Annotated in this window: 58 protein-coding genes (2 of these 58 cut by a window edge); 22 read left to right on the forward strand and 36 right to left on the reverse strand. The window is 50.3% G+C overall.

What is annotated here, in order from left to right; all coding sequences use genetic code 11:
• Both AAC632_RS00595 and AAC632_RS00600 read left to right on the forward strand, forming a co-directional pair.
• On the forward strand, positions 1-328 hold the end of the coding sequence (locus AAC632_RS00595) for an NAD(P)/FAD-dependent oxidoreductase (protein ID WP_340298616.1). It extends 1,472 nt beyond the left edge of the window; only the last 328 of its 1,800 coding nucleotides appear in the window; its start codon lies beyond the left edge, outside the window; the stop codon is at positions 326-328.
• Between the two features lie 41 nt (positions 329-369).
• A complete protein-coding gene (locus AAC632_RS00600) occupies positions 370-1,383 on the forward strand; it encodes a zinc-binding alcohol dehydrogenase family protein (RefSeq protein ID WP_340298614.1) in 1,014 nt (337 codons plus the stop codon).
• A gap of 37 nt (positions 1,384-1,420) precedes the next feature.
• On the opposite strand, the gene tpiA is transcribed toward AAC632_RS00600, so the two are convergent.
• From tpiA to AAC632_RS00640, 8 genes are read right to left on the reverse strand one after another with little or no spacing between them, the layout of a single operon-like run.
• Positions 1,421-2,161: a triose-phosphate isomerase gene (gene tpiA, locus AAC632_RS00605; RefSeq protein WP_340298613.1), complete on the reverse strand. Its 741-nt coding sequence runs from the start codon at positions 2,159-2,161 to the stop codon at positions 1,421-1,423.
• Between the two features lie 35 nt (positions 2,162-2,196).
• Positions 2,197-2,532 carry a carboxymuconolactone decarboxylase family protein gene (locus AAC632_RS00610; RefSeq protein ID WP_340298612.1) on the reverse strand — a complete coding sequence of 112 codons (336 nt, stop codon included), beginning with the start codon at positions 2,530-2,532 and terminating at the stop codon, positions 2,197-2,199.
• A gap of 36 nt (positions 2,533-2,568) precedes the next feature.
• On the reverse strand, positions 2,569-3,240 hold the full coding sequence (locus AAC632_RS00615; RefSeq protein ID WP_340298610.1) for an HAD-IA family hydrolase: 672 nt from the start codon (positions 3,238-3,240) through the stop codon (positions 2,569-2,571).
• Positions 3,233-5,266 carry a transketolase gene (gene tkt / locus AAC632_RS00620; protein ID WP_340298794.1) on the reverse strand — a complete coding sequence of 678 codons (2,034 nt, stop codon included), beginning with the start codon at positions 5,264-5,266 and terminating at the stop codon, positions 3,233-3,235. Before tkt ends, AAC632_RS00615 begins: the two co-directional genes overlap by 8 nt.
• 36 nt (positions 5,267-5,302) lie before the next feature.
• Positions 5,303-6,583, reverse strand: a complete 1,281-nt coding sequence (locus AAC632_RS00625) for an alpha/beta fold hydrolase (protein ID WP_340298608.1) — start codon at positions 6,581-6,583, stop codon at positions 5,303-5,305.
• Positions 6,584-6,594: 11 nt separating this feature from the next.
• Entirely contained in the window at positions 6,595-7,815 is a 1,221-nt protein-coding gene (locus tag AAC632_RS00630) for a transaldolase family protein (protein WP_340298607.1), read from the reverse strand.
• Positions 7,816-7,826: 11 nt separating this feature from the next.
• Positions 7,827-8,816 (reverse strand): alpha-ketoacid dehydrogenase subunit beta, encoded by a 990-nt coding sequence (locus tag AAC632_RS00635; protein ID WP_340298605.1) that lies wholly within the window; start codon positions 8,814-8,816, stop codon positions 7,827-7,829.
• Between the two features lie 43 nt (positions 8,817-8,859).
• Positions 8,860-9,846 (reverse strand): thiamine pyrophosphate-dependent dehydrogenase E1 component subunit alpha, encoded by a 987-nt coding sequence (locus AAC632_RS00640; RefSeq protein ID WP_340298603.1) that lies wholly within the window; start codon positions 9,844-9,846, stop codon positions 8,860-8,862.
• 301 nt (positions 9,847-10,147) lie between these two features.
• Here AAC632_RS00640 and AAC632_RS00645 point away from each other — a divergent pair, with 301 nt between their 5' ends.
• On the forward strand, positions 10,148-11,032 hold the full coding sequence (locus AAC632_RS00645) for a MurR/RpiR family transcriptional regulator (protein WP_340298602.1): 885 nt from the start codon (positions 10,148-10,150) through the stop codon (positions 11,030-11,032).
• A 134-nt stretch (positions 11,033-11,166) separates the two neighbouring features.
• On the opposite strand, the gene AAC632_RS00650 is transcribed toward AAC632_RS00645, so the two are convergent.
• From AAC632_RS00650 to AAC632_RS00700, 11 genes are all read right to left on the reverse strand, one after another.
• Positions 11,167-11,856 carry an MBL fold metallo-hydrolase gene (locus tag AAC632_RS00650; protein ID WP_340298600.1) on the reverse strand — a complete coding sequence of 230 codons (690 nt, stop codon included), beginning with the start codon at positions 11,854-11,856 and terminating at the stop codon, positions 11,167-11,169.
• 11 nt (positions 11,857-11,867) lie between these two features.
• The gene (locus tag AAC632_RS00655) at positions 11,868-12,152 is read right to left on the reverse strand and encodes a putative quinol monooxygenase (protein WP_340298599.1); all 285 of its coding nucleotides are present in this window, start codon (positions 12,150-12,152) and stop codon (positions 11,868-11,870) included.
• Positions 12,149-12,880 (reverse strand): HAD-IA family hydrolase, encoded by a 732-nt coding sequence (locus AAC632_RS00660; protein ID WP_340298598.1) that lies wholly within the window; start codon positions 12,878-12,880, stop codon positions 12,149-12,151. Before AAC632_RS00660 ends, AAC632_RS00655 begins: the two co-directional genes overlap by 4 nt.
• Complete coding sequence (locus AAC632_RS00665; RefSeq protein WP_340298597.1) at positions 12,877-13,749, reverse strand: class II fructose-bisphosphate aldolase; 873 nt, start codon at positions 13,747-13,749, stop codon at positions 12,877-12,879. The genes AAC632_RS00660 and AAC632_RS00665 overlap by 4 nt, the downstream gene beginning before the upstream one ends.
• Positions 13,750-13,802: 53 nt before the next feature.
• The gene (locus tag AAC632_RS00670; RefSeq protein ID WP_340298596.1) at positions 13,803-14,354 is read right to left on the reverse strand and encodes a VOC family protein; all 552 of its coding nucleotides are present in this window, start codon (positions 14,352-14,354) and stop codon (positions 13,803-13,805) included.
• Between the two features lie 21 nt (positions 14,355-14,375).
• Positions 14,376-15,938, reverse strand: coding sequence for an FGGY-family carbohydrate kinase (locus AAC632_RS00675; RefSeq protein ID WP_340298595.1), 1,563 nt, complete (start codon positions 15,936-15,938; stop codon positions 14,376-14,378).
• Complete coding sequence (locus AAC632_RS00680) at positions 15,928-16,554, reverse strand: hypothetical protein (RefSeq protein ID WP_340298594.1); 627 nt, start codon at positions 16,552-16,554, stop codon at positions 15,928-15,930. The genes AAC632_RS00675 and AAC632_RS00680 overlap by 11 nt, the downstream gene beginning before the upstream one ends.
• 13 nt (positions 16,555-16,567) lie before the next feature.
• Positions 16,568-17,662, reverse strand: a complete 1,095-nt coding sequence (locus AAC632_RS00685) for an ABC transporter ATP-binding protein (protein ID WP_340298593.1) — start codon at positions 17,660-17,662, stop codon at positions 16,568-16,570.
• Between the two features lie 52 nt (positions 17,663-17,714).
• Complete coding sequence (locus AAC632_RS00690; RefSeq protein ID WP_340298592.1) at positions 17,715-18,593, reverse strand: carbohydrate ABC transporter permease; 879 nt, start codon at positions 18,591-18,593, stop codon at positions 17,715-17,717.
• Between the two features lie 2 nt (positions 18,594-18,595).
• The gene (locus tag AAC632_RS00695) at positions 18,596-19,597 is read right to left on the reverse strand and encodes a carbohydrate ABC transporter permease (RefSeq protein ID WP_340298591.1); all 1,002 of its coding nucleotides are present in this window, start codon (positions 19,595-19,597) and stop codon (positions 18,596-18,598) included.
• Positions 19,598-19,682: 85 nt separating this feature from the next.
• A complete protein-coding gene (locus AAC632_RS00700) occupies positions 19,683-21,209 on the reverse strand; it encodes an extracellular solute-binding protein (RefSeq protein ID WP_340298590.1) in 1,527 nt (508 codons plus the stop codon).
• A 432-nt stretch (positions 21,210-21,641) separates the two neighbouring features.
• Between AAC632_RS00700 and AAC632_RS00705 the strand changes: the two genes are divergently transcribed.
• The 3 genes from AAC632_RS00705 (at position 21,642) to AAC632_RS00715 (ending at position 24,525) form a co-directional block, all read left to right on the forward strand.
• Positions 21,642-22,304, forward strand: a complete 663-nt coding sequence (locus AAC632_RS00705) for a GntR family transcriptional regulator (RefSeq protein ID WP_340298589.1) — start codon at positions 21,642-21,644, stop codon at positions 22,302-22,304.
• Positions 22,305-22,340: 36 nt separating this feature from the next.
• A complete protein-coding gene (locus AAC632_RS00710; RefSeq protein ID WP_340298588.1) occupies positions 22,341-23,153 on the forward strand; it encodes a class II aldolase/adducin family protein in 813 nt (270 codons plus the stop codon).
• Positions 23,154-23,508: 355 nt separating this feature from the next.
• Positions 23,509-24,525 (forward strand): rod shape-determining protein, encoded by a 1,017-nt coding sequence (locus tag AAC632_RS00715; protein WP_340298587.1) that lies wholly within the window; start codon positions 23,509-23,511, stop codon positions 24,523-24,525.
• Positions 24,526-24,680: 155 nt separating this feature from the next.
• Here AAC632_RS00715 and AAC632_RS00720 read toward each other — a convergent pair whose 3' ends face one another.
• The 4 genes from AAC632_RS00720 to AAC632_RS00735 are packed head-to-tail and all read right to left on the reverse strand — an operon-like array spanning position 24,681 to position 28,841.
• Positions 24,681-26,303, reverse strand: coding sequence for an AMP-binding protein (locus AAC632_RS00720; RefSeq protein WP_340298586.1), 1,623 nt, complete (start codon positions 26,301-26,303; stop codon positions 24,681-24,683).
• Positions 26,304-26,314: 11 nt separating this feature from the next.
• Positions 26,315-26,938 carry a DUF1326 domain-containing protein gene (locus AAC632_RS00725; RefSeq protein WP_340298585.1) on the reverse strand — a complete coding sequence of 208 codons (624 nt, stop codon included), beginning with the start codon at positions 26,936-26,938 and terminating at the stop codon, positions 26,315-26,317.
• On the reverse strand, positions 26,935-27,738 hold the full coding sequence (locus AAC632_RS00730) for a DUF2182 domain-containing protein (protein WP_340298584.1): 804 nt from the start codon (positions 27,736-27,738) through the stop codon (positions 26,935-26,937). Before AAC632_RS00730 ends, AAC632_RS00725 begins: the two co-directional genes overlap by 4 nt.
• Positions 27,738-28,841 (reverse strand): glycine cleavage T C-terminal barrel domain-containing protein, encoded by a 1,104-nt coding sequence (locus AAC632_RS00735; protein ID WP_340298583.1) that lies wholly within the window; start codon positions 28,839-28,841, stop codon positions 27,738-27,740. The genes AAC632_RS00730 and AAC632_RS00735 overlap by 1 nt, the downstream gene beginning before the upstream one ends.
• 107 nt (positions 28,842-28,948) lie before the next feature.
• Between AAC632_RS00735 and AAC632_RS00740 the strand changes: the two genes are divergently transcribed.
• The gene (locus tag AAC632_RS00740) at positions 28,949-29,821 is read left to right on the forward strand and encodes a LysR family transcriptional regulator (protein ID WP_340298582.1); all 873 of its coding nucleotides are present in this window, start codon (positions 28,949-28,951) and stop codon (positions 29,819-29,821) included.
• Positions 29,822-30,101: 280 nt separating this feature from the next.
• A complete protein-coding gene (locus AAC632_RS00745) occupies positions 30,102-30,563 on the forward strand; it encodes a transaldolase family protein (RefSeq protein ID WP_340298581.1) in 462 nt (153 codons plus the stop codon).
• 91 nt (positions 30,564-30,654) lie between these two features.
• On the opposite strand, the gene AAC632_RS00750 is transcribed toward AAC632_RS00745, so the two are convergent.
• The 4 genes from AAC632_RS00750 to AAC632_RS00765 form a co-directional block, all read right to left on the reverse strand.
• Positions 30,655-31,458 carry an SDR family NAD(P)-dependent oxidoreductase gene (locus AAC632_RS00750; RefSeq protein ID WP_340298580.1) on the reverse strand — a complete coding sequence of 268 codons (804 nt, stop codon included), beginning with the start codon at positions 31,456-31,458 and terminating at the stop codon, positions 30,655-30,657.
• Between the two features lie 103 nt (positions 31,459-31,561).
• The gene (locus tag AAC632_RS00755) at positions 31,562-32,599 is read right to left on the reverse strand and encodes an ABC transporter permease (protein ID WP_340298579.1); all 1,038 of its coding nucleotides are present in this window, start codon (positions 32,597-32,599) and stop codon (positions 31,562-31,564) included.
• A 9-nt stretch (positions 32,600-32,608) separates the two neighbouring features.
• Positions 32,609-33,391 (reverse strand): ATP-binding cassette domain-containing protein, encoded by a 783-nt coding sequence (locus tag AAC632_RS00760; protein WP_340298578.1) that lies wholly within the window; start codon positions 33,389-33,391, stop codon positions 32,609-32,611.
• 59 nt (positions 33,392-33,450) lie between these two features.
• Entirely contained in the window at positions 33,451-34,452 is a 1,002-nt protein-coding gene (locus AAC632_RS00765) for a sugar ABC transporter substrate-binding protein (RefSeq protein ID WP_340298577.1), read from the reverse strand.
• A gap of 250 nt (positions 34,453-34,702) precedes the next feature.
• Between AAC632_RS00765 and AAC632_RS00770 the strand changes: the two genes are divergently transcribed.
• From AAC632_RS00770 to AAC632_RS00780, 3 genes are read left to right on the forward strand one after another with little or no spacing between them, the layout of a single operon-like run.
• Positions 34,703-35,467 carry a FadR/GntR family transcriptional regulator gene (locus AAC632_RS00770; protein ID WP_340299841.1) on the forward strand — a complete coding sequence of 255 codons (765 nt, stop codon included), beginning with the start codon at positions 34,703-34,705 and terminating at the stop codon, positions 35,465-35,467.
• Positions 35,464-36,609, forward strand: coding sequence for a galactonate dehydratase (gene dgoD / locus AAC632_RS00775; RefSeq protein ID WP_340298575.1), 1,146 nt, complete (start codon positions 35,464-35,466; stop codon positions 36,607-36,609). The genes AAC632_RS00770 and dgoD overlap by 4 nt, the downstream gene beginning before the upstream one ends.
• Positions 36,603-37,490, forward strand: coding sequence for a dihydrodipicolinate synthase family protein (locus AAC632_RS00780; protein ID WP_340298574.1), 888 nt, complete (start codon positions 36,603-36,605; stop codon positions 37,488-37,490). Before dgoD ends, AAC632_RS00780 begins: the two co-directional genes overlap by 7 nt.
• A gap of 69 nt (positions 37,491-37,559) precedes the next feature.
• Here the strand turns inward: AAC632_RS00780 and AAC632_RS00785 are convergent, their stop codons facing one another.
• The 5 genes from AAC632_RS00785 to AAC632_RS00805 all read right to left on the reverse strand — a co-directional run bounded on the left by AAC632_RS00785 (position 37,560) and on the right by AAC632_RS00805 (position 41,625).
• Positions 37,560-38,549, reverse strand: coding sequence for an aminotransferase class V-fold PLP-dependent enzyme (locus AAC632_RS00785; RefSeq protein WP_340298793.1), 990 nt, complete (start codon positions 38,547-38,549; stop codon positions 37,560-37,562).
• Between the two features lie 15 nt (positions 38,550-38,564).
• Entirely contained in the window at positions 38,565-38,705 is a 141-nt protein-coding gene (locus AAC632_RS00790) for a hypothetical protein (RefSeq protein ID WP_340298573.1), read from the reverse strand.
• A 151-nt stretch (positions 38,706-38,856) separates the two neighbouring features.
• Positions 38,857-40,038: a mandelate racemase/muconate lactonizing enzyme family protein gene (locus AAC632_RS00795; RefSeq protein ID WP_340298572.1), complete on the reverse strand. Its 1,182-nt coding sequence runs from the start codon at positions 40,036-40,038 to the stop codon at positions 38,857-38,859.
• A 478-nt stretch (positions 40,039-40,516) separates the two neighbouring features.
• Complete coding sequence (locus AAC632_RS00800) at positions 40,517-41,197, reverse strand: hypothetical protein (protein ID WP_340298571.1); 681 nt, start codon at positions 41,195-41,197, stop codon at positions 40,517-40,519.
• 221 nt (positions 41,198-41,418) lie between these two features.
• The gene (locus AAC632_RS00805; protein ID WP_340298570.1) at positions 41,419-41,625 is read right to left on the reverse strand and encodes a cold-shock protein; all 207 of its coding nucleotides are present in this window, start codon (positions 41,623-41,625) and stop codon (positions 41,419-41,421) included.
• A 357-nt stretch (positions 41,626-41,982) separates the two neighbouring features.
• Between AAC632_RS00805 and AAC632_RS00810 the strand changes: the two genes are divergently transcribed.
• The 3 genes from AAC632_RS00810 to dddP all read left to right on the forward strand — a co-directional run bounded on the left by AAC632_RS00810 (position 41,983) and on the right by dddP (position 45,643).
• Positions 41,983-42,699, forward strand: coding sequence for a hypothetical protein (locus tag AAC632_RS00810; protein ID WP_340298569.1), 717 nt, complete (start codon positions 41,983-41,985; stop codon positions 42,697-42,699).
• 239 nt (positions 42,700-42,938) lie between these two features.
• The gene (locus tag AAC632_RS00815; RefSeq protein ID WP_340254662.1) at positions 42,939-43,787 is read left to right on the forward strand and encodes a 3-methyl-2-oxobutanoate hydroxymethyltransferase; all 849 of its coding nucleotides are present in this window, start codon (positions 42,939-42,941) and stop codon (positions 43,785-43,787) included.
• Positions 43,788-44,302: 515 nt separating this feature from the next.
• Positions 44,303-45,643 (forward strand): dimethylsulfonioproprionate lyase DddP, encoded by a 1,341-nt coding sequence (gene dddP / locus AAC632_RS00820; RefSeq protein WP_340298568.1) that lies wholly within the window; start codon positions 44,303-44,305, stop codon positions 45,641-45,643.
• Between the two features lie 104 nt (positions 45,644-45,747).
• Here the strand turns inward: dddP and rarD are convergent, their stop codons facing one another.
• The 3 genes from rarD to AAC632_RS00835 all read right to left on the reverse strand — a co-directional run bounded on the left by rarD (position 45,748) and on the right by AAC632_RS00835 (position 48,591).
• A complete protein-coding gene (gene rarD / locus AAC632_RS00825; protein WP_340298567.1) occupies positions 45,748-46,659 on the reverse strand; it encodes an EamA family transporter RarD in 912 nt (303 codons plus the stop codon).
• Between the two features lie 160 nt (positions 46,660-46,819).
• The gene (locus AAC632_RS00830) at positions 46,820-47,686 is read right to left on the reverse strand and encodes a sugar phosphate isomerase/epimerase family protein (protein WP_340298566.1); all 867 of its coding nucleotides are present in this window, start codon (positions 47,684-47,686) and stop codon (positions 46,820-46,822) included.
• Positions 47,683-48,591, reverse strand: a complete 909-nt coding sequence (locus AAC632_RS00835; RefSeq protein WP_340259962.1) for an NAD(P)-dependent oxidoreductase — start codon at positions 48,589-48,591, stop codon at positions 47,683-47,685. Before AAC632_RS00835 ends, AAC632_RS00830 begins: the two co-directional genes overlap by 4 nt.
• 165 nt (positions 48,592-48,756) lie before the next feature.
• On the opposite strand from AAC632_RS00835, the gene AAC632_RS00840 reads away from it, so the two are divergent.
• From AAC632_RS00840 to AAC632_RS00850, 3 genes are all read left to right on the forward strand, one after another.
• On the forward strand, positions 48,757-49,800 hold the full coding sequence (locus AAC632_RS00840) for a LacI family DNA-binding transcriptional regulator (protein WP_340298565.1): 1,044 nt from the start codon (positions 48,757-48,759) through the stop codon (positions 49,798-49,800).
• 167 nt (positions 49,801-49,967) lie between these two features.
• Positions 49,968-50,543 (forward strand): membrane protein YczE, encoded by a 576-nt coding sequence (gene yczE / locus AAC632_RS00845; protein ID WP_445322686.1) that lies wholly within the window; start codon positions 49,968-49,970, stop codon positions 50,541-50,543.
• A 205-nt stretch (positions 50,544-50,748) separates the two neighbouring features.
• Positions 50,749-51,702, forward strand: coding sequence for a phytanoyl-CoA dioxygenase family protein (locus AAC632_RS00850; protein ID WP_340298563.1), 954 nt, complete (start codon positions 50,749-50,751; stop codon positions 51,700-51,702).
• Positions 51,703-51,849: 147 nt separating this feature from the next.
• On the opposite strand, the gene AAC632_RS00855 is transcribed toward AAC632_RS00850, so the two are convergent.
• The gene (locus tag AAC632_RS00855; protein ID WP_340298562.1) at positions 51,850-52,548 is read right to left on the reverse strand and encodes an RraA family protein; all 699 of its coding nucleotides are present in this window, start codon (positions 52,546-52,548) and stop codon (positions 51,850-51,852) included.
• 228 nt (positions 52,549-52,776) lie between these two features.
• On the opposite strand from AAC632_RS00855, the gene AAC632_RS00860 reads away from it, so the two are divergent.
• The 5 genes from AAC632_RS00860 to AAC632_RS00880 all read left to right on the forward strand — a co-directional run.
• The gene (locus AAC632_RS00860) at positions 52,777-53,577 is read left to right on the forward strand and encodes an HpcH/HpaI aldolase family protein (protein WP_340298561.1); all 801 of its coding nucleotides are present in this window, start codon (positions 52,777-52,779) and stop codon (positions 53,575-53,577) included.
• Between the two features lie 88 nt (positions 53,578-53,665).
• Complete coding sequence (locus AAC632_RS00865) at positions 53,666-54,610, forward strand: 2-hydroxyacid dehydrogenase (protein WP_340298560.1); 945 nt, start codon at positions 53,666-53,668, stop codon at positions 54,608-54,610.
• A gap of 119 nt (positions 54,611-54,729) precedes the next feature.
• On the forward strand, positions 54,730-55,497 hold the full coding sequence (locus tag AAC632_RS00870) for an SDR family oxidoreductase (RefSeq protein ID WP_340298559.1): 768 nt from the start codon (positions 54,730-54,732) through the stop codon (positions 55,495-55,497).
• An 11-nt stretch (positions 55,498-55,508) separates the two neighbouring features.
• On the forward strand, positions 55,509-56,471 hold the full coding sequence (locus tag AAC632_RS00875) for a 2-hydroxyacid dehydrogenase (protein ID WP_340298558.1): 963 nt from the start codon (positions 55,509-55,511) through the stop codon (positions 56,469-56,471).
• Positions 56,472-56,482: 11 nt separating this feature from the next.
• A protein-coding gene (locus AAC632_RS00880; RefSeq protein WP_340298557.1) for an enolase C-terminal domain-like protein crosses the window boundary here: on the forward strand, positions 56,483-57,292 show its 5' portion. 366 nt of this gene lie beyond the right edge of the window; 810 of the gene's 1,176 nt are visible here — the first part of the coding sequence; the start codon lies at positions 56,483-56,485; its stop codon lies off the right edge, out of view.

Here is a 57,292-nt window from a genome sequence, read left to right on the forward strand (position 1 = left end):
ATCGGAACTTGAAGCCGACGTAATTGTTTACGCTACAGGCTACAACTCCATGAATGGTTGGGTCGCCGACCTAATGGGGCAAGACGTTGCAGACAAGCTCGGCAAGGTGTGGGGCTTGGGCTCTGAAACCACCAAAGATCCAGGGCCCTGGGAAGGTGAAGAGAGAAATATGTGGAAGCCGACACAAGTTGGCAGCCTGTGGATGCACGGAGGAAACCTGCACCAATCGCGCCACTACTCTCTGTACCTAAGCCTTCAGATCAAGGCACGAATGGAGGGCCTCGCAACTCCAGTCTATGGCCTGCAGGACGTGCACCATACCGCCTGAGGCAGAACTACCTTAAAATCTTCAGGGCATCGGGTTAGTAAATGAAAGCAGTTGGCTTTATTGAACCGGGAGCAGTCGACCGGCCCGATGCCTTGTTGGATTTTGAGTTAGAAAAACCAATTGCATATGGCCATGATCTACTGGTCGAAGTAGAGGCCATCTCCGTCAATCCAGTGGACACCAAAATACGCAAGCGAGGCAACTCCGCAGTTGGTGAGCCTCAAATACTTGGCTGGGACGCTGCGGGCACCGTTATCGGCGTCGGGACGCAGGTCAGGAACTTTAACATTGGGGATCGCGTATACTACGCCGGCACCCTGAACCGACCCGGTACAAACTGCGAATTTCATTTGGTAGATGAGCGAATTGTCGGTCGGATGCCAACTTCTATTACGGCGGCAGCTGCAGCCGCGATGCCCTTAACAACACTAACCGCCTATGAAATGCTGTTCGAGAGATTGGATATCAACAAGCCAGTCCCAGGTGGCAGCGGCACATTATTAGTCATTGGGGGCGCTGGCGGCGTGGGTTCAATAGCCATCCAATTAGCTCGCTGCCTTTCTGATGTGACAGTAATTGCCACTGCCTCGCGCCCTGAAACGAAGGCCTGGGCCAAGGAACTTGGAGCGGATTACGTAATTGATCACTCTAAAGAGCTGGCTCCGCAAATGCTCGAACTAGGCTTCAGCAATGTTGACTTCGTCTATTCGACTACTCACTCACAAATGTATGCTGAGGAGGTGGTATCAATGATGACACCCCAAGGCCGATACGGCTTGATCGATGGACCAGACGTTTTTGACGCAGTTCCCTTCAAGTCCAAGGCTATTTCTATCCACTGGGAGTTTATGTTCACACGTCCAATGTTTGAGACTGCTGACATGCAACGTCAGGGCGAAATTCTCAATGAAGTTGCTTCCCTAATCGACGCGGGAACCATTAAATCAACGATCACAAACAACCTAGGGCGCATAAATGCAGTGAACCTTTTGGAGGCTCACCGGTTAATTGAGAGCGGCTCAACGAGGGGAAAGATTGTGTTGGCCAAGTTTTGATCGATATTTCTGGTATTTGTTAGGTACTGCCAGATCATTAAGCGGCACATGAGACAATCTTCAAAAAGTCTTCCGCGCGCAGTGAAGCTCCACCCACCAAGACGCCAGATACATTGGACTGGGCCAGGATTTCAGACGCATTATCCGCGTTGACTGATCCACCATAAGCCAAGGGAACAGAGCAAGCTTCATCCCCAAAGCGTTCTATTAGATTACGTCTCATGAACGTGTGCACATCACTAATTTCTGAAATGGTCGGTGTTAAGCCAGTACCAATGGCCCAAACCGGCTCATAGGCGACGACAAGCTTCGACAACTGGACATTTTCCGGAATTGAGGCGTGGAGCTGATTTTCTATGACACTAAGAGTGTTCTCAGCACTTCTATCTGCTTTTGTCTCCCCGACGCAGACGATGCAAGTGAGCCCTGCTGCCAAAGCAGCAACACATTTGGCATTGACTATGGAGTCAGACTCGCCGTGGTCAGATCTACGCTCAGAGTGGCCCAAAATAACATACTCTCCCCCTGCATCGGTAATCATTTCCGGCGATATGTCGCCAGTGTGGGGTCCCATTGAATTCCAATGGCAGTCCTGCCCCCCAACCTGGATTGGTGAACCCTTAACGGCTGCAGCCATTTGAGCAATCAATGTAGCTGGTGGACATAACACCAGATCGCAGGACTGACCGTTTAAGCCATCCAATAACTTGTCCACCTCGGCAAGATTACGGCTTTTGCCGTTCATCTTCCAATTACCAATTATTAAAGTTGAGCGCATTTGAACCAACTCGAAATGAATTATGTTTGGGGGTTTCACATTGCCCGGTAAGCTTCCAGAGCCTCGCCTGAATACATTAAGGCCGGGCCACCTCCCATTTCCACGGCCACGGCGAGGACTTCCGCAAGCTGATCCTCGGTGGCGCCATTACGCTTTGCCGCGTCCACATGGTACAAAATACAGTCGTGACACCCCTTCACGACAGCAATTGCCGTTGCGATCAGTTCTTTCTGCGCGACAGAGAAAGTCCCATCAGCGGTCGCCGCCTTAGCGAGACGACCAAATCCCTGCATCATGTCTGGCGCAGCCTTACCTAGAGCCCCCAAACGTTCCTTTGCGGCGCTGAGTTCTGATTTGTAATTTGCAGTCATCGGCTTATTCCCCTTCAAGATTGGAGTTCATTTGGATTAATTGCTGCTAATCTTATCTAAAATCTGGTGTATTTCCCGAATGTCACTGAGCACGAAATTGGGCTCCAATTCTGACAAACGCCCCTTGTTATAGCCCCAGTCCACTAGAACCATTGGAAATCCAGCAGCCTTTGCCGCGGCGCAGTCCACTTCAGAGTCTCCAACCATAATCGTGGGCAAACTTGCCCACTTGTCGGAGACACATTTTTGAAGATGTTCGGGATTGGGCTTTGACACGCCGTAGGTGTCCGGGCCAACAACGTCGTCAAAGAAATCAAGTAGCTGAAACTCTCTCAAAACCTTTCGAGCACTTCCCTCAATTTTGTTGGTACACACAACTAGGCGCCAACCCTCCTGCTTCAAGATTGCCAGCGTGGAGGCGGTGTCGGGATACACCGTGCTGTGTTTTGACAAGTTTCGAGAATACAGGCACCTGAACCGAACAATTGCTGTTTCGATGAGTGGCTCTTGGGGGGAATTATTATCACCTGACAGGGCAGCGCGCACCAACTCGCCGACGCCGTGACCAATCATGTTGCGCACTTCACTCTCGCTGATCCTGCTCCGTCCGTATTCCTCGAGGACTACATTAAGTGAATTCGCCAAGTCAGGGGCGCTGTCCACCAACGTGCCGTCCAAATCAAAGATCACCGTGCCCTTTTCATTCATTTAATAATCTACCACTGAGAAGGCCTCTGACACGCTCACAGACATCCTGTGCGGTGATACCAAAGTGCTTATATAAATCATTAGCCGGTGCAGATGCGCCGTATCCCGTCATACCGACAAATGCCCCATGGCTTCCGAGAAACTCACGCCAACCAAATTCGAGCGCCGCTTCAATACCAATTTTCAATACGCCATCATCCCCGAGAACATCGCTCTGGAACTTCGCCTCGGTAGCCCGGAATAGCTCGAAAGATGGCAAAGATATAACGGCTGTGGGTACGCCTTCAGCCTCTAGGATTTCGCGGGCCTCGCAGGCAATGGACACTTCAGAGCCAGTGGCTATTAGGGACACCAATCTCTTTCCGCAGGCAGCCTCGGAGAGGACGTAGCCCCCGGTTGAAGAATGATTTTGGCCATCAGCCTCAAGCCTTAGGATGGGGAGATCTTGCCGTGACAATACCAGCGCAGTCGGCCCCTCGGTACGCTTCAACGCGATATCCCAGGCCTCGGCGGTTTCAACCGCGTCAGCTGGCCGGAGTACTACAAGGTTAGGCGTCGCGCGCAGGATCGCGAGGGTTTCAACTGGCTGGTGGGTGGGGCCATCCTCACCGAGGCCAATCGAGTCGTGTGTCAACACGTGAACCATCGGCAGCTTCATCAAGCATGCGAGGCGCAGTGCTGGATGAAAATAATTAGCAAAAACAAGAAAGGTACCTGCGTAAGGGAAATACCCTCCGTGGAGAGACAGGCCATTCATCACCGCAGCCATCGCATGCTCTCTGACGCCGTAGTGAATATAGCGCCCGGTGAAGTCATCGGCTGCTATCGCGGCGGTGCTGGAGGTGAGTGTATTGACGGAGCCCGTTAGGTCGGCAGATCCGCCAATGAGATTGGGAATGTAATTGGTTAGGACCTCTAACGCGTTTCCGCTGGCTTTCCGAGTTGAAGTGGCAGACGCCTTTTGGGACACCTGAAACTTGTGCTTCAGAAGAGCGTTATCCCATCCAACTGGGAAACGGCGCGCCTGATGGTCATTGAATAGTGCCTTCTGTTTGGGTGGCGCTGAATTCAAACGCAATTCCCAATCCATCCGATCGGCTCCGCCCCTGGCACCAATTAGGCGCCAGGCTTCCCGGATATCGTCAGGAATTTCAAATGGTGAGTGGGGCCAGTTACACGCTAAGCGGGCTCCTGATATTTCATCGTTCCCTAATGGGGAGCCATGGCTTTTTGCGCTCCCCGACTTTGAAGGGGCTCCAAATCCAATGCGGGTCTTACAAACGACCATTGCCGGCCGGGTAGAGGCTTTCGCTAGAAGTATACTCTCTTCGACTGCCTCTGGATTGTGCCCATCAACCTCAAACGTATCCCACCCGGCGGCCTCAAATCTTTTCTGCTGGTCCTCTGACGTCGCTAGTGAAGTGGATCCATCAATCGTAATTTGGTTGTCGTCATATAAAACAACGAGGCGGCTCAGACCCAAGTGACCTGCCAGTGTTATCGCTTCCTGAGAAATGCCTTCCATTAAGCAGCCATCGCCAGCAATCACGTAGGTATAGTGGCTCACCAAATCGTTTCCAAACCGGGCTCGATCCATTTCCTCTGCCAGCGCCATGCCAACTGCTGTCGCAATACCCTGGCCAAGCGGTCCCGTCGTGGTCTCGATACCTGGACCGTGGCCATATTCGGGGTGGCCAGCTGCGATGGAGCCTAATTGGCGAAACGATTTAATTGCGCTCAAGTCCCAACATGGAAAGTCACAAAGGTGTAGGAGCGAATACAACAACATCGAGCCGTGGCCAGCTGACAGTACGAAGCGGTCTCGATCTGGCCACTGCGGACATTTTGCATCAAATTTCAGGACTTTTGAGAACAGTACGGTGGCCACGTCTGCCATCCCCATCGGCATACCCGGATGACCGGAGCCGGCACGCTCAACGGCATCTGCAGACAAAAACCTAACTGCGTTAGCCATGTCACTATGGCTAACCTCACGGAGGTCACGCATTTCATTCCCCTTTTGGATACTTGGACAGGGCTCACGCCATAGCAGTTCAGATACTTAACTGGCTGACTTCACTGTTCTAGCTACGATAGTGTTGACCAAAGACGGGCACTCAATTTGTGGGAGATGCCCTATGCCCGAAAGCTTATACAAGGCCGCGTGGGGCGGCGTCTTGGCGATGACATCACTGGACTGGACGATTGCGTCATCAGTCCCAATCACGACAGATGCCGCGCCGTTAAAGCGCCGCAAGCCATTCACGATTGAGAAAAGCTGAGTACCATTCTCGAATAGGCCTCGCGCAAGTTCCTGTTGGCTACCTACCAAGTCCGCTTCACTACGCGCCTTCAGGGTGGCGCGCACCAAGACGGGCGCCATATCGTCTGGATCGCGCACAAGGCTTTGCATCCACGTTTTGAGTGCGGCCTCTGATTTGGCGCCCAAAAATCCATCGATAAATTGGGCGTTTATGCCTGCACCCATACCCGCCGGAGACAGAAGGCTCATGGAGCGAATGTCGATATTTCCACGCTCAGACAGTGCCACGGCGACTGCCGCACCCAGCGAGTGGCCGACCAAGTGCAAACTACCACCCAGCGGTGAAATTGTTTGCGCCACGTAATCCACCAACTCGTCAAAGCTCTTGGCTTTTAGATCCCAACAAGATCCATGTCCCGGTAAATCCAGTGCGTAGATGGGATTTTCTAGGCCCAATTGGCCAACCGTTGGACGCCAAGATGATAGATCGGATCCGAAGCCATGAATGAATATAATCGGATCACCGTGACCAGACTGAAGATTTTTCAAGCCAGGTACAGACTGCGCCCCTGGGGCTTGCGCCGCGACAGTTGCGAGTTGGGCCTCAACGTCCCGCAAGACAACCGCACCTAACGGGCCAGACCCCCGAAACTGATTAAGCATCTGCCCCGCCTCAAATATGCGCTTTCTGGCTGCGGGTGACGCTCTCAGAGGGCCGTCGACGGCTATGGAGCTCTTCTTAGAGTTGGCATTCAACTCGGATACACTTGATCGCACATCAACCACAGAAGACGTTGCGGGCTCGCTCGCGCTTGCTGAAGCTGCCGGCGCAACGGTTTCACCTTCCGCCCCAAGATGCATGAGCGGCTCGAGTACGGTGGCCACATCCCCAACGCTATATGGCAGGTTTATGACAAATCCCTCGGCAAAGGCTTCGACTTCAAAGCTTGCCTTCTCGGATTCTACCACAGCAACCAAATCACCTTTGGAAACCTTGTCACCAACCTTGACGTGCAATTCCACGACAGTTGCCTCTGTCAAGTCCTGCCCCACCTGGGGGACCAAAATCGCTTCAGCCATATCTAAATTCCTCAAGCCGCGCGCGACGACGTCTCTTCGAGAGCATTCGCAACAAAGTCTACAGTTTTTCTGGTTGCAGCCGCGAACTCAGTCGCAGTGGCAGCAAACGCACCAAATTGGGAAAACTCCTTCGGCAGCATTCCACCAAAATCGTAAGCCTGACGGAAATACGGCAGCTTGCGTAACTTCTGAATTAACCTGTCGGGAGCGTCTTCGTTGATAGCCTCACTGTCAAAGGGCTGCATACGATCCTCGGCATTCATTAGCTGCGATATGTAGGATGGGGGGCAAGTATAAACAAAGTCACCGCCTGCCAATTTCTCAACATGCCAGCTGGACGCTGTGCCTCCAGGTCCGTCGTCGAATACGCGCATGGAACACTGCAACATTTTCGATGGATGGCCAGTTTCCTTACCGTAGCGATAGGCACGTTTCAGTACCGCAAGCTCTCCAAGTTGGATCTCCTCCGGCGTCAACTCAATACCACGAATTGCAGCCTGAGCACTAAGGTCGCCCAAATTTCCAAGTCGCGAAGACATGTGCGTGATAACGGAGCGCCACTTACTTAAATCAATACCGGCAGCATTTGCTCTGGATAGCCCACGTGACACGGCGTCCATGCACTCCACATACTGAGCGACCGTGAACGACGTCGTATTATTTGTTGAGATACCGAGAGCCGTGAGCTCTTCAATTACTCGGTAACCCTCAGCAGACCCAGGAATTTTAACCATCATATTGGGGCTCTGGCGGGACAACTCTAGACCTTGTTCGAGCATCCGATCGTAGTCTGTCACAAACCTTGGGTCGACCTGACCCGAAACAAATCCCCGTCGACCGGCACTCGCCTCATATACCGGCAAGATCATTTCAGCGCCCTTACGCGCAACGTCCAGGTAAGTGAGCCAATAGACCTCCTCAACCCCAGCCCCGGGATTAGCCTTGGCTATGGCGCGGATTTGTTTGGTCCAAAAATCTGGCTCAGCCTGGAGCGCTTGAAGCGAAAGCGGTGGGTTTGTCGTCACGCCGCCAAACACCATTTGACCAGTTGCGTTGATGGTGTCTGCATTGAGTAGACGCTGGAGTTGCTCTTCCCATTCAGAACGCTTTCCTTCAGGAGCTTTTGAGAGGGTTTCGTGCTTCCACTTTTCATAGACCAACGGAGATGAGTCCCACCAAATCTCACAGTCTTGATTAGTTGCCGCCAACTTTTCGAGAATATGCAGCGTCATTTGTCCGTCTCCTATTCTGCAGCGGCGGAATAATTGTCCTGGTGAATGCAGCGCTTTACTGCGGCAACAATATCGGGCTTCTGCGGGACACTTGCCGCCTCGAGCGTGAGGTTAAAGGGCACTGGAATGTCCAAGCCGGCAACGATTTCAACCGGCGCGTCTAAGTCCCAAAACGCCTCTTCCTGAATGATTGACGCGATGTCCGACGCGATACCCCCGCGGCGATTGGCTTCTTGAACAATAACCGCGCGCTTCGTCTTAGAAACGGATTGCAATATCATTCCGCGATCGAGTGGCACCAACGTGCGCGGATCAATCACTTCAACTGATATGCCCTGCTCCGCCAATTCAGCCGCCGCTTCTAGGGATCGCGGGATCATATTGGACCACGCAATGAGAGTGATGTCAGTACCGCTGCGTTTGATGTCGCCTTTCCCAAACTCGATGATGTGCTCACCGTCGGGGACCATCCCTTTAGTCATGTAGAGGTGCTTATGCTCTAGGAACATAACTGGATCGTCCTGGCGCATGGCATACTTCAGCAGACCCTTCGCATCCGCTGGAGTGGATGGCATTACAACTTTCAAACCGGGGATGTGATAAAAGAGAGCTTCAAGCGATTGAGAGTGCTGAGCTGCAACACCACCACCCGTGCCGCCCTGTGTTCTCATGACGAAGGGCACGCGGCCATCGCCACCAGTCATTAATCGAAACTTAGCGGCTTGGTTGACGATCATGTCCATGCCCAGCATCGCAAAATCTACGTATAAGATTTCTACAATTGGGCGAGCTCCAGCAATTGCGGCCCCCACACCAACGCCGATCATTCCCGCTTCTGCGATTGGTGTGTCACGCACGCGCAGGGAGCCATACTTATCGAGTAGACCCTCAGTTACTTTGTAGGAACCACCCCGCTCCGCGATACCCTCGCCAATAATGAACACCAGGTCATTGCGGGCCATTTCTTCATCAATCGCTTCGCGCAGCGCTTCGCGATACATCAACTCTCTTTGAGACACTTTACTTCTCCCACCTAACCGAAGCTCAATAGTCGGCCGCAAATGCGCGGAAATCTTCGATAGAAACTTCGCTACTATTTTTTGAAAACTCGACAGCAGCCTCAAATTCGGCCGCGATTTCAGACTCAATGGCGTCAATTTCACCGTCTGAAATGTCGGACATATCTTTAAGTGCCTTACGGGCACGATCGACTGGGTCGCGCTGCTTGTAGTAGGTTAAACGATCCTCAGGCATGTACTTTCCGGGGTCATTGACGTGATGGCCCATGTGCCGGAACGTCTTTGCCTCGATGAGCACCGGCCCCTTACCTTTCCGGCAAGTCTCAACGGCTTGACGCATAATCTCATAGACGGCCAGCGGATCGTTTCCGTCCACCTGGTGGCTCTCAACTCCAATGCCCAAGCCGCGCTTGTACAAGTCCGGCTCGCGAGTGGATTCCTCAATCGGTGTGGACACCGCGTATTGGTTGTTCTCCACTACCAATACATAATTCAGGTTCCAGATGGCTGCTAAGTTGAGGCTTTCGAGGAACGTCCCGTTATTGGTTGCGCCATCGGTGCTGAATGTCACCGTGACGGCGTCCGAGCCCCTTATCTGGTTTGCGAGTGCTGCACCAACGCCAAGCGGTGTCCCTGCCCCAACAATTCCGTTGGCGCCCAAATTACCAACTGAAATGTCGGCGATGTGCATTGATCCACCGTAGCCCTTGCAATAGCCAGTATCTTTCTGGAGTAGCTCGGCGACCATTTTTTTAACGTCTGCACCCCAAGCGATGCAGTGGCCATGACCTCGGTGAGTTGACGCGATGTAATCGCCCTCGGAGAGAGCCGCGCAGACGCCCGTGGCAATCCCCTCTTGTCCAAGGTACGGGTGGAAGTATCCACGGATTAAACCCTGGCGATAAAGTTTTATGCCTTCAGTCTCAAAAACCCGTATCTTGTGCGCTGTGCGGAAAATTTTTTCCAAAAATTCTCTTGAGTAAGCGTTTGACGCTGACGATTTCTTTGCCATACCCTTAGATCCACTTCAAAACTGAGGAATTCCGTGCTTTTGCTTGAGTGAATCGGTAGCATTTTCAAAAACAATTGTCGAGAAAATTTTCTACATATTGCAAGAATTTTCAGAAAATTTTTTGTACGAAATTTTCACACTCGCCAGAAAAATTTCAATTTAATAAACAATATCAATTGCTTGTAGTTATTTTTTTTGTGATAAATATTTTCAAGAAATGTGGGGAATGTCTTTCCTGCACTCGCAACTTAGCATAAGCTGAGTGTGAAAGCTGCGATCATACGAAAACTAGGAGAAGAAGTTGGACAAGAATAGCGATCTACTTGACCGTATCCAGGCTCAGTACGCCGATCTCCGCAAGTCTGAGAAGGTTGTCGCAGATTACCTAAGGCGTCACTCTACCGACAAGCTGCAGCAGTCGATAACAGAATTCGCAAAGACACTAGGCGTGAGCGACGCGACGGTGAGCCGGTTTAGCCGTGCCTTAGGGTACTCAGGCTACCCAGATTTAAAGCTAGCTCTCGCGGAAGCTTCTGGGGGCGTGGACCGGAACAGTGTTGTTAACATTCCCAGCGAGCTCGACAGAAATGATCCCCTCATAACGTTGAGTGCAAAATTATCAGTTTTGCTTTCAAACAGTATCTTGGGAACGCAAAAACTACTCGACGAACAGCTTCTCGAGCAATGCGTTGGAGACCTTAGGACTTGTGACCAAGTTGTTTTGATAGGGGTCGGTGGAGCATCCGCAATCTGCATGGAGGCGGCGCACCTATTCACAAAAGCCGGAGTGGATGCCAAGTCATATGATGACGGCTACAATCAAATCGTTGCGGCAGCTAATATCAGTAAAAACAGCTTGATGATCGGTATCTCACATACTGGCACTACAGCTGACGTCGGAAACGCTCTGACGCTTGCCCGCAAAAATGGGGCCTCGACAATCGCCATCACGAGTGAACCGCACTCCTTGGTAGGAAAGTCAGCCGCGCGGACCCTTCTAACCTGGAACTCCAACACCCCAAGCGTCCCACTCTATGGCGACTTCCTAGAGGGCCGCATGAGCCAGCTGTTTCTTATCAATATGTTATACGTCGGGCTGATTTTTGGGAGTGATGATAGACACACCCAGCACTTAAAAGCCACGGCAGAAGCTTTGGAAGCATATTATCGGCACGACCGGGGCTGAAAATTGTCAGCTCGATGTTGAACAATTGCGTACAAACGCTCCAATCAAATCGGCATGAACTATTGAATTTATGCGCCCGGCCAGGAGGATGGGAGGAAGAGCGGCCGAGCGCAACAGAGAACCGCTGTAATTTCTTATCGCGATTGCTCTAAAACAAACACGTGTGGATTTTCTGAGTGTGGAAGACCCGAAATGTCTAAATCCATCTCTGAACTCTCAATCCACGTTACGCGTTCAGGAGAGATACGGTCCGTGAATGTAGTGACCGGCTCAATGTCTAGAACACCCTTTTCACTGAAGTAGTGCATGGGAATGACGGCCTTAGGCTTTATTCGCGAAATGAAGTCATCCAAATCATCCAAGGAAATTGTCGCGTGCTCACCCGTGAGTGCTAACAAGAGATCAACCTTCCCGGCTAGATTTTCAATATGCTCAGGCGCTACTGCATTACCTATGTCGCCCATGTGAAGAACACGGACACCGCCAATCTCAAAATGGTAGAGCGCGTTCGCATCTGGATCTCTTTGGAAGTATTTTTGGAAATCATAGGTCATACTCTCCATCGCGGGATAGGACGTTATAAATAATCCCCCGACTTCCAATCCACTGTCTGGAACTTCAAGTGCATTCACTACGGTAGGATTACCGCCAACGTGGCTAGCGTCACAGTGAAAATCATCAGTTGCGGAGCTCATTATCACGATATCAGCCGGCTCGGATATCGGGTCAAATCCCGCGAGTGAGGGGGTATATGGATCCGTCACCACTGACAAACCCTCTTCCTCTAAGCGAAAGCTCGCATGGGCGTAAAATTTTAGTTTCATCGAAGGTCTCCTCAAACCTCTTCACCAGTAAATAGGGTCCAACTGTCACAGAGTTCTTCTTGGCGAGCAGCAAAAGCGGTTAAGTGGTCGCTTTCCATGTGATCATTCCAATGAGGCCGTGTCTCCCAGTCCTCAACAAACATAAACAGCCCTTGCTCATCGTGTGAGCGATGCATCTCATATTTGTTGCAACCTTCTTCCAACCTGGTTGGTGCAACCAATGAGGCAAGCACATCCTCAAGCTCAGCCTCTTTCCCGGCCTTGGCCTTCAATGTCGCAATAACGGTCAAAGTCATGCCGTCTCCTTTCGATATTTCACTAATTGTTCACAAAGTTGGAGGTCGACGCCCTGGTCTAGGTTTGAAACCACGTGATCAGCGGCGTCGAAGTTCTCGGAAGCCGTGTAAGCTGAGATTGTTACTATACAGTTCATTCCAGCCGCCTTCGCGGCGCTGAGACCAATATGGCTATCCTCAACTACAACGCATTTCGTGGGTTCCACTGACAACGTTGTTGCGGCCAAGTGATATATCGCTGGGTCTGGCTTCTTGTGCTTAACCACATCACCGGCGAAGATTTGTATTCTGGATGATCTTTTGTCACCCAAAAGTTTCCAAACCAATGTAGCAACGGCTCTTTCGTTAGAGGTTGAGCACACGGCAACCTTTAACCCCGCTTCGAACGCGGCGTCTATCATTCGGGCAACGCCATCGCGCAGTGTTAAAGCCCCACTTTCGATTATGTTCAGGAAAAACCCTGTCTTCACTTTATGAAGGTCTATAACCATCTGGTCGCGCTGGTCCTCACGCGCAACAGGCCAGCCCACTTCATCGAAATGGCGACGCAGTCTTTCTTTGCCACCGCCAGTCGTTAGTAAGTCGCCATAACGCTCAATATCCCAATGCGCATCGATATTAAGTTCCTTAAAGGCCATGTTGAAGGCGACCCGGTGGCCATCGCGCTCAGTATCAACTAAGACGCCATCACAGTCGAAAATAAGTGCTTGAATTGGACTTTCACTCATTGACGTGCTCCTGAAGCTGTGCCGTTGGAGCCAAATAGTTTGATCGATCCTTTCACATCGGCCTTCATAGTCTGATACTGAGCCTCCACATATGGTATCGGCTCACCCAGTGATGGAGACGTCGCCTTCACCCCACAAAATCCATCAATGAACAACTGTTTATGGCCGGTGGAGATGTTAACTTTTGCTGCACCCAAGCTAATGCACTTATGGAACTGATCCGGGGTTAGCCCAGTCCCACCATGAAGGGCTATCGGCACGTTTACTGCCTCAGAGATGCTCTGGAGTAAGCCAAAATCAATTTTGGCCTCTCCTCTATAGAAACCATGTGCCGTGCCTATTGCCGGCGCAAAAACATCAAGATTTGGAAGCTCTCGGCAAAACTCAACGCACTCCGCGAGGTCCGCCAACATTGCGGCCTCATCGCTAACAACTTTATCGTCCTCTACGCCACCGATCGCCCCAATTTCAGCCTCCAGACCCACGCCAGCTGCCTGCGTGAGTTCGTATACTTGCTTGGATTTTTGGAGGTTCTGCTCAAAAGGAAGTGACGATCCGTCAAACATCACGGCTGTCCAGCCGGCGTCGATACACATTTTTATGATATCGACATCAGTACAGTGATCGAGGTGCAGCGCGACTGGCGTGTCTACATTGCCAGCCATCGTTGCGACCCACGCTCCGACTTCCTTGGCCCCCCAATACTTAACTGTTTTAACCGATACCTGGACGATCACGGGCGCGTTAAGTTCCGCGGCACCATCCACTATGGATCGGGCGCTGTTGTAATCTATCATGTTATATGCGGCGACCCCAAAGCCTTCGGATCTCGCGCGCCTCAACATAGGCCCCATCGATACTAGCGGCATTTTAACACTCCTAGACGCTGTGAAGCGCCGGCAATAGCCGGCGCTGCCCGCGGTCAAATTTTGGTTTCGTCGACTTTTGCAGGATGAAACAGCCTTGATCTTCCAGCGGCCTTCGCCTCGTTGTCGAACACCGTTCCCTTGGGAGCTGATACAATCTCAAGCTGCATGCCCCATGGGGCCATAAAATAACACCAGGTCAGTCCAAGATTTGGGCCATCGGTATAAGAGGTTGGCTCACCGAGTATTTCCACATTGTTCGCCTTGAGGAAATCTATGGCAGCATCCATATCGTCGACATAGAACGCCAAATGGTGACCGCCTATGTCACTGTTTTTGGGCGGAATTTTAACTTGGTCTGGAGCTTCGTACTGAAAAATCTCCAAATTGGTCCCGTTTCCACAGCGGACATATCGAAACTCTTTGATTACGCACCGGTCATCCACCCTTAGGTGCTCCGACATCCAAGAGCCCTCGCCCTTGAAATCTTTCGCAGCGGTGTAAAGAACCTCCGCGCCAAGGATTTTTTCGAAAAAATCACAAGCTTCATCGATGTCCGGCACAGTGAAGCCGATGTGTTCCATTCCTCGCATTCCAGGCATTGCCATTTTACTAATCTCCCTATTGCGTCACAGATGCTTAGAAACAAAGTCACTCAGCGCTTGGTACTGCCCCGAATGAGCGACAGCCTCATAGAAGCCGCGGTAGACTTGATGCTGGTCTTCATAGAGGCCCCGAAGTTGTTGATTTGGGTCAAAAGTGCTCTCAACCTGCACCATAGAGTCCACCGCTTCGTCGATAGAAGCGAAGGCGCCGGCGCCAAATGCACCCAGAATTGCCGCACCAAGAACCGTACACTCGCGCTCTTTCAAGACAGTGGTCGGCTGGCCGATTATATCAGTCATTATTTGCACAAAGCCGTCTGACTTTGTGCCGCCGCCTGTTAACCGGAAATCCGTAATCCCGCCGTCCACGTCGCTTTGAAATGCGTCAAAAACCATGCGCATTTCGTTTGCGCACCCCTCTAAGAGGCCCCGGATCAGGTCTGCACGCTGATGGTATAGACCGAGCCCGAGGAAACCTCCGCGAGAAACTGCGTCGTAATAGGGCGTGACTTGGCTAGCCATAAAGGAGTGAAACAATACCCCATTCGCGCCAGGCTTCGAAGTTTCGGCCTCGTTCACCATCACGCTGTAGACGCTCTTTCCCCTTTTTGCCGCTTCATCAAGCTCATTGCGGCCCAAGTGGTCGCGCCACCAGCGGAGACAGGCACCCAAGCTGAAGGCGCCCCCTTCAATGTCCCATGCTCCAGGCACACCATGCCCGCCCCACCAAAGATTTTTGCCTTTGATACGTTTAAGGCTGTCGATATGGGCCACCATTACACCAGCGGTACCCACGGTGAATTCAGCCATTCCTTGCTTGATGACACCGGCACCAATGGCAGCACACTGCTGATCACCGGCGCCACGGCACAGTACCAAACCCTCCGGGAGGCCCATCTGTTCAGCCGCTTCCTTGGATAGCCTACCGACTTGACCTGATGGAATACCTACTGGAGGAAGGCGATCACGGTCGATGCCACACACTTTGAGAATGCGATCAGACCAATCAAGTTTTTCAATATCCATCATGCCGTTAAGCGTGAGGGAGGCCGGGTCTGTAGACCAATCCTCTCCCCCCATCCGATACAGAAAATATTCTTGGCCATTCGCGAACCAACGAGTTTTCTCGAAGAGTTCTGGGGCATTTTCTCTAAGCCAAATAATTTTTGCTGCAGACCAGAGGGGGCTTATTTGCATGCCGGTGTGTTCTTGATGCTCTCCCTCACCCGGAAATTCATCTGCGAGCTTCTCCTCACATTTGAGGGCCCTCCCACAGTTCCAGACAATTGAATTCATCAGGGGCTTTTTATGCTCATCCAGGAGCGCAAACGTTCCACGCTGACTTGAGAGGCCGAGAGACACGTATGCGTCTGGTGACAAATCTGCTTGAGCGGCTGCCTGGCGTGAGGCCTGACATATACCGTCCCAAACAGCCTCAAGGTCCTGCTCAATCCACCCAGCCTTCGGAGACTGACAATCATATTCCTTGTAGCCATGACCCAAAGCGTCCCCACGCTCACTGAAGATCATAACAGTGCAGCCAGTTGTGCCCGCATCAATTCCGACAAATGCACGTTTAGCTTTCATTTTTTCCTCCCACAGAGATCGAATGGCTGTCTAGCCATGACGACAAAGCGCCTAAAAATTTCTTGCGCCGCTTTTTTTCTTGATCCGAGAAATCATCCAGTAGTCTTTGTTTCTCGATCAAAACGTCTTCACTGACGGAGATCGATTGAATGCAATCCACCGCTGGGTAGGTGTCGCCTGTCCCAGTCCATCCACTGTTTGTTGAAAACCCATAGACCGCTAATCCGGATGGCCATGTGGCATCGAGCAATTGTGGTGTATCTCCTCGAGTTCGAACCCAGCAGTGAATGTCGCGAATATTTCCAGCACGAACTTGATCGAGGAGGTCTTGGGACATTGAACTATGCGGGGGAACTCCTGCGGCAAAGTCGCAGTCAACTAGCTCAATCACTGCATCAAATCCCACAATTCGAAGAGCATCACGAAGGATTATGTGTTTAGCAGTGCATGCCCCCCTTCTCGCTTTAAGGGCTGCATACGGAGACCTGTCCCCACTTGAGAAATATGGGATCTCTCGTACTGCGTGATAGACTTCAACCAGGGCAGCATGGCCTGAGCTCGAAATGTTATCGCGCACAAAGCCTTGTAACTCGGACTGATATCCACTGACGCTCACCGATCAATCCTCCTCAGAAATAGGCGTGCCCATCACCTGAGTCGAAGACGTGCCACTTGTCGCGATTTACAGTGAGGTGGCAGCTATCGCCCGGTTTGCCGTTGAACTCAGGGGTTGTTTTCACGCGAATTCGCGCATCTTCCAACTCCACTTCCACGAGCATGTCGCCCCCCAACAATTCATTAACAAAAATCTTGCCTTTGATGCTGGGTTCGCCTGGATCAGTCATCGAAATACTCAGCGCATCAGGTCGTACGCCCATGCGCGCTTGCTTCGCCTTACGAGCGCCATTAAGGCGTTTTACTTGCTCGGAGAGCAGCGGAATTTCGAAATTTTTGTGGCTAAGGTGCACCTGATCCCCATTGCCTTGAAGGTCGCAGGTTAAGAAATTCATTGCCGGCTCGCCAACGAAACCAGCCACCCAAGCATTCACAGGATGATTATAAATCTCACTTGGGGTACCCCACTGCTGCAGCTCTCCGTCATGCATGACCGCAATATAGTCAGCCATTGACAGAGCCTCGAGTTGATCATGGGTGACGTAAATCATCGTCGTACCCAGTGACTTTTGAAGGTGCTTGATTTCACCTCGCATGTGAGCACGCAGCTTGGCGTCAAGGTGCGCGATCGGCTCATCAAAGAGGAAGAGTTTCGGCTCACGTACAATCGCGCGACCAATTGCAACTCGCTGCTTCTGACCACCCGATAGTTCGTGCGGCCGCCGCTCCATCAAGTGATCAATCTCGAGGAGCTTACCCGCAGCCTCAACGCGATCCTTGATTGTACTGTCGTCCATCTTACGCAGTCGCAATGGATTTGCCATATTCTCAAAAACTGACTTGTGGGGGTAGAGCGCATAGTTTTCAAAGACCATTGCTACGTCGCGATCTTTTGGAGCCAGATCGTTAATACGCTCATCATCAAACAAAACGTCTCCAGAAGAGATGTGCTCAAGCCCCGCAAGCATTCGCATTGTCGATGATTTCCCACATCCAGAAGGGCCTAAGATCGAAACAAAACTTCCATCTGGACAGGTAATGTTGAGGTCCTTCACCGCCGGCGTTTCACCGTAATATTTCCAAACGTTTTTAAGCGTTACTGTAGCCATAATAGCCTCCCAATGTGACGGCTCTGAACATCCTTCATGCCGTACAAACCAATCATTCCTTCACAGCGCCCATGGTGAGGCCAGTGACAAGATATTTGCGAATAACCAAGCCAAGCAGCATCATGGGTGCGGTTGTCACGACCCCCGCGGCCATAATTGAGCCCCACTGAATATTTTGAGGTTGAACCAGCTCACGCGTTGCTACCGGCAAAGTTTTTGCACCGCCTGACCCAATAATCGCGGCGAAGAGAAAATCATTCCACGCGAACAAAATGCAGAGAACAACAAAGGCGCCGATGCCAGGTGCCACTAATGGTACAATCGACCAAAATGCTTGGAAGCGAGTGCTTCCATCAACCATCTGAGACTCTTCGATTGCATATGGAACGTTGTCAAAAAAGCCCTTCAAAATCCAAATTGCGAATGGGAGGTTGAATGTGGTGTAGGCAAGGATCAAACCCGGAAGAGTTCCGACGAGATCAAGTGTACGAAAGATCGAATAGAGCGGCACCATGACGGCCACAACTGGCGCCATTCGCGTAGAAATAATCCAAAAGAAGAGGTCTTTCTTTCCACGAAACTCTACTCGGCTGAGACTGTACGCAGCCAGAGATCCGAACACTACTGACACAATCGCAGAGCCACCCGCTGCGATTAGACTATTTGCCATGTAGCGCCCAAAATTTCCCTCGGAAAACAGGCTTGAGTAGTGCTCAAACGTCGGAGTGAATTCGAAAAAAATACCGACACCCGACCAATCTCCTACTTCAGGCAGGTTGAACGCCTCCAACAAGTCTTTGAAGGACGAAACAAACATGATGACAAAAGGAAGGAGCGTCCAAATCAGGTACACGGCCAGGAACAACGCAGCAGAAACACGCAGCGCTTTTTGTAATGGCGTATCGTAGTGAACGACGTCTTGAGAGGCCATAATTATTTCCTTTCCGATTGCGGTTTGTCGAATACGCGCACCAAAATCATGCCGAGTACTATGGTTACGATGAGCAAAGTAAGGGCGATTGCGGCTCCTCGGCCTAATTTGAAGAACTTGAATGCAACTTCAAAAAGGTAAACCGGGAGGATCTTGGTGGAATTTCCAGGCCCCCCACCAGTGAGCACCAGAATATGGTCGATGAAGCGGAAATTATCCATGAAGCGTAATAGGATAGCGATCAGGAGTACTGGATAAAGGTTGGGCAATGTGATGGCGAAAAAGTTCCGAATTGGTGATGCGCCATCCACCATGTTGGCCTCAAGTTGATCACGAGGAACCTTTTTAAGCCCTGCAAGTGCAATCAAAGTGATTAATGGAGTCCATTGCCAAACATCCACCAAGACAATCGCGTACATTGATGTCGATTGGCTTGCCAAGATTGATGCGCTATCCAGGATACCCAGGCTTTGGAGGATCCAGTGATACCATCCAAAAGTACCATTATATAGGAAGAGCCAGAGTAAGCCGGCCACTGCTGGGGCCATCATCATTGGCATCAAAAGAGCAGTTACTAGGTATTTTTCGTAGCGGTGGTTATTCACAATCACCGCCAGCATCAGACCGATAGCCAACTGCATGAACAGGCACATCGCGCTGTATTTAAGAAGCAAACCCCATCCGCTTAAAAAGTTAGGGTCCTTCAATAAGCGAGCGTAATTACGGAAGCCAACCCACTCCGAGCTCCCAATGTCGACAGATTGCAGCGACATAACAATGAGCCAGAAAAATGGGTACAGGGATATAAATGCGAGAACCGCAATCGCTGGCGCCATTAGGTAGAGGTAGTAACGCTTTGGCGCCGGAGGATTGAAAATCGTTGGCGCAGGCAGAGCATCTGTGAGAGGTCTGGCCTCGACTTCGACTGAGTGTTCCCTAGCTCTGAACAATTGGGCGGCACCGGACAGCATAGATTTATTTTCGAAATTTGTGACATCAGTCATGAGTGACGCTCCGAAGTGGTTCTGCTTTTCCTTGGAGGTAGGTTCAGCGGCAGAAAAAAGATCCGCTGAACCTCGCTTTTAAAGATCAGACATCATTCAAGAAATCGAACTGCTCTTTCATCGCTGCAGCAGTCTCTGCAGGCGATTTTTGACCAGATAGCATTTGCTGGGTTTCTGAAGCTAAGATGGAGTGATACTCGTTCGCCTCAGGAATTTTTGGCCCCAATACAAAGTGTGGATCCTTGATGCCGTGATTGTATACAGCGTCAAAGGTAAGAGCATTTGGCATGTTTGTTGGCCGTTGCTGGGCCGCCTTAACATCTTCGCGCTCCAAAACAGACTTTCTAGTCGGGGTGCCGCCTAGGCCTGCCAAAACATCGTACTGGATCTGGTTGCTGGTCGACCAAATTGCGAACAAATACGCAGCACGCTGCATATCTTCCGAGGCGTTAGCATTAATGCCAATGCCACCGATGCCACAGTTAGTACCATTAACGAGCGGACCACCAGTCAGGTTCCAATCAGCATCACCCTTTGGACATGGCGCGTAGGCAGTACGTCCACCAGATGCGACGGAGGTCTCTGGATTTTCCACCGACGCAGCAAATTCATGATATTGGACTTGCATTGCGATGTTGCCAGACTGGTAAACAGTATTCAGCTCCAACGTGCCGTTAGCCAGGTTGTCTGGGTGAGAGGCATCGCCGAGCTCTTTGAATTTTTCCAACATCAGAACTGATTGTTCGTCGCCCCAGTTGGTGGGTCCGGGACGTTTGGAACCGAGCTTGTCGTCGATTGGGAAGTCAATCCACTGCCCATGCGAGAACATCATGCGTTGGATATCAAGCTGAGTGGTCCAAGCAAACGAGCCCTGGTGCTGAGCGTAGCCGTATGGAACGTCCGCGCCGCCCTCCTTCATCGCCTTGAAGAACTTAGCGATATCGAGGACCTGCTTCCATGTAGTCTCTTCGTTGAACTCCAAACGATAGCCATACTCGGCCTCAAAGTCCTTTGTGTGCGCCTCAAAGAGGTCCTGCCGGTAGAAAGTACATGCCACGGCCGCATCATACGGAAGGGCGATAATCTTGTCTTCGGCATAGAAACGCCCACATGCTGACAGGAAGTTTTCAAACCAAGCACCGTCCCCATATCCCTCGGGATCTTGCGGAAGGGTGTCGTCGCCAAACATGGTGCTCAAATCGACATAGAAATCAGCAAATGGCGCACCGATTGGTTTATCCTGCACATAATTCAATGTGTAGTCGGACTTGCCGGAGCGCAGATCAATCCCAGCTTTTTGTTGAACAACGGGCAAGTCATCCGTCAGGATCTCTACTTCAATGCCAGTTTTCTCATAGAATGACTGGATATTTTCGCGGATCGCAAACGATGGTGGGGTGTTTTCCGAAAGAAAAACCAGTTTTGAACCAGCGTATTGACGCCATTTTGCTTCTTCGGATGAGGCCGCTTGAACCCTTGTGCTCATGATGGTGGAATTCAAGCCTACTGCCAGAGATCCCGCTCCAAGCATGGTGGCTCCCGCACCGCCCAACTCAAGAAACTTGCGGCGACTAATAGGCGTATGGATCGCCTGTTTAGGTTTATAAAACATTTAGTCTCTCCCTTTTTAGAGTGGCCGTTCGGCCAAACCTGACCTCAGTCATCGCTCCCACCCATTTGGGCCCCTCGATTCTTGAGTCAGCGCCTTCACGTTATTGTAAAAAATTTTTTTGTAAATAATTTTCTTCATTTTTTCTTTTCGATTGGATTTTTTAGCAAAAACAATACATATTTTCAAATTTTTAACAATTTTTACAAAAAAAATATTTTTTACCGCTCAGAACAAAGTACGATATTTTTTTCCTTAACTCGCCCCTGAGTGTCAGAAGTACACCGAGAGAAGCGCTCCCTCACACCAAAAAGAAAAAAATTTTCATACTTGATTCCAGGCTTTTCAAATTTCGTATACGAAATACAAAATACAAAGTCTTGTCAACACCAAATAAAATGCTATCCTGCATCATTCAAAAGGTGATGAGATCTGATGCGCTCGATACGTAACAAAAAATCATTGGTCGAAGAGACATATGACAGCCTTCTTGCCGCAATCACGTCTGGGGAACTGGGGCCCGGTGAGCGACTAAATCAAGACCAATTAGCTGAACAATTGAACGTGTCACGACAACCCGTGAACAGCGCCATTGCAATCCTGAAAGCCAACGGCCTGTTACATGACAACGGGAAACGTGGGGTCATTGTTGCCCCAATCGATCCTCAGTATTTCGTAAATATCTACGAATTTAGATTAATCGTTGAGCCTTCAGTCGCAAAACTAGCGGCTGACCGTAAGCCAGACAATGCGGAGGCAGAAGCCGAAGAAATAATGAAATTAGGACAGTCTGCGGTGGAGAAAGCGGATAGCTTTGACCTAATCGCGGCAGATGCAGCCTTTCACAGAATGATTTATCAATGGGCTGGCAACACTGTGGTTGCGCAATCTCTAAACGCTAATTGGCATCACGTCGAACGCTTCATGGGACGCGTTCTAAGCGATGAAAAGTTTATCAAATCCACTTGGAAAGATCATCGCATGATATTGGAGCATATCCTGACAGGAAAAGGTGATTTGGCCGAAGTACAAATGCGCGACCATATACACAGAGCGAAGGAAAGCACACTGGCCGCGCTCATGGCACATGAAAAATAAGGTAGCTGTAAGCGCCTTCTAAGCAAGGGATACCAAATGCTCGATCTCGGCAAAAGAAAGTCCATCTATCAACCAGAACAGGACGGCTTAATATTTCCACAAGAGCCAAAAAATGAAACCTTTGAAGCAGAACGGGAACACCGCAAACAACGCCTCGTAGCAGCCTGCCGTGCATTTGCTCAACAAGGTTTTGATTACGGCTTTGCTGGTCACTTAACAGTCCGCGACCCAGAGCATCCTGAGCTGTATTGGACAAACCCTATGTGCATTCACTTTAGTAACGTGAGGTTATCCAATCTCATACTTGTGGATCACAATGGCACTGTAATCGAAGGCGAATACGCAGTTAACCGAGCTGGGTTTGTACTGCATGCTAACGTACATGAGCAGCACCCTGATATTATTGCGATGTGCCATGCCCATACCGCCTATGGTACAGCCTGGTGCGCTACGGGGCGCCCAATCGATCCTATCACTCAAGACGCGTGTGCATTCTTTGAGGATCACGTTGTCGTTGGGGAACAGGCTGGAGCAGTTGCAGTTGAAAGCCATGCTGGCTCGGATGTCGCAAAAGCATTCAAAGGGGTTAAGGCGGCGCTCCATCAAAACCACGGCCTGTTAACTGCCTCGCGCCACTCCATCGAGAGTGCGGCCTTCTGGTTTATCGCACTTGAGCGTTGCTGCAAACAGCAGCTTGATATCGCCGCAAGCGGAATTACGCCAATCCGAATTCCTGATGAGCGTGCTCGATACAGCCGAGAGCACGTTGGCAGCGAGTACATTGGATGGCTTCACTTCCAAACCATATGGAACCAGCTTGTGCTAGACCAGCCGGATATGTTGAGCTGACATACCTAATTGATAGCCAAAAACTAATCAGCGTGTTTCACGCCACAATGCCAAACACGAGCTCAAAGTCAGCACTGTCCAACATTTGAGAATTATTGACGACGACCTCTGGAGGCCACTGGAGGACCCATGCAGTTTTGGCTCGATACCTTGAGAAGGCAGAGCACAACGTTTGGGAAAGTGTGTAGAAGAATTTTGTAGCTCAGAAAAAAAACATTGATTGCATTTGATATTTTTGTGAATTTGGTTGAATAAAAAAATGAAGAAGAGAGCGCGTTGGAATTCCGGGGGCAACGCAGTCAGCCACTAGCCTGCGCCATCAAAAGGCCAAGAGCTTAATAGTGAGGGGAAATTCTTGGCTTATGAGATTAGCATTGACCTCGGCACTGCCAACATTGTCATCGTCGACAACAAGAATGGCGTCGTCTTAGATGAGCCCTCGGTGATCGCCTATCAGTTGAAAAACGGTCAGAAACGCCTCCTAGCGGTTGGGGATGACGCCAAACTCATGCTGGGCAAGACACCGGAGAGTATATTGGCCATCCGCCCCCTGTCCGATGGCGTGATTGCGGATTTCGACGCGGCCCAGGACATGATTTCTGCCTTCTTTAAAAAAGTTCTGAATAATTTTGCCTTCAGGAAGCCGATAGTATTCGTGTGCGTGCCATATGGCGCCACCCCGGTGGAGAAGCGCGCGATCAAGGCGTCCATTGAGGCGGCTGGTGGCCGCCGTGTTGGCCTCGTTGAGGAGCCGATGGCGGCCGCACTGGGCGCCGGAATGCCAGTCTTGGAGCCCACGGGCTCCATGATTGTTGACATTGGCGGCGGCACGACCGAGGTCGCGGTGCTGTCTCTCGGGGGCATTGTCGTGGCGCAATCCATCCGAGTTGGTGGCGATCACTTCGACGCGGCGATAGCGGCATTCCTGAAAAAGAAATATAACCTCAACGTCGGCCTGGCCACGTGTGAAATGCTGAAGTTCGAGATCGGGACCGCCACCCCCCCCAGTGACGGCGTCGGGCGGAAGACAAAAGTGCGCGGTCGCCATGGCGTCAGCGGCCTCCCGGAAGAAATCGAGGTCACTCAGGCAGACATGGCTGAGGCACTGCGGCCATTGGTAAACAATATCTGCGAGGCCGTGATGCTACTCCTGGAGCAGACGCCGCCCGACCTGGCGGGGGATATTCAGGAACATGGGCTCGTTCTCACCGGCGGCGGAGCGGGCCTCACGGGTATCGACAAGGCATTGAGCGATACGACAAACCTCCCGGCAGTCGTGGCCGACAATCATAAGTATTGCGTGGCATTTGGGACGCAAATTGCGATGAACTTGGGCAAGCGCATTGAGCACGCAATTCAGCGAGATCCGTGAACTAGCTCGTGGTGGCGATTGATATTTTTCGCAGTCCTTTTCCAAGAGTTTCGCTAGCACAAAATGAGCCAAAGCACCCTACTTTAGCGCTCAAATAACTTTGTGTTCGTACGGCTGGCGGTGAAGTGGAAAGTTTCAAACGTTCTCGTGAAGGTTCAATTTTGTTCACCCAATTCTCGCGCCAAACCACGCAATAAGTACTTTTGAACTTTCCCAGTCGCTGTCTTGGGGAGTTCTCCAAAAACAACTGTTTTTGGCGCCTTAAAATGAGCGATATTGTTCCTACAAAAATCAATAATCTCTTGCTCTGTAGGATTACTCCCAACTCTTAATTCTACAAATGCACAAGGGCTTTCACCCCATTTGGCGTGAGGTCTCGCAACAACCGCCGCCAGTTGCACTGCTGGATGGCGGTGCAATACAGCCTCAACTTCGACGGAGGAAATATTCTCTCCCCCAGAAATAATGACATCTTTTAGGCGGTCGCGAATTTGCACATACCCATCTGGGTGAACTACGGCAGCATCTCCCGACCAAAACCACCCATCTAAAAATGCGTCTTTAGTGGCGATCTCATTCTTATAATAGCCAGTCATTACGGTGTTGCCGCGGATAGCAATTTCTCCCTGAGTTTTTCCATCTGCGACAACATCGTTACCTGTTTGACGATCCACCACACGTACATCTTCAACCATCGGAAAACTAACGCCCTGCATGGCCTGCATAGACGCCCGTTCTGCCATTGAAAGATCAGCCCACTCATCCTTCCACAAACATTGAGATATGTGGCCGTAAGTTTCGGTTAAACCATAAACTTGCATGACTTCGAGGCCCAAAGCAGCCGCCTTTTCCAAGACAGATGGAGGAGGAGGAGCACCCGCAGTCATCACTTTTATCATTGGTGAAAAAGGATTCTCTGGCGCATCAGGGCTTTCACATAACATTTGCAACACAATGGGAGCCCCACCCATGTGAGTAACACCGTGAACCTTAATCGCCGAAATAAGTTTCGCAGGAAGAGGGTCGCGGGTGAAAACCATATTTCCACCTACAACTGCCATCGCCCACGGGTGGTTCCAGCCATTACAGTGGAACATTGGTACGATGGAGAGGTAAGTTGGCATTTGTGGAAGTGCCCAAGCAGCGACTGTACCCATAGCCATCAAATAGGCGCCGCGATGATGATAGACTACTCCCTTTGGCTGACCCGATGTTCCTGAGGTGTAATTCAAACAAATCGCCTGGTCCTCGGATCCTGGCAGCCGCCAGTCAATCGGCTGACATTCTATCATCTTGTCATATGTGTCATCGCCACTTGCACTTTGACCTGCCTGAGCATCGACAATTTCAATTACAGGTAACGCTTTTCCGTTGATCTCAAATGCTGCCTTGAGAAGCGGCAGAAATGCTTTATCGCAAAGAACAAGGCAACTGTCAGAGTGTTCAAGAATATAGGCAACGGTTTCTTTTTCGAGGCGAGTATTGATCGTATTTAATACGGCCCCGCTCATTGGGACAGCATAATGCAACTCAAAAAGCTGAGGTATATTCGGAGAAATTACCGAAACTGTATCGCCCGGTTTGATGCCACGCGTAACCAGTGCGCCCGCAACTGAACGGCAACGGAGCGCCATGTCACGCCAAGTGCACTGCTCATGGCCATAAGTCCAAGCCGGATGATCACAATAGACCCCGCATGCGCGCTTTAAAAAAGACACGGGCGAAAGAGGCACATGATTAGCTGGATTGAATTTAAGCTCTTCAAAATGCTCTCTCATACCCACTCCTCCTACGCAGGGCCATGCCAGTTAATCTGACAAATTTCAGCGGATCTACCTTCAAAGTCCCATACACGTCCGTGGGCACGCACTCGCCCCTTGTTTGCAGAGGCGATAGTGATTTCAGAACCCATCCAGTAGCCCGTGTTTATCACTTTAACGTCTTCATTCGGGTCAGGACCCTCAATAGGCTCCACCTCGCCCTGAATTATTTTGCCAACCATTAAACGACGCTTCGGACCGTCATTTTCAAAAACAACAGGTGCACGCTCAGCTCCCAGAAACTCTGAAACAAGCATTGAAAATAACCCAGTTGTGCCGCGCACTTTACCAGAGAAAATTGACACCAGTCCCTCAAAGGCCTTTTCAGTTGCCCGTTCGTCGATATAGGCGGCTGCCTTCCAGTTTCCTCGGCCCATGTTGCCAGGTATGTCTAGCACCATGCCTATGTTCAGGCCTGCCAAACTTTCACCGTCAAAATTGCCTTCATCAATTCTAACGCCCATCCATGCCTGGCAATAACCTTCGGTCGGTGGATGCTTCCCTAAACTTACAACGCATGGGCAGAAAACTGTACAGTTACAGTTTAAAATTAACTCGCCCTTCAAGTTCCATTCTGGGATCGTATTTTTCATAACTGTCCTCCTACCGTCATTAATATAACAAATTTTATCAGCGCAGCACCAATCAAGATAACCCCCAGAGGCTTAGTCACAAATCGACCAAACTCAGGAAGCTTTTCAAAAACCATGAAAATTGTCGCCGCACCCATCCAAAGAACGTTCATCGCGCCACCAATGAAACCAATCAGCATCAAAAGCCAACAGCATCCAATGCACCACAGTCCAAGCCTGACGCCCATTGAAAACGCCGGCCAGTATCCCGGTTTCCAATACTCCATGAAGAACAATAGCGGATGACGGCACTTGGACAGGCAAGCCATTTTGGACGCACTGAATTGGTAGCCGCCTGAGATACCCAAAAGGATTGCGGTTATCCAAGGGTTTAATAGTTGCCCAGCATCGCTTAGAGCTCCGGCCTTAGCCAATAATATCTGCAATGTAGTGGCGGCGCTTGCAAATATTAACCAAGCTGACAAATAGCCAAGAGCTAGAGCAGTCATGGATCCAGCACTTGTGGCGTCCACGCTCCCCAGGTCGCCAAACACTCTGGCTGCTGGAACAAACGTCGGTAACATCATCGCCGCAGACATCAGTGCCCACATGCTAAAGATCAAACTTGGATTGGAGGAACCGGCTGAAACACACAGAGCTGCCCAGTATTCAGCAGCGGTCATTCCAGGTAATGGCGAGGCATTCATCTTAACTAAAAGAACCCACGAAATAAGAATGACCCCATAAAATCCGACCCAAAAAATACCCCTTGCAAACAAAGGCCAACTTAAGCGGAAGATGGAAAAAAGCCGCGCTTGCATCACAAAAAAGGCATTTCTACGAGACGGCCATTACTGCGCCCTGCTTGGCGGAGCACTTCAACTTGGGCGCCCACGGGGACGGCACGGTCAACCAAGGCAAAACCAATGTTGGCTTTGAGCCGATAGGACCAAACACAGTTGGTCAACATTCCAATTTTTTTTCCGGAGGCTACAATATCCTCGCGGTGCACTCCAAGCGGAGCGGGGGTATCGCCCTCCAAAATGATCCCAAGCTGGTGACGCCTAAAACCCTCAACTTTAATTTGCCGCAAAGCCTGTATCCCAATGGTGTCATCGGGCACATGTAAGTCGATGTATTTTTCCATTCTAATTTCAAAAGGATTGGTTTCATCATCGGTGTCACCGCCAACTGAAACAAGGCCACTTTCTACGCGCTCGGGTGTGGCAGGGGCGCCTGGACCAATATCCCAGGGCTTTCCAGCTTCCTTGAATATGTTCCACAGCTTTGTCCCAAACTGGGCGTCCTTCAGATAGATTTCAAACCCTCCCTGCTTGGACCAGCCGGAACGTTGAATTGCGACAGGGATCCCCTCAATTTCACATTCTCTAAACCAAAAATACTTCAGCTCTCGCACCCAATTCCCGACCACATGCGCAACAACATCCTCGGCTTTGGGGCCCTGGATTGCCATCGGCGAAACATCGGGCTCACAGATCTCAACGTCGAGACTACGTTCCGCGGCGATTGCCCGAGCCCAGAGCTCTACATCACTGTCGGCGATGGAAAGCCAAAACAAATCATCAGCTAACTTTAGCAAAATCGGATCATTGAAAATGGTGCCCCGGTGATCACATATCGCCACATATTTTCCTTGTCCGACCTCACACCTTGATAGGTCTCTTGTCACAAGAATTTGTGCCAACTTGGCTGCGTCTTTTCCTTTCAGCTGGACTTGGCGCTCAACGCCTACATCCCATTGCGACACCCCATTAATTAGTCGCCAGTACTCACCCTCTGGGTCCCCATAAGACGTAGGCATAACCATACGGTTGTAAACGTTTGCCATTTTCAAACCATCAAGGATTGCCGCCTCTAGAAACGGTGAAGCCTTAATTCGACTATTAGGCTGAAATACAAACATCCACTCTCTCCCAACGATCGGGCGAGAGATAGAATTTTGCATTATGGCACTCAAACAATTTATTTATGATCTTTGCCATGAGAAAAAGTTATGCATAGTCGTATTTTATGTATCGAGACCTTCCACCGCTCACATGGCTTCGCGCGTTTGAAGCATCAGCAAGATTGCTGAGCTTCACGGCTGCGGCGCATGAATTGAACCTTACACAAGCGGCGATTTCCAAACACGTGAAGTCATTAGAGCTACGCCTTAAGCGCCAATTGTTCATTCGCCACCCCCGAAGCTTGGAAATGACGAAGTGGGCAGAGGCGTATCTCCCAAAAGTTCAGGACTCGCTACAGCGATTGTCGCGCGGTACCCGAGAAGTTTTTGGAAACACTCAAGGAGACGTACTCACAATCCGCTGTGCCATTTCATTTTTGGTGAACGTCCTATCAGAGAAAATTCCAAAATTCTTGGCCGAGCACCCCGGCCAGAAAATACGCATCATATCCAGTGTGTGGGTCGATGCACCTAATCATGAAGCCTACGATTTTGATATCCAATATGGTACTGGAACTTTTCCTGGAGCCAAAAGCTACCGTTTATCTTATGAGAAACTTACTCCAGTTTGCGCACCATCACGGGCGAAAACCTTGGAGTACCCTGAGCAACTAAGCACTGAGCGCCTTATCCATGTGCAAGGTTACCAAGATGGTTGGGGCACATGGCTAAGTGCAGCAAATCTCCAGGATGTTGACCATGGACTTGGGCTGCAAGTCGATAACTCATTAGCCGCATATGAACTCGCTGCCCAAGGCGCGGGCATTGCACTTGGCAGGAGTTCACTGGTCGCTAACGACCTAAAAACGGGCCGCTTAGTAGCGCCCTTTGAGTTTACTCAAGAAATTGAGGAAGGGTTCTTTCTTCTAGAGCCTCTGGCATCAACAACGCGTGCAAACGCTACAGCATTTGCGCAGTGGCTGTTAAATGAACTCTAATAATAAATAGAAGTGAAAATTTCGTGCGGCTCAACGCGGACATGACGGATAAGCGGAGGCTATTCAGCATGACCCTACTGAGACACTTGGTGATATTCGCACTTTAACGCCCACCCCTGCCAGTCCAGCCGATAACGGATCGTAATGCCCAGGGTAACGCAAACCAGGAGAAGTAAAATCTAATAAAACGCTCCCCAAGAATTTAAATAGAACAATCTCAGCTTTTATGATTGCTCGGAGCGTTAGCGATTAGAGTTTATCTAAGGCATATTCTTCTAAGGTGGGTGCAATACCAGAACCAATCGCGCGGGCTGAAATACCTATCTCACCGGAAACAATTGTGAAAATTCCACTAGTAGAGGCAGCAATTCGTGCCACGCCAGGCATAAAAGAACTGGGAGGACGGATTTTGATGACTGCCTGTTATGATGCCAAACAAATGTTCGTGGCCCAGGCTCTGAAAGCTGATTTTATTGCTCCATACTTTGGCCGAATGATGGAGGCCGGTGTAGACGCAATGGGTCATCTAGCGACGATGGCACAAATGAATAACGGATGCGAAAAACCCTGCTCTGTCCTTGTGGCGTCATTGCGTTCACCTGACCAGATGGTGTCGCTTGCCGATATTGGGCACGATTGCTTCACAATTGCGCCTAGTGTTGCACGTTCACTTTTGGATTGCCGCCTAAGCGTCGCCGCATTTGAAGATTTCGAGGCCATAGCAAAATCGGGTCTGACGTGAATGGTTTTGTCTTAGTATTACTTGTTTAAGGATAAAACTTAAAACTATCTTGATTGATCGCAAGGCAAGAACAGACAGCTGTGTAAATACGCTAGCCGGCAAACCTTGCCGTCAAGCCGCCGTCTACAGTCCAATTCGCACCAGTAACAAATGACGCTTCATCAGATAATAAAAAGGCAATGCAGTTAGCAATCTCAGCTGGGCGCGCCATGCGCTTCATAGCATGCACATCAAGCACCTCATCCCGCAATTTAGGATCGTTTAGCTCAAAAAATTCTTTGACGAGCGCAGTCTCAGTATAGCCAGGACTTAGAGCGTTCACACGGATTTGATGTCTGCCAACTTCAAGTGCAAGAGAGCGGGTTAGACCAACTAGGCCAGACTTTGCGGCGGCATATGGAAAAAACCCAGGATAGGTCATTGTTGCGTGAACAGAGGCGACATTGACAATTGCGCCGTTTCCACGAGCAATCATGTCGGGCAACACGGCTCTGGCAACGAGCCATGCCGCCTTCAAGTCTATGGACATAAAATCATCCCACTCGGCTTCTGTCATACTAACCGGATCCGCGTAGGAATTCCGTCCTGCATTATTTACCAGGCCAGTTATTGGGCCAAAGGCGGAATGAAACTCACTAAGTGCAGTTGTAAGAGCTTCTGGTGAACAGATGTCTGCCTCACGAAACATGACATCCTTGCCAAGGCTATCCGAAAGATGCTCGCCCTCATCGCGCAATACATCCACAAAACTCACATACGCGCCCTCATCCCGAGCCTTTTCAACAGTTGCTGCACCAATCCCACGGCTACCGCCGGTGACAAGTATATGCGCGCCTTCTAATCGCCCCATGATGTTAACTGCCTCCGTGAACAGATAAACTGAATGACCATTCAAAGTCGTGGCACCGCAGTGCCATCGAATTCATCGCTCAAGATAGTTCAATCACAACAATTCATTCATCTCAGGCAGTAAATCACATGTGCCCGTGACCGATTTTTCAGCGTCCAGTCAGAGACTGCCGCTTCATTCGCCGATCAATCAGCGTCTGCAGGACTACGGAAACCACAATCACCAAGCCAAAAGCCAATTGAGTGTAGAAAGCGTTAATACCGGCCGCAACGACACCTGCGTTAATGGCGCCAATGATATATGACGCGAAGAAACTGCCCGCGACAGATCCCGTCCCCCCAAAAACACTAGTCCCGCCCAAGAACACGGACGCAATTGTGTTCAGTAGGAAACCCTCACCAGTGGTTGGCCAAAAATAGAACCCGTAAATCGATGTCATCAGACCTGAAAAAGTCGCCATTATGCCAACAAGAATGAATGCGCGTGTCTTAACGCTCACGGCATTAATGCCCATTAGTCTGGCTGAGGTCGGGTTATCTCCAACGAGGAATACATGTGCACCAAAGCGGGTCCGATTGAGTAACAGCCATGCCCCAATTAATATCACGACCATCCAAATTGTTTGGACCGGTATCCCAAACGGTGACGAGCGCAGTAGAGCATGCATCTCTGGATAGTCTTGTGCCGTCAGTGGAACGCCCGATCCATCCATCATCACAAGTTCAAGCCCGCGGAATAAAAAAGATGTTCCAATTGTAACCACTAGCGACGGTATATTTAGAAAAGCCACAAGCGTTCCGTTGATCCAGCCACATATTGCGCCAGTGCCAAAGGCTGCGACAAGGGCGAGTGGCCACGCCAGCCCCCCTTGAGCCAAGAGGCAAAACACCGCTGTTCCTAAAGCCATGATAGAGGGGAACGACAAGTCCATCTCCCCAGTTATCACCACAAACGTTAGTGCAATTGCGATTATGCCGAACTGTGGAGTTGTCTGCGCAAACGCTAAATAGATGTTCTTGTTTGTGAACACCTCCGGGGCCGCGATCACGAAGGCAAGCCACATGATCAGGCCCACCCCGACAATTCCTATTTGGCTGACATAGCGGCGCCAGAACGAAGGAGGGCCGACCCGATTGTCTTTAGGCTTCTGGGGTGTTGCCTTAGAGGTTTTTGTCTTCGCTGTCATAATTATTCCTCAGTCCAACGACCCAGTACGGGCGACGTGATACAAGCGCTCGATTAATTCATCCATTGAGATCTCGCTCTTGTCGTAGATCCCAGCCACTTTCCCACGGTCGAGCACATAGAGGCGGTCCACAACTGGATAAACATGGAAAATATTGTGATCTATGAAAATCGCGGATTTTCCGGCTTTCTTAATACCACCCACAAAGTCCAGCGTTTTCTTGGTCTCAGTCAGCGACAGACCGACAGTGGGCTCATCGAGGATCACTAGGTTTGCGTCAAAATATAGCGCGCGGGTTATCGCCACACCTTGCTTCTCACCGCCGGACATTGTTGCGACAACATTGTCAGGGTGTACTGCGGCGGACGTGAATCCCATATGATCGGACATCAATCGAGCCGACTCGGAGCGCATTTTCGCTACGTCCAGCAACCCCCACTTCGAGCGCGGTTCGCGGCCCATGAACATATTCCGCCAAATCGGCTGCTTCTCACAGAGCGCCCGCTCCTGATAAATTGTCTCAATCCCCAGATCACGGGCTCGCGCCACGGACCAGTCGTCAATGCGATTTCCGTCAAACCAGATTTCACCCCCAGGATCAGGTGAATGAAACCCCATCACCGTTTTCACCAAAGTTGATTTTCCCGCGCCGTTGTCGCCAAGGAGCCCAACGATCTCGCCAGGATATACCGCGAAATCTACATTTGATAGGGAACGCACCTCGCCAAATGTCTTGGACACGTTGCGTAGTTCAATCACCGGTGTGCCGGTGGGAGGCGTCGCCTTAGTCATTTCAGATCCTTTGAAAGCAGCATTACTGCGGCGAGCATGCCGCCGCAGTAATTTTTGGGTTAGCGGATCTCAACGGCCGCAAGTGGCGCAACGGCGTCCACGTTAGACGAGTCTACGAATGCACCGGCGGTGTTAACATCCAGACCTGAGAAGCCATACTTTTCAGTCAGGCAAATATTTAAGATCGGCAGATAGCCCTGTAGGTACGGTTGCTGGTCGATCACAAGGTTCTGATAACCGTCCTGCACTGCCTGGGCAGTATTGGGCGACATATCGAAGCCTGCAAAATACACCTGGCCGGGCTCGAGCCCGGCAGCCACTGCATAAACGCCTACGTTTGAGGTCAAGCCACCGTGGTCGGTGACAACGATTTTTACATCAGGGTTGGCACCCATGAGACCAACAAATGTCGCCGTGCCAGCGTTTGGATTTGCATTCGTGGCGGCGTCGATCTCTTGATACAGTACCTCCAAGCCAGCAGCCTCAAAGGCTTCGATAACCCCAACAGTACGTTGTCCACGGTCGCCGCCCTGAGCCTGAAGGCCCCAGACAAACACTTTGTCGCCAGGCGAAACACCCGCACGAGCCGCTGCCTCAGCACCTAGAGCATAGCCTGCGTCATAGTTAGGCGCGCCGACATAACCAAAGCCATTGGGCCCATACGCTGCCTGGCTGTCACGCAGCGAGGTATTGAGCGTCGTAAAAATTATACCCTGATCGTAAGCTTGCTGGACAATAGGGCCAGTGGCCGCTTCGCCCGCAAACCCATAGGTAGCAATTCCGTCAACACCGGTCGCAACCGCCTGCTGGATCTGCTGGAGCATCAAGTTTGGATCCCAATCAGAAAAGTAGTAGGTTACGTCCGCGCCAAGGTCTAGCTCAGCCTGCCGAAATCCGTTGTACACGTTGTTAGCGAAAACGCCGCCCTGCGGACCACCAGGGAATGCCGCAATTCGAACGCCCTCACACCATTTTTCAACTGGCTCTGCGGACACCCCAGTAGCAGCCAACACAGCTGTCGAGCAGGCAAGCGCAGAAAGCAAAATCTTTGCTGATTTCATATTTATTTTCCTCCCTTTTGAAGCTCCAGCCACGATTACAGCTTTTTGGTGTATGTTGTTATGGAGCACAACTAAATGGGTAAACTAGTCATACAAACCTGTAAATAGTTTTATAAGCAACGGAAAATAGCGCCTTGCAAATAATCTATTCTGTATCAAAAATCTTTTTTTATTGAAAAAATTATCCTCGCAACTGAAACAAATAAATTATTGCATTTACGGGCTCGAAAACTTGTCATACAAGTTGCCCATGGCATTTAAGAAAAAAGAAACTTCACCAGGTGAGACTGCGGCCCAAAACGTTGCAGAGCTGATCACAGCGGAAATTTTTGATCAATTTGATTTGGGAGTACAGCTTCCCTCTGAGACGGAACTCGCCGCTCGTTTCAAAGTCAGCCGAGTTACCGTGCGAGAGGCACTCAAACTTCTTGCAGGGCGTGGCCTCATAAATTTATCGCGAGGCCGGCGAGCCGCAATCCAACAGCCAGATGGCGCTATGTTTGGCGCATTTTTACAGGCGCTCATTCACTCAGACCCACGGGCTGTGTTTGACCTCACTCAAGTAAGGCGTTCCTTAGAAGTGCAATCGGTCACGCTCGCCTGCCGAAATGCAAGCCGGTCCGGCATTGACAGTGTGACATCTGCCCTAGCAGTAATGCGAGAGATCGCGCAAAGCATGCCTGAAGGCGAGGCAAATGTCGAAGTTGGGCAGGCGTTTGATCACGCTGACGTAAAATTCCACCAGTCAATTGCTTTAGCGGGAGGGAACCGAGTCCTCACATTTCTATTTGAGGCAATGGAGGGTGCCCTAATTGAAAGCTTCAAACGTAGTCGCCGCTTTCAGAAAAGATCAAGAGATACCCTACTGAGTGTTTGTGATGAACACGCTCAGGTACTAGAGCACGTCCGGCTCAAAGACGAACGCGCTGCAATAGAAGCACTACTGGCTCTTATTGACAGATCCGAGGCCAACCTCAGATCATCTTCTGGCATGAACGTGAGGAGCCGAATGTGAAAATTACTAGTCTGAAGACTTGGGTCGTACCTCCACGTTGGCTATTTCTAAAAATAGAGACCGACGAGGGTATATCTGGCTGGGGCGAACCTATCCTCGAAGGCCACGCCGAAACTCTGAAGGCAGCTGTACATGAATTGGAAGATGTACTGATAGGCTGCGATCCGAGCCGGATTGAAGATATATGGCAGATGATTTACCGAAACGGCTGCTATAGGGGCGGGCCAGTGCTGATGAGCGCCTTGGCGGGCGTTGATATGGCGCTCTGGGACATAAAGGGCAAAGCTCTTGGCGCCCCTATTCACACATTACTTGGTGGACCAGTACGAGATCGCATCCGCACCTACCAATGGTGTGGCGGCGACAAACCCTCAGATCTTATTGGCGGGGTGAAAGCTGTACAAAGCAATGGTTATTCGGCTGCAAAATTTAACATATGCGCGGAACTTCAGATCGTAGACACATATGCAGCAGTAGATAGGATAGTAAAAAGCTTGTTTGAGCTACGGGAAGCAGTTGGAGACGAAATGGATCTCGCATTTGACTTCCATGGCCGCGTGCACGCACCAATGGCGCGCGTGTTACTTAAAGAGTTAGAACCTCTAAGGCCAATTTTTGTTGAGGATGCAGTAGTTTCGGCAATGATTGAAACAATGGCAGACCTAGCTCGCTCGACTTCAATACCTCTTTGTATCGGAGAACGCCTGCACAGCAGGTACGACTTTAAACGCGTATTTGAACTTCGCGCTGCGCAGGTCATCAATCCGGACACAGCCCACGTTGGTGGGATCTCTGAAATGGTCCGGATAGGCCATTGGGCCGAAGCCTACGATGTCGCGCTTGCACCTCATTGCCCGATAGGCCCCATAGCACTTGCAGCCTCGTTACAGGTTGATGCAGTTTGCCACAACGCATTCATTCAGGAGCAGTCAATCGGTATCCACTACAATACAGGCGCTGATGTGTTGGACTATCTGGTTCCAGGGGGCATCGAAATAGATAACGGTGACCTACTTATTCCACGGGGCCCTGGCCTTGGGATCGAGGTTGATCAAGAAAAAGTCGAGGAATTGTCTCGAGTGGGCCATCGATGGCGCGCACCCATTTGGAGGCACAAAGATGGGTCAATCGCCGAATGGTAAAACGCTTTAAGGGCATACATGCCGTTCTCTTCGCTCTTTTTGACGCTAACGAAGAGCTAGATCGCTTTGCAATGGCAAGCCAGATGGCGTGGATCCGTCAAGCAAGCCCTGACGGGGTCATTGTACTTGGTCTCGCAACGGAAGTCGGGAAGCTCAGTGAAACTGAGAAGAGGCAAATTATTGATTGGGCCGCTCAAGATCGGGGCGACCTGCCACTCGGGGTCACTGTCACTGGAAATTCGGTTGCGGAGCAAAAATCTCTCGCCGCTCACGCAACAGCTGCCGGCGCTGACTGGTTAATTCTTCAACCACCCCTCGCGGGAAACTACGCCCCCAATGAATACATTAACTTCATGACCCGGGTGGGCAGTGATTTAAGTCTGCCCTTCGCGGTACAGAACGCGCCACAATACCTGGGACGTTCACTGTCATCAGACGATCTTAACAGATTGGCTGACAATTGTCCTGGCTTTACCCACGTCAAAGCAGAAGTGAGCGCAGGTGATTTAGCTAACCTCATTGCCGTGTCAGGCGATAAGCTCACCGTCCTAAATGGCAGAGGCGGGCTCGAGATGACTGACTGCTTGCGCGCCGGTTGTGAGGGATTCATTGTGGCGCCTGATGTGTTGAGCGGTGTGATGAACTGTTTGAAACACTGGCGCTCTGGAGACGAAGCCAGCGCCGAAAAAGCCTATGCATCCTTTCTACCCGCAGCAACCTTTGCCATGCAGTCACTTGAATATTTGGCATGCTACGGCAAACGAATATTCGGGTTTCAAACTGGAATTACGATTTATGATCGAGCGCCAGCACTCCGACCAACCGAAGCTGGACTGGCTTATGCCAGAGGTTGGGCTGAACGCAATTCAGCGGGAGAATGAAAATAAAGAATATGACTTCGAATGACACGCCCTCAGACGGGATCAAAATTGAGTCTCGTTGATTACAAATCAGACCAATTTCCCCAAGGTCTCTATCAGCCGATCAAAATCTCTGTCATCATTCCAGAGATGCGGCGTAATGAGCAAAGAACCCGCGCGCTCCGATAAATATACATTTTCTTTTGCCAATTGGAGAAAGAGGTCGTTGCGCGCACCTGACGGCAGCTGTGCACCAATGAAATGTGCCCCACGGTTTTCAGCGGGAACAGTTTTCAATCCAAGCGCATTGAGCCTGCGACACAAATCTGCATTACGGGCGGCGAGCGTGCTCTCAATCGCCATTACATTCCAATCAAGCAATTGTCGCAGCGCCTCGTTCACACCGGGTAGAAGCGCGAAATTTGCTCGCTCACCCATATCATATCGGACTGCGCCAGCCTCAAATGTTTCTGGGTTCTCAGGGAGACGAGAAAAATTACGCCCACCCTGCCGCGTAACCCAGCCTTCTTCGAGTGGCTTCCCATCAAAATAGGTGGGATCCACGTAAAGAAATCCAGTAGAATATGGGCAGAGCATCCACTTATAATTTGCCACGGCCGCAAAGTCTGGGCGGATTATAGTAAAGTCAGTGGCCAGCGCTCCTGCAGATTGTGTCAAGTCCAAGACGAGCGCAGCACCCACTTCGTCACATCGCGAGCGCATTTTTACCAGGTCAATATAAGCCCCTGTGGTCCAGAGCACGTTAGGCACGGCCACGATAGCGGTGCGCTCATCAATTGCCTGTAGGAGCGCAGCGGTTGCTGCCGCACCCTGGGGAACGTCTACTTCAACAAAATCCCCACCGGTCTCACGCGCTTTGCGCTTCCACGGATAGGTGTGTGAGGGAAACTGATTTTTCAGAGTGATAATGCGCTGACCCTGAGTTAGGGGAATGCTATTGGCCGCCGCACTCAACCCGTAAGAGGCGGAGGGAACGACCGCAATTCGGTCCTCAGGCGCATTAACCAACTGCCCAAATAACTTTTTGGCGGTGTCTACTTCTTCAAAAAAATGATCAATGGTTAGCCGCCAGGGTTACGCCTTCAACCGCACGCCTTCATCGATTGCTGCGACAACAGAATGCATGAGCGGCGACATGTATGCGGTGTTCAGATAGACGACCTCGTCAGGAATATCGAAGAGATGTTTTTGAGAGACTATTATCGGCTTACCCATTATCTATTGTCCCTAATTCACTGGGAAAAGCTGTCTTTATTATCACTAGAACACAATCTTTTTCGACATCAGCTTTTTGCTTTTATTTCGTGATTTTGCACTCACCAAAATTCATTTGTTCCTAATGTGTAGAGCATAGCTTTGGGGTACGTTAAATTCTAGGAGACTGAAAAACACGCTCCCCATTAATGCGGATATCCACATCCACCCGATAGGTTTCTAGGGCTTCGAGGTTCAGCTCAATTCCCAACCCTGGAGCATCTGGCAATTCAATCTCTCCATTGGCATTGGGGGCGATCTGAGTAATCGTCAGCTCGCGTGCCAGCGCCGACAAACCGGTGGGATACTCACAGATTTTATGGTTCTGGAGGCCGGCATAAGGTTGGATTGAGGCTGACAGAGCTAGGTTCGATGTGAACGTGTGATTTATGTAGACCACGTCTCGCTCGGCGGCATAGCGCGCCACATCGACCGCAGGCCCAATACCACCAATTCTACCGCAATCAATTTGGATGAAGCCAACGCCTCCAAAGTCAATCAAGTGCTCTGCCATGTGCCGATTATGTGCCGCCTCTCCGCCAGCAGTTTTGACTTTGCTACATTGGCTAGAAAGCGACTGATACGCACGAAATGCGTGACCGTGAAAGGGCTCCTCAAATAGCATGACATTGGCAGCCTCCATAGCTGGCAGCCGCGCCGCTGCCGCCTCCACGTCTTCACCAAATATTTGACCGGCATCTATCAAGAGGATGCCGTCTGGACCCAATCCTTCGCGGGCTGCTGCCACTTGATTGGCGTCAGCTTCAACAGACTGGCCAAAAGGTGCCCAACCAAATTTTGCGGCTCGAAAGCCACTGGATCTTATGTCTTTGGCACGGGACAATGTTATCTCAGGACTGCTGCCAAACAAGACTGAGGCGTAGGGAGTTTTGGCGTATGCCTTCTCCCAATTTAAGAGTTGCCAAACTGGGACGCCTCGAGCCCGGCCGAGCAAGTCCCATAGGGCCATTTCAATTCCGGACCACGTGTGAGCGGCCTGCAGTAGGTCCATAGAGTCGTAAGCAACCTTTGCAGCAATTGCTCTGATATCATTTGGGCTTTCGATCCGCGCCCCGAGCACTGCGTCGGATACTGGACGACATGCGCCGTGCGATATTGGGCAGACAAATGCAGCAATTGATGGTAGCGGAGCAGCCTCACACTCTCCCCATCCCTCGTAATCGCCTCCACGCACCCTGACCACCAATGCGTCCTGGCTTCCATCGGCAGCAGACGTAACTCTGGGCATCGACAGATAGAAAAAATCAACGGCTTCAATGATCAAAACTGACATGTTTTATACCTCCCTACCGACAATCAAATCAAATTTGTCGGCTGGATCTTAATATAACTCAAATTCAAACATTGGATATTTAAGCCTTTATTGCGAGAAGAATATGCAACAATTTGAACTTATAACTTACTTTCAGTGCCTGTATTAATTTCAGCATAATTAATTTTCGCAGATGTAACTGTCGGCCTTACCCGCAAGCAATTGCTATTTGGATGACTATTGGGTGAAGAGAGCACTCGTAAGGCAAAAATTCCCGAAGGAGCTATGGTAGTAACAAGCTTTCATGATGCATCAACTCTGAACTTCACTTAGGTAAGATCAAATTTATGAGTCGAGTTGCCATAGCCACAAATTTAGGTTGGCCAACCCAGCGCCTGATCCATCATTAAGATTACTATGAAAACCTGTATCTAAGAACTGCAACTCATCTTGCGCAATACTGGTTACCCAACCCAAATCTTTATGTGACTGAACTGACCTACAAAACTCTCCTAATTGCATCTCTCAATTCAGGATAAACCACCCACCTTACAAGATCAGTTTGATTTGTGGGATGTTCGCATGCCGCAACTACATAACTACCATGCAAGGCGTTGGGCTTGGTAACAACCGTGAGCTCAAACGACAGATATTTTGCAATCGAACGACCAATAGCAGCCAAAGACCTGTGCGCTAACTGTGCAGAATTGTAACCAGCCGCATTGGCCAGTTGAGTTTCATTGAGGCCATCTTCGTGCGCCAAGGAGAGCGCGCTCAGCATTGCAAGTTGTGGCTTAGTTAAAGGGACGCTGATGATTGCCTCCGCATATTCGTCCGTACAAGGTACAAAAAAATCCGTCTTCGTATCTTTTCGGCGCTCCGTCGAGCGGCGCTCATTGAGTTCCTCGATAGCGCCCCGAACAGCGGAGATCGCTGCATTTTCACTTGCACCCTCAGCTTCGGCGATCACTCCCCGAACCCGCGTTGGCGGCTTTACAAAAGCCCGCGCTATATATCGTTTCGCAATCAAGCCCGACTTGATCTGATATCTACCAAAATCTGTTATTTTTATGGATGAAGGCACAGCGCTTCTACTGGTCAAGCTACTAGTTTTTGCCTTTTTGTTAGAGGAAAGAATCTGAGGATTATTTAATCCACCTTTTGACTGTGATTTAGACATTGGAAGCTCCCAAGCAGAACCAGTTTAAGGTGAAAGCAGCAGCTAAAGGTATCGACCACACGGTCCCTGGTTCATTACAGAGCGCACAGCTTGATAGCTCAAGGCCAGCAAAAGCCAGCCTTGCACTTTTGATTCAAAGTATCTTGATACAGAACAGAAATTTGGAACAGGCGCGTATTTAAAAAGAGTCGAGCTCTTGATTTACACAGAGCCTGTTAATTTTAGACTAGAACAATATTGATGGCACTTTCGCGCCCGTCTTTGCCAGGCTCTATATCGAAAGTGACCTTTTGATCATCATTTAGACTTGTTAATCCTGCGCGCTCTAGTGCGGAGATGTGCACAAACACATCTTTACCGCCTTCGGCAGGCGCGATGAATCCAAAGCCTTTTGACGAGTTGAACCACTTTACTGAACCATTAGCCATCTTGATTTTCCTTATAAAATTACTACCCACAAAATGCGGCAGCTCGGCTTCTCACAACTATTTCGAGAGCTGTGAGCCGATTAGGGAAAACAGAAAATCGAATTGAAGTTTTCAGCCTAATTGAAATGGTGACCCGCAGGAAACAATTCAAGGCACTTTATAACCATGTAATTAAATAATATTTAATAGTATACATAATTAATATATTATATTAAATATTACTCCTCACATCATAATACGGTGACCTTTTTCTGATGTTTGTCTGCCTATGTAATTGGCCAATGTTAAAACTGACTTTTAGTTGCTCATGAAGACTGAACTATGATTTACTTAAAGAAACTAGGGTAAGCATAACTAATGACACGAAAGACTATCATTGTTATGGGTTCCGGCCCCGGCGTTACAAAATCTCAAAATGTACCCCGTAAATCGTCAGAGTTATTTGTGGCGATTAACAATGCATGGCGGGTCCGCAACGATTGGGACTTCCTAATTCATCCAGAAGACTTTCCTGAAAATCGACGTCCAAAGTTATTGCGACAAGGGCAACGTATTGTTGGAGCAAAAGATTATGTCCCAGTACAAAATGAGTTCGGTGGCTTTGTGTATGCCGGCGGAACAATGGCTTTTACTGCTGGATACTGGGCGCTCGGAGCACTGAAGCCTCGGGTGATCGCGATGATCGGATGCGACATGGTATACCCGGATACGGGACCCACTCACTTTTATGGCCACGGCAAAGCAGATCCATTGCGAGATGATATCACCCTCCGATCACTTGAGGCAAAATCAGCAAGGTTTTGGGCCTTAGCCTCGCGGGCTGGCTGTGCGGTCGTTAATTTATCTACGGCGCAGCGAACACGGCTCACATTCCCAACAGCTTGTCACTCCGAACTCGAAAAATTAAGACCAACCCAATTCAAAAAAAATTTCGTGGACAAAGCACTGCAAGCCGAAGCAGCCGCAAACTATTTCGTCCCTTCAGGACGATACTGGGAAGCGAAAAGTAACTTCGACCCAAAGGTAATCGATGCAATTGATAGGCTTTGGCTAGATGCGGTCGAGCTCCGTTAACGTTGAATGATGAATGCGCGCATTTGTAGAGCGGTGTTGACGATTCAATAGCTTAATCAAAAACGTTTCACTAGCCGCACATCAGCCCGCATTGCCATGCTGATGAAAAATCCCAACGGCTCCTGCGCTAAGTTTAATTATTCGTTTTATTTCTCCTGATACCTTATACTCTCTTATAACTCACCAATCATTGGACTGATTGATGGATGAGTTGAGCAGCCGTCAGGAGCATGCCCGATATGAAACGCATTTATGATTTCTCCCGAAAACCAGCGAAACGCAATTACACCATCGCGGACCTGCAAGATCTAAAGGTAAACCCCAAAAAACTGTCGATGGCCAACCCAGCCAATCGCGCTGAAATACTCGCATGCAAGGAGGCAGGCATAGACTTGTTCGTTGGAGGGATGGAGCAAATCGATGACATTCGAGAAATTGCGCCGACCCATTTCGCACGAGTAGGCTCAAGATGGGCGCAATTTGGTTCAAATGCAGAAATTCTAGCTGACGCATTTGAGGCCATGCGACGTGGCGCAGACATGTACTACACACTGCGCTCGCTTGATGCTTTGGAAATGATGTCGAGAGAGGGGATCCCGGTTCAGAGCCACATTGGGTTGATCCCAACCTTCAGTCAGTACTGTGGTGGCCTAAGGGGTTGGGGGCGCAATGCCGATGAAGCAATTAAAATTTTCGAAAATCTGAAACGCCTCGAAGAAGTGGGCGTAATTGCGGTCGAAGCCGAATGCATCGCAGAGGAAGTTTTGGAGGCCGTGAACTACAAGACGTCCATCGTCACGTTCTCGCTGGGATCAGGCATGGCCGGGGACGTGATTATGTCCTTTGTTGCCGACATTTGTGGGGAAGATAGCGAAGAGGAAAGGCCGCCAAAGCATGCACACGCATTTGGCAATGTTGGACGCTTACAGAAACAAATTCACGAGGAACGCGTCGCCGCACTCACACAATTTCATAATGAGGTAGCAAACGAAAACTTCCCATATCCAAAAAATAACATTTCGATGCACGAAGGCGAGAAAGATAAATTTCTCGAGGCCTTAGATAAGTGGAGGCCAACGCATCAATAAAATTTTGACTTGATGTGTCAGAAATGTAACCCTGCATCACACGTGCCACCGCAGTGTAAGTCTTGAACATTTAGCATCGTCTTTGAAGCGTTATGCATTCCCTTGGTGCCGTATTCTTTTTAGCTTCTATCGACACATTCCGAGTAGAGCGGCTGTCTATAACGTTACCACTCTTGCTACATATGAATAATTTGACGTTTGATTTGCCGTTGTCGAGGACGGCAACTCTCTGATTATCCATGCTCACTCACTTCCGTACCGCACAAGCACAATACACTTACGAAGAACCGTATTACGCCTACTGCAAGCTACCTTTGCGTGAGTTTTGGCTCAATGGGGTTATTAGTTGCAGCCATATCCAATCATCGCGTGCTCGGAACACCATTCATAATACAATAAAAGCGTACTAGTGGCGGTATGGAGATCCAAAAGCGTCAAGAACTCCTTAAAACTTGGTCGCAAATTGGCGCGTTCGTCCGCCGAACTTTCATAACGCTAGAGGCGGGAGGAGTGCCATGAACAATCACTTTCGAGACAGTCGCAAGATTGACCCCAGTCGCGGCGCCTTCACCGGCGACAATACCCCCAATGACCAAAATCGAATTGAAATTGGCCCGACCCAGCTTGCCTATGCAGAGTGGGCCAATGCGGGTCTGGTCCTGCCTGATTTGCAGGAGATGCGACGGTTTCGTTGGGCTCGCCTGACGCAGGCAATTCAGGCGCGCGGCTACGCCGGCCTCTTGCTCTTTGACCCCCTCAATATTCGCTATGCAACTGACAGCACCAACATGCAGCTGTGGAACACCCACAACCCATTCCGCGCAGTCCTGCTCTGTGCGGACGGGTATATGGTCATGTGGGACTATAAGAACGCGCCATTCCTGTCACAGTTCAATCCCCTAGTGCGCGAGGTCCGGTCCGGGGCTGATCTCTTCTATTTCGACCGCGGCGACAAAATTGACGTGGCCGCCGATCAATTCTCCAATGAGGTGAGGATCCTCATCGAAGAGCACGCCGGCCAAAATCACCGCCTCGCCGTCGACAAAATCATGATCCACGGGCTCCGCGCGCTCGAGGCGCAGGGCCTAGAAATCATGGAGGGCGAGGAGCTGACTGAGAAGGCCCGCGCAATTAAGGGGCCCGACGAGATAAGGGCCATGCGTTGCTCGGTCCACGCCTGCGAGACTGCTATGCAGAAGATGGAGGACTTCGCACGCGCCGAGGTGCCGCGCGGAGTGGTTTCAGAAGACGACATATGGGCGGTGCTGCACGCGGAAAACATTCGCCGAGGGGGTGAGTGGATCGAGACACGCCTCCTAACCTCCGGCCCGCGCACCAACCCATGGTTTCAGGAGTGCGGCGGACGGATTGTGCAGAACAATGAAATCATAGCCTTCGACACTGACCTCGTCGGCAGTTATGGCATCTGCACTGACATGAGCCGGACCTGGTGGGTGGGCGATCAACGCCCTCGCCCCGATATGGTGGAGGCAATGCGGCACGCTCACGAGCACATGATGACCAACATGAGCTTACTGAGGCCCGGCATCAGCATCCCAGAGCTCGTGGCGAAATCGCATCGCCTCGCAGACAAATACCAAGCCCAGAAATATGGGTGCCTGATGCACGGCGTCGGACTGTGCGACGAGTGGCCGTTGGTGGCTTACCCCGACCAGGAGGTCGCCGGGGCTTTCGACTACACTCTGCAGCCCGGCATGACGCTCTGCGTGGAGGTACTGGTGAGTGAAGTGGGACAGGATTTCTCGATCAAGTTGGAAGACCAGGTCGTCATCACTGAGTGCGGATACGAAAATCTCTCGACCTATCCGTTTGACCCAGCATTATTGGCTTCATAGTGTTCTAGAGACGCACACCCAGTCATGTCGATTTTTTCCAACCCGCGGCAAAATCGAGCCTCCATGGTTCAGCGTTGTACTCAACCGTTAAAAATATTTTCGCTTTAGTTAATTTTTGAGCCCGACTTTGTGCTGCCAAGGCTACTAATCAATGACGCTGTGTACACGACAAGTGCGATCCAAATAAGTGGAAAAGCAATTACTTTAGGCCCAGTAAACGGTTCCTTAAAAATGAACACCGCGCACAGGAATATCATAGTCGGAGCAATATACTGTAAAATAGCAATAGTTGTCAGACGCAGCCGCTTAGCGCCGTTAGAGTACAACAACAAAGGGACAGCAGTCACCGCACCACACCCCAGAAGCAGCAGCGTTGTCACAGGACCCTCTGCGAGAAAGCTACCTGCTCCAGTTAAAATTAAATAAAATATGTAACTCACCGCGAATGGCAGCAAAACTAAGACCTCTAAAAGGAAGCCTTGATTGGGGCCAATGGGCAAACGTTTTTTGGCTAGTGCGTACATGCCCCAGCTCACAAAAAGAGCCACTGTCACCATAGGCAGGCTTCCCGCTGAAACTGTCAGTATTACCACAGCAATTACTGCAAAACCGATTGCCACAAGCTGAATTAAGTTAGGGCGCTCTTTCAAAAAAATAGCCCCAAGCGCGACGCTAAAAAGGGGATTAATATAGTACCCTAGCGCGGCATCTAGCGCGTGGTCATTAGCTATCGCCCAAACATAAACTGTCCAATTGATAGAGATGAGTGCCGCGGTCAGAAAGCCCATAGACAACATCTTCGGCGACCTTAGGGCTTGCACAAGGTCAGACACTCTACCCAATGATATCAAAACTGCGGCAGCTATTGGAACAGACCAAGCCACTCTATGAGCGACAACCTCCGCCGGTGGCACATGGACAAGTAGCTTCATGTAAATAGGAAGTATTCCCCAAAGCAGGTAAGCTGATACAGCAAATGCGAGGCCAGAACGGCTATCTGTGCTTTCGTTTGCCACGCGATCAACCCTAACTCGCAAAAAAACTTTAGCGCAACATTATGGTGTTCAAGCAGCACACACCGTTTCTTCATCACCATTAGCGATTGGTGAAGGTATTCGCCAGTATCCTTAGCGCTTAATGGGTTTACAGGGTCAGCTGTAGTAAGAAATCCACAATTTAGTTGGAAAAATGCGCCTTGAAACGATCAATGCAGCTCCTGAAACCAGCTTCAAAGTCTCCGTCTCCCTTGTGGTATACGCTCTCAAAAGAGATTACTCCTTGGTAGCTGTCTTGTCGTAAGGAACTAGCAATTTTGGGAAAGTAGGGCGCAAGCTGTCCCTCGTCCATTCGGCGCACTTCAAGGTGTGCCCTTGGGGTGTCAACTTGGACGTCCTTGATATGAACGTGGCCTAAATAACCCTGGCTCAATTCCATGTAGCCATCAGGAAATGCTACCTCGTGACACCAGCAATTATTAGCTGGATCCCACAGAACGCCCAAGACGTCCTTTGCATCTAGGTCATCAATCAGACGACGACCCGTGTAACTGGAATTAACCATCGTGCCATTACCCGTTTCAACCACTAACTTGACACGTTCAGCCCTGGCCAACTCGATTGCTGGCGCAATCAGCGGCAGAATAGCGTCCCACGCGCCCTTCGCGACGTTCCATTGCTCTGCTCCATGACTACCCCAAAGTATTTGCTCCTTCTTTGGCGTCATGATCCGTACTAATCCCGCATCTAAAATGTGTGCCATGTCGATGACGCGTTTAAGTGCGTCCATATGGGTTGTGTGGAGTGTGTCACCGGGTTTGTTGTTTTGGGTCATACCCGCAAAGATGTGACGGGAGAGGCAGGAGACGGGCTTACCGCGATCTCTCAAGAGACTGTCCATTTCTTTGATCTGCTCTGGCGTGTGATCACCCACCTCGGCATCCCAAACAAATTGTAATTCTGCGTATTCTAAGTCGAACTCATCCATTACATCGACGGCATGGTAGAGATCACGGCTGATACCGTCACAAATCACACCAAGTTTCATCTAATGGCCCTCGCCCCATCGCGGTGCAATTCTACACCGACTATTTCCTCAATAACCCGCGTACAAACCCAATTGTCTCCATTGGGGTACTTTATTTTACCTGCATGAAACACTTGCATCGCTTGAGCAGCCATATGCAGCGGCACAGTCATTTGCTGTGCCAAATCAAGGGAAATGGTTAAATCCTTGTGCATGGTAGAGATGTGACTGCCCGTCCCCTCGAATTTACGGTCGATTATATTCTCTAGAGCCGCCTTAGTAACGCCACATCCAGCTCCAGATGTGGTGAAAACATCGTGGATCACTTGCCCCGAAATGCCCGCCTTTGCAGCAAGAACACACGCCTCAAAATTCGCTGCGAAAATCGATCCAATTACTGTCTGCAGGCACGCCTTAACTGTCTGACCTTGTCCGGGGACTGACCCAACCCGATGAATTTTGGCTGACACAGCCTCCATGACTGGCACCGCACGATCAAGGATATCTGAAGGAGCTGCGGCCATCATTGTAAGTGTGCCCGATTGCGCTCCCGGGAACCCGCCCGACACTGGTGTATCGACCAAATCGAGCCCAGTCGATTTTAATCCTTCTGCGATCTCTACAAGCTCATGCGGTTTGATCGTGGCCGTGATCAGAATAATTCCACCCTTACGCATGGCTTCCACTAGCCCACCTCTTCCAAAGATTACCTCCTTGGCCTGCGCGCCAGTCATCACCATTACGAAGGCTGCGTCCACATTGCGGCCTAACTCGAACAAATTTTCTGCTGGTTTTCCTCCAAACTCAGAAAAGCTAGCCATCCGCTTCTGATCAATGTCAAAGCCCCAAGTCTCAAAGCCAGCCTTGATCAAATTCAAAGCCAAGCCGCTGCCCATATCCCCAAGACCAACAACCGCTGCCTTCATTGTATCACCTTCCACCGTTGTGCTTGCCATCCGCCGTTCGAAAGCATCGCAGAAGCAGCCAAAAGCCAAGAAAAATCACTTGCAACTTTCATATTTGATGTATTTTGATGTGAAACATGGCTTAGAATGGATTTATTTGATGTATTTTGATGTAGTAAGTGCCCTATGACCGGTCGCGCTCGTATCAAAGAAATTGCAAGTCTCGCCAATGTTGGCATTGCCACTGTCGATAGGGTTATACATGGACGCAGCCATGTGTCTGACGCGACCAGACAAAAGGTTCTCCAAGCCAAATCTGCAATAGAGAGTGGTGCGTGGACGGTGCGCAGCCCTAGGCCATGGCATTTGAAGGTGATTTTGCCGGAAATGGCCGGGCTATCTACTGAATATCTTGCCCAATGTTTTAACGAGTTTGGAGCTCTGGGGAATGCCATTGTAGAATGCGCATTTTCGCCCAAGCTGGAGCCTGCCGCCTTAGCTCGCAAACTACGCAACTGTGGTTCGGGCAAGTGGGACGTGGTTATATTTCAGGCTCTGGAAGATCCAAGAGTTCGTGATGCTGTCTCCTATCTTAATAACAGAGGAGTGCCTTGCCTTAGTCTTCTCTCTCCCCTGCCTAATGCGCCAGTTATTGGGTTTGTTGGTAGTGACGGACGAGCAGCGGGGCGGACTGCAGGGCTCTTAATGGGACTAGCATGCCCTCACGGCGGCGAAGTTGTAATCATTTCGGGCGGCCAGTTATATCGTTCCCACGAAAATCGAGAAATGGGGTTTCGCTCTTATCTCAGAAGCCACGCAAAGCACCTTAAAATACTTGAAACTGTGCTAGGCCATGACACCGCTGAACAAAATCACGAGAACTTAAGCCGAATTATCCGTAACACTCCCGGCTTGGTCGGGCTGTACAATGTAGGTGGCGGCAACGAAGGGGTTGTGCGTGCGCTGTGTGAGGCCAATTTAACTTCAGAAATTTGCGTCATTGCACACAACCTAACACCCAGAACCCGAAGTCATCTAGGAGAGGGCATTTTTCAATTTATTCTTCACCAAGATATGAGACTGATGGCTGAGCGCGCTATAAATGTTTGCCTAAACTACCTAATCAACGGGCAAAATGACAACATTCACGTGCCCGTGGAGATAATAACCAGGGAAAATCTAGAACCTCGTGATAACGGCCAGCAAACATTGAATAGTTTGCCTCCATAAATGATTTATTTATTGCCACTTTCGATCATGTGTGAGCGTCATGCTCACAACATAAACGATATGACTTCGGAGCATTCTTGAGCTTTCTCAAAATTAAAACCATACCACAGCTCTTTTGGAGTGCGCCGGTCCCACTTAGTATGCGCCCCCCTTTTACATCGTGCGCCATGCTCATATTTGGGCTAATAATTTTTGGGTTTGGGGAGACACTCCTCATAGCATCGGGATCAGGTGTGAGCCCATGGACAGTTTTTGCTCAGGGGATTTCACGCCTTACCGGCTGGAGCATAGGGTTGACGACTTTCGTGGTCAGCTGTGCAGTACTTCTGCTGTGGATCCCGCTAAGACAAATGCCAGGCATCGGGACCATTCTAAACATTATCATCGTGGCCTCAGTGATGGATTTGGCACTACCACATATCCCAGTTTTTGAGGAACCAGTCTTCAAAATAGCTGAAGGCGCATTGGGTGTATTCACGACTGGGTTTGGTGGAGCAATTTATTTAATTGCCAACCTTGGCCCGGGACCGCGTGATGGCCTGATGACGGGAGCTCAGAGGATTACGGGATTACCGATTGTATGGGTTCGCAGCGCTATCGAAATTTTGGTGGTGACCATAGGCTGGCTGCTTGGTGGAATTGTGGGCATCGGAACTCTTTTATTCGCATTTGGGATTGGCCCTTCGATTGCACTGAGCATGGCTATTTTAATTTCCTTATTTGGCAAAAAAAATTCACACTAATGAAAAGGTTTTTCCAGTTTTTATCAAATAATACGTATGCCAAGCAGCTAGGCAGAACCTTCGAAGTCCTCCTGTAGATTGCTACAATTTTTGAGAGACCGGCCTAATACGCTAAAAACTTGACCAAATTTTTATCTGCTGATTAGCTTAGAGCGCGACTGTAATTCTCAGATGCGTGGTGAATTGAGCTTGGGAGGGCATTGATGTGCTGACAGATAAACAAAAAGAATCTTTTCACGCCAATGGCTACCTCGTGGTCGAGGATGTGTTCGATCAAGAAACTATCTTGGAACCCGTACGCAAAGAATACGAAAACCTACTCGATGAGCTCGTTGGCGGCTGGATTTCCGAAGGGAAAATAGCAGCTAGCATAAAAAAAGAAGACTTCTACACCAAGCTCATGCACTGCTATGAGGCAGGGTGCGACTGGTTCCAGCCAATGGATATTTCCCTGCCAGGGGATGAAATCACTGAAAATACGCCCATGCACTTTGGTCCCGCCGTTTTCAAACTCCTCACCGCTGACCGACTTCTTGATATCGTGGAAGATCTCATTGGTCCTGAAATCACTTCTAACCCAATCCAACATGTCCGATTGAAACCTCCTGCGAAAAGATTGCACCATGACGAGGTGCGTGCTCACATTGGCAACACGGCGTGGCATCAAGACCGCGGCGTTGCCCACGACGAAGCCGACACCACCGACATGGTTACTGTTTGGTGTGCTGTGAACGACGCAACTGTCAGTAACGGCTGCCTGCAAGTTATTCCAAAGAAAACTGAACAGAGCCTTTTGCCTCATTGCCCGCAGCGGCAGACCGCGATAGCGGACGGCTTTATAGAAAAAAGTAGTGCAATACCTTTGCCCGTTAAGTCGGGTGGTATTTTGATCCTACATCCGTTGACGCCCCACGCCTCACTAGACAACATGACGGATAAATTCAGATGGTCTTTCGATATACGCTTCAACAAAACCGGGCAGCCTACAGGTAGATCACACTTCCCAGAATTTATTGCGCGTAGCAAAGCAGATCCCGGCCAGGTGCTGACAGACTGGAAAGCTTGGAAAAAATCATGGGAAGAAGCGCGGAAAAAACTCTCGACGCAGAGCCATATACCGATCCACCGCTGGGCCAGCGACGCGCCATTTTGTGCTTAAATCCTATTTTCTATGTGGCATGGTAGGACTCACGACAGCCAAAGCCTATTTCCTTACAGCCAAACCTCGAGGTGGGAGGTGGCGCGGCTGAAATTAGTTAGTTTTCTAGCATTGAGTGAAAAGCAGCGTGTTAAGTCTTAGGAACTTCTAATCTTCGTATCTGACGTCACTGCCTTTCATTAAATCTGGCAACCACTTCGGCATTTTGAGGCCTTGTGCGACCTGCGCATCCAACTCGGCTTCGAGAGATTTGATGCGTTCCAGCTTTTGAATAACATCATCGATCTTGGCAAAGGGAACTACAACTACTCCGTCAAGGTCAGCAACAATCATGTCACCGGTTTCAACCTGTTGGCCACCAATTTGAATTGGAAAGCCGACTGTTCCAGGCCCAGACATGTAGGGAGACGCAGGTGTGAGGCCTGTGCACCAAACCGGCAGACCTACTTCGACGATGCCTCGATAATCGCGGACGGGGCCATCGGTTATAAATCCAGCAGAGCCACAGTTTTTGTACATTCCTATCAATCGATCGCCAGCCGCAGCGCAACCCTGATGGGCGTCAGAAGACACAACCACTATCTCGCCGCCTTCGATTAAATCCAGGACAGCAAAGCTAGCTAAAACGTCAGCCGGACCCGAATAAGCCGTTATTGCCGGTCCTGCCGCAACACACTTGATGTCTCGGCCAGCGCCCAGAGGTTGAATGTTCTCACTCAGCGCGCCTTTTCCATCTAGCGCATCTGCAACAAAGCTAGTTGGTACATTTTGAAAAGCCGCAACCTGCGCTTTGGTAGGACGGCGAATATTCTTCTTGATGATTAACCTGGGCGGATTTTCAATCATGATGCACCTTTTCTTTAACTTGTAAAAATCAAAGGATGACAAATTTACAGCGCACTGGCCATCAATTTTCGTTAGATCAAAATTATGTCTATGACCCTTAATTTAGGCCAGTTTCCGGCACGTGTTGGCGAAGTTAACCGAAAAAATGCATTGGTAGGCAGTTAAAATTTTCTTGCTTTTAAAGTGGTCCGCTGGACACAGTTAGCTTGATCAAGGGGTGTCGAGACAATGGTTCTAGAAAACAAAAAAAGCCTAACAAAGAATAAGGTGGCTAAAGGCCACCTTTCTGGGATGTTAGTCTTCGAATTTTTCTCGACTGGAATGCCCATGATAGCCGCGTCCGCGGGTGCTGATTTTCTTATGTATGACATGGAGCACACCGGAATTGGATTTGAGACATTAAAAAATCAAATGGCTGCATGCAGAGGGCTCGATATTGCGCCGTTTGTTAGGGTACCTACGGTGGAAGGGAACACAATCGGCCAGGCACTAGATATAGGCGCCCATGGTGTGATGATACCCATGATAGAAAGTGCTGACCAGGCAAGAGACCTTGTAAAGCGGGCCTACTACCCACCGATTGGCAAGCGCGGCACTGCATTTGGTGTGGCACACGACGACTACTCAGACAGGGCCCCGGCGGCGATCATGGCAGACGCTAATGAAAAAACCACGTTAATTGCCATGATCGAAACAGCTGAAGGACTTAAAAACGTGGACGAAATTGCTGCCGTCGAGGGTATTGACGTGCTATGGCTGGGACATTTCGACCTAACCAGCTCTATGGGTATACCCGGGCAACTAGATCACCCCGATTATCTTGCCGCTGTGTCGCAGATTGTATCTGCAGCCAACAAAAATGGGAAACTTGCAGGCTTCATGGCCGTCAACAAAGCGGTCGCCGAGGAGTATTGGGGGCATGGATTTCGTATGATTGCCTATGGCATAGATCACATTTTGCTCAAGGCGGAGCTAAACAGCGGAATCAATTTCATCAATTCTCTCAGTAACAAAAACTTAGAGAATTGATGTGCAAAAGTTCAGAGTAGGAATATCGGGCTCAATTTTTGGAAGTGACGGTGCACCGTGCTTCGACCCACGGATCTTGCAAAAACTCATGGATCGCCCGGACATTGATGCCACGATCCTACCGGCAGAAAAGACCGAAATTGACGCGCACGATGCCGAAAATTTCAATGCAATCTACTTAATGCTGGAGAAAGTTTCATTCTCACAAATAGCGCCACGCACTGGCCCCTTTACCGGTCGGTTACGCCTGCTGGCGCGCCATGGAGTGGGCTTTGACTCAGTTGATGTTGATGGCATGAACAACTTAGGAATTATGGTGACCAATACTCCAGATGCGGTGCGCCGCCCGGTTGCCACGATGGCCATGACTATGATGTTGGCTGCGACCCATCGCATTATTGAGAAGCATAATTTGACGCGTGCCGGCGGGTGGTCCCACAATGCCGATTACATGGGCACGGGGCTGACTGGTAAGGTGTTAGGTGTCCTCGGGGCGGGCAGCATCGGCAAAGAAATACTTCGCCTTGTGCAACCTTTTGAAATGAAATTAGCAGCTGCCGACCCAAATTGCTCCGCAGCAGAACTGAGTGCGCTGGGCGCGGAAAAGTTAAGTACTGAAGAGCTTTTTGAAAAAAGTGATATTCTAATCATAGCGACATCACTCAACCAGGATACTTATCACCTGGTAGACATGAGTAAGTTGTCCCGAATGAAGCGAACTGCAACTCTAATTAACGTGGCACGTGGTCCAGTGATTAAGGAAGTTGATCTGATCGAGGCGCTTCAAAAAAATTATCTATCGTGCGCAGGGTTAGATGTTTTTGAACAAGAGCCTGTAGATATGGCGAACCCACTTCTCAAAATGGACAATGTGATCACTACATCTCACTCATTATGCTGGACAGATGAATGCTTCGATAATATCGCACGAGATGCGATCGGGAGCGTTCTGTCATACGCTGACCGGAGAACACCTCAATACATTGTAAACAGCAGCGTGCTAGAACATCCGAGACAACAATCCTGGTTTTAAAAATTGTTTTTCCTTGGTCTATTTTCATCCTGACCAAAATTTAACTAAGATTGCGATGGCCTTGCTTCCTGACGCCTTAAGAGCCAAGCTCTTCAGAAGGCATCATTAGGAGGGGTAATATGAGCGTTACGCTCTTCGATCTGACAGGAAAGACCGCACTGGTTACAGGGTCTTCACGCGGGCTGGGACTTGCTTTTGCTAAGGGTCTGGCACAGGCCGGAGCAGATGTAATACTAAATGGTACTAACGATCAGAACCTCGAGGTCGCCCGTGCCCAGCTACAGGGACTGGGATTGAACGCTATAGTTTCTGCTTTTGATGTCACCAGTGAGAAATCCGTTATCTGTGCCTTCCAAGAACTCGATGCAAACGGAATTACAGTTGACGTTTTGGTCAACAATGCGGGGATCCAGTTTCGCAAACCAATGCTTGAACTGGAGACTAAGGACTGGCATCGCGTACTAGACACAAATTTGACTGCCGCCTTCATTGTTGGTCGCGAGGCAGCTAAGCGGATGGCCGAACGCGGCCACGGCAAGATTATCAATATCGGCTCGCTCACCTCAGAGCTCGCGCGTGCGACGGTGGCTCCCTACACTGTAGCCAAGGGCGGCATCAAAATGCTGACTAAAGCCATGGCAGCGGAGTGGGGAGAATTGGGCATTCAGGCCAATGCTATTGGACCCGGTTACATGGTCACAGACATGAACCAGGCGCTTATTAACAACCCAAAGTTTGATGAGTGGGTCAAGTCACGCACACCAATGCGGCGATGGGGGCGGCCCGAGGAATTAGCTGGCACGTGCATATATCTTGCGTCGGACGCCTCTAACTACGTTTCAGGACAAATTATCTATGCCGATGGCGGCATGATTTCAGTTCTCTGAAGGTGATCAGAATGAAAATTATCTTCTACGGAGCGAATGCAGTCAGTTTTCTACCGGGAGTGTCAGACCTGTTAAAAATTCCCCATGAGATCACCAGCGTACCGGACGCCGTTGATCAAATTGCTCAGGATGCACTTAACGCGGCGGACGTTGTAGTGGGTGTCCACTTCAAGTCACCCGTCACAGCTCGAAATGCGCAGCTGTTCCAGCTACCCGCGGCAGGCTACGACCAGGTAACGTTTGATGCCCTGCCCTCCACCTGCAAAGTGTGTAACGCCTTCGGCCACGAGAATGCGATTGCCGAATATGTGATGTCTGCCCTCCTATCCCGTCACGTACCCCTGGCGACGGCAGACGCTCAATTGAGAGCGGGGGCTTGGAATTTTTGGGCTGGTGCTGGCCCCAAGGCGCTGCGAACCGAACTGGGTGCGCAGGGCATTGGGATCATTGGGCATGGCCACATCGGGCAGGCAGTCGCGGATCGGGCGGTAGCCTTTGGCATGGCGGTGCACGTTGCCAATCGAAGCCCCGTCACCGACAGACGCTATACCGCCGTTTACGGTCTCGACAAACTCAACAATATGCTGGGCGCGGTTGACATAGTGGTCAACACACTCCCGCTCACGCCCTCCACAGTCTCATTGATTGACTACTCAGCCTTCGCCGCCATGAGGCGCCATTGCGTTTTACTGAACGTTGGTCGCGGGGGCGTGGTAGATGAAGACGCACTATACGAGGCCCTCGCGGACGAGAAAATTGCAGGCGCAATCATAGACACGTGGTACAGCTATCCGACTGACGCCGCCACATCACACCGCCCCGCGACGCGCCGCTTCGAGGAGTTGTCAAACATAGTTATGACGCCGCACATGTCCGGATGGACGGACGGCACTGTAGCGCGGCGGCAGGCTACAATTGTAGACAACATCACACGCCTGGCTGAGGGCCGGCCGCTCATCAATCAATTGAACTAGGAAACTTTCGAATGACCAAGATTACGCGCGTCACCCTCACTGAGTTTGAATTCGAGGCGGCAAATCTGGCGCCATCCGCCGGTGGTAGCTCAATCGGCGGGCTCTATTACAGAAAGGGCGCATCCACTCCAATCAAAAAGTACGCCGTCGAAATCGAGACCGGAGATGGCTGCATTGGAAGTTACGTCGTGAACTGGGGGGCATCACTCTCGGTATTTGGGCAAATGCAGATGCTGGCGCCAATGCTAGTTGGCCGGGACGCGGAGGAGCGTGAGGGGATTTACGACGACCTCAAGCGTGAGGCCCGCCAGTTTGATCACATGGGTCATGGGCCGCTTGATATCGCCCTTTGGGATTGGCAGGGGAGAGCGCTTGGGTGCTCAATAGCCACACTACTCGGGAGCCACCGGCGGGAATTTCCGGCCTATGCCAGCACCTACCACGGCGACCGCAGTGGCGGGCTAGACTGCAAGGAGGCCTACGGTGACTTCGCCTTGGCATGCAAGGAAATGGGATATCGCGCCTTCAAAATCCACGGCTGGCACGATGGCAATGCCCGAGAAGAGGCGGAATTAGTGCTCCACGTGCGCAAGGTTGTGGGAGATGAGATGACATTAATGCTCGACCCGGCCTGTCAGTTGCGTAATTTCGCGGACACGCTCTACGTCGGGAAGGCCTGCGACGAGGCTAATTACTTTTGGCTTGAAGATCCTTACCGCGACAGCGGCGTCTCAGCTTTTGCCCACAAGAAATTACGCGAAATGTTGCGCACTCCGTTGCTACAAACTGAACACGTGCGTGGCGTCGAACCCAAAGCTGAC

Origin of the sequence: Roseobacter sp. HKCC-CH-9351, from assembly GCF_037830295.1 — a bacterium.
Lineage (GTDB): Bacteria > Pseudomonadota > Alphaproteobacteria > Rhodobacterales > Rhodobacteraceae > M30B80.

Excerpts from the sequence above, each read along its gene's own strand:
- AAC632_RS00600 (WP_340298614.1), top strand. The coding sequence starts at position 370 with ATGAAAGCAGTTGGCTTTATTGAACCGGGAGCAGTCGACCGGCCCGAT.
- tpiA (WP_340298613.1), bottom strand. The coding sequence starts at position 2,161 with ATGCGCTCAACTTTAATAATTGGTAATTGGAAGATGAACGGCAAAAGC.
- AAC632_RS00610 (WP_340298612.1), bottom strand. The coding sequence starts at position 2,532 with ATGACTGCAAATTACAAATCAGAACTCAGCGCCGCAAAGGAACGTTTG.
- AAC632_RS00615 (WP_340298610.1), bottom strand. The coding sequence starts at position 3,240 with ATGAATGAAAAGGGCACGGTGATCTTTGATTTGGACGGCACGTTGGTG.
- AAC632_RS00625 (WP_340298608.1), bottom strand. The coding sequence starts at position 6,583 with ATGGCTGAAGCGATTTTGGTCCCCCAGGTGGGGCAGGACTTGACAGAG.
- AAC632_RS00630 (WP_340298607.1), bottom strand. The coding sequence starts at position 7,815 with ATGACGCTGCATATTCTCGAAAAGTTGGCGGCAACTAATCAAGACTGT.
- AAC632_RS00635 (WP_340298605.1), bottom strand. The coding sequence starts at position 8,816 with ATGTATCGCGAAGCGCTGCGCGAAGCGATTGATGAAGAAATGGCCCGC.
- AAC632_RS00640 (WP_340298603.1), bottom strand. The coding sequence starts at position 9,846 with ATGGCAAAGAAATCGTCAGCGTCAAACGCTTACTCAAGAGAATTTTTG.
- AAC632_RS00650 (WP_340298600.1), bottom strand. The coding sequence starts at position 11,856 with ATGAAACTAAAATTTTACGCCCATGCGAGCTTTCGCTTAGAGGAAGAG.
- AAC632_RS00655 (WP_340298599.1), bottom strand. The coding sequence starts at position 12,152 with ATGACTTTGACCGTTATTGCGACATTGAAGGCCAAGGCCGGGAAAGAG.
- AAC632_RS00660 (WP_340298598.1), bottom strand. The coding sequence starts at position 12,880 with ATGAGTGAAAGTCCAATTCAAGCACTTATTTTCGACTGTGATGGCGTC.
- AAC632_RS00665 (WP_340298597.1), bottom strand. The coding sequence starts at position 13,749 with ATGCCGCTAGTATCGATGGGGCCTATGTTGAGGCGCGCGAGATCCGAA.
- AAC632_RS00670 (WP_340298596.1), bottom strand. The coding sequence starts at position 14,354 with ATGGCAATGCCTGGAATGCGAGGAATGGAACACATCGGCTTCACTGTG.
- AAC632_RS00675 (WP_340298595.1), bottom strand. The coding sequence starts at position 15,938 with ATGAAAGCTAAACGTGCATTTGTCGGAATTGATGCGGGCACAACTGGC.
- AAC632_RS00685 (WP_340298593.1), bottom strand. The coding sequence starts at position 17,662 with ATGGCTACAGTAACGCTTAAAAACGTTTGGAAATATTACGGTGAAACG.
- AAC632_RS00690 (WP_340298592.1), bottom strand. The coding sequence starts at position 18,593 with ATGGCCTCTCAAGACGTCGTTCACTACGATACGCCATTACAAAAAGCG.
- AAC632_RS00695 (WP_340298591.1), bottom strand. The coding sequence starts at position 19,597 with ATGACTGATGTCACAAATTTCGAAAATAAATCTATGCTGTCCGGTGCC.
- AAC632_RS00700 (WP_340298590.1), bottom strand. The coding sequence starts at position 21,209 with ATGTTTTATAAACCTAAACAGGCGATCCATACGCCTATTAGTCGCCGC.
- AAC632_RS00705 (WP_340298589.1), top strand. The coding sequence starts at position 21,642 with ATGCGCTCGATACGTAACAAAAAATCATTGGTCGAAGAGACATATGAC.
- AAC632_RS00710 (WP_340298588.1), top strand. The coding sequence starts at position 22,341 with ATGCTCGATCTCGGCAAAAGAAAGTCCATCTATCAACCAGAACAGGAC.
- AAC632_RS00720 (WP_340298586.1), bottom strand. The coding sequence starts at position 26,303 with ATGAGAGAGCATTTTGAAGAGCTTAAATTCAATCCAGCTAATCATGTG.
- AAC632_RS00725 (WP_340298585.1), bottom strand. The coding sequence starts at position 26,938 with ATGAAAAATACGATCCCAGAATGGAACTTGAAGGGCGAGTTAATTTTA.
- AAC632_RS00730 (WP_340298584.1), bottom strand. The coding sequence starts at position 27,738 with ATGCAAGCGCGGCTTTTTTCCATCTTCCGCTTAAGTTGGCCTTTGTTT.
- AAC632_RS00735 (WP_340298583.1), bottom strand. The coding sequence starts at position 28,841 with ATGTTTGTATTTCAGCCTAATAGTCGAATTAAGGCTTCACCGTTTCTA.
- AAC632_RS00740 (WP_340298582.1), top strand. The coding sequence starts at position 28,949 with ATGTATCGAGACCTTCCACCGCTCACATGGCTTCGCGCGTTTGAAGCA.
- AAC632_RS00755 (WP_340298579.1), bottom strand. The coding sequence starts at position 32,599 with ATGACAGCGAAGACAAAAACCTCTAAGGCAACACCCCAGAAGCCTAAA.
- AAC632_RS00760 (WP_340298578.1), bottom strand. The coding sequence starts at position 33,391 with ATGACTAAGGCGACGCCTCCCACCGGCACACCGGTGATTGAACTACGC.
- AAC632_RS00765 (WP_340298577.1), bottom strand. The coding sequence starts at position 34,452 with ATGAAATCAGCAAAGATTTTGCTTTCTGCGCTTGCCTGCTCGACAGCT.
- AAC632_RS00770 (WP_340299841.1), top strand. The coding sequence starts at position 34,703 with ATGGCATTTAAGAAAAAAGAAACTTCACCAGGTGAGACTGCGGCCCAA.
- AAC632_RS00780 (WP_340298574.1), top strand. The coding sequence starts at position 36,603 with ATGGTAAAACGCTTTAAGGGCATACATGCCGTTCTCTTCGCTCTTTTT.
- AAC632_RS00790 (WP_340298573.1), bottom strand. The coding sequence starts at position 38,705 with ATGGGTAAGCCGATAATAGTCTCTCAAAAACATCTCTTCGATATTCCT.
- AAC632_RS00795 (WP_340298572.1), bottom strand. The coding sequence starts at position 40,038 with ATGTCAGTTTTGATCATTGAAGCCGTTGATTTTTTCTATCTGTCGATG.
- AAC632_RS00800 (WP_340298571.1), bottom strand. The coding sequence starts at position 41,197 with ATGTCTAAATCACAGTCAAAAGGTGGATTAAATAATCCTCAGATTCTT.
- AAC632_RS00805 (WP_340298570.1), bottom strand. The coding sequence starts at position 41,625 with ATGGCTAATGGTTCAGTAAAGTGGTTCAACTCGTCAAAAGGCTTTGGA.
- AAC632_RS00810 (WP_340298569.1), top strand. The coding sequence starts at position 41,983 with ATGACACGAAAGACTATCATTGTTATGGGTTCCGGCCCCGGCGTTACA.
- AAC632_RS00815 (WP_340254662.1), top strand. The coding sequence starts at position 42,939 with ATGAAACGCATTTATGATTTCTCCCGAAAACCAGCGAAACGCAATTAC.
- dddP (WP_340298568.1), top strand. The coding sequence starts at position 44,303 with ATGAACAATCACTTTCGAGACAGTCGCAAGATTGACCCCAGTCGCGGC.
- AAC632_RS00830 (WP_340298566.1), bottom strand. The coding sequence starts at position 47,686 with ATGAAACTTGGTGTGATTTGTGACGGTATCAGCCGTGATCTCTACCAT.
- AAC632_RS00835 (WP_340259962.1), bottom strand. The coding sequence starts at position 48,591 with ATGAAGGCAGCGGTTGTTGGTCTTGGGGATATGGGCAGCGGCTTGGCT.
- AAC632_RS00840 (WP_340298565.1), top strand. The coding sequence starts at position 48,757 with ATGACCGGTCGCGCTCGTATCAAAGAAATTGCAAGTCTCGCCAATGTT.
- yczE (WP_445322686.1), top strand. The coding sequence starts at position 49,968 with ATGCTCATATTTGGGCTAATAATTTTTGGGTTTGGGGAGACACTCCTC.
- AAC632_RS00855 (WP_340298562.1), bottom strand. The coding sequence starts at position 52,548 with ATGATTGAAAATCCGCCCAGGTTAATCATCAAGAAGAATATTCGCCGT.
- AAC632_RS00860 (WP_340298561.1), top strand. The coding sequence starts at position 52,777 with ATGGTTCTAGAAAACAAAAAAAGCCTAACAAAGAATAAGGTGGCTAAA.
- AAC632_RS00865 (WP_340298560.1), top strand. The coding sequence starts at position 53,666 with ATGGATCGCCCGGACATTGATGCCACGATCCTACCGGCAGAAAAGACC.
- AAC632_RS00870 (WP_340298559.1), top strand. The coding sequence starts at position 54,730 with ATGAGCGTTACGCTCTTCGATCTGACAGGAAAGACCGCACTGGTTACA.
- AAC632_RS00875 (WP_340298558.1), top strand. The coding sequence starts at position 55,509 with ATGAAAATTATCTTCTACGGAGCGAATGCAGTCAGTTTTCTACCGGGA.